Source organism: Actinomyces sp. zg-332 (assembly GCF_011751945.2).
Lineage (GTDB): Bacteria > Actinomycetota > Actinomycetes > Actinomycetales > Actinomycetaceae > ZJ293.
In genome coordinates, this window is sequence record NZ_CP064951.1 from 57,672 (window position 1) to 115,342 (window position 57,671).

The 57,671-nt window shown below is 35.0% G+C and carries 38 protein-coding genes, 5 tRNA genes, 1 other RNA gene and 1 riboswitch (1 of these 45 only partly in view); of the genes, 28 read left to right on the forward strand and 16 right to left on the reverse strand.

What is annotated here, in order from left to right; all coding sequences use genetic code 11:
- Positions 1–523 precede the first annotated feature (523 nt).
- A complete protein-coding gene (locus HCQ94_RS00220; RefSeq protein WP_166978121.1) occupies positions 524–1,870 on the forward strand; it encodes an MFS transporter in 1,347 nt (448 codons plus the stop codon).
- 231 nt (positions 1,871–2,101) lie between these two features.
- Positions 2,102–2,665: a 2-C-methyl-D-erythritol 2,4-cyclodiphosphate synthase gene (gene ispF / locus HCQ94_RS00225; RefSeq protein ID WP_166982719.1), complete on the forward strand. Its 564-nt coding sequence runs from the start codon at positions 2,102–2,104 to the stop codon at positions 2,663–2,665.
- Positions 2,666–4,293: 1,628 nt separating this feature from the next.
- Here the strand turns inward: ispF and HCQ94_RS00230 are convergent.
- Positions 4,294–4,545: a hypothetical protein gene (locus HCQ94_RS00230; RefSeq protein ID WP_166982721.1), complete on the reverse strand. Its 252-nt coding sequence runs from the start codon at positions 4,543–4,545 to the stop codon at positions 4,294–4,296.
- Positions 4,546–5,289: 744 nt separating this feature from the next.
- On the opposite strand from HCQ94_RS00230, the gene cysS reads away from it, so the two are divergent.
- A complete protein-coding gene (cysS, locus tag HCQ94_RS00235; protein WP_166982723.1) occupies positions 5,290–6,732 on the forward strand; it encodes a cysteine--tRNA ligase in 1,443 nt (480 codons plus the stop codon).
- 914 nt (positions 6,733–7,646) lie between these two features.
- Positions 7,647–8,639 carry a 23S rRNA (guanosine(2251)-2'-O)-methyltransferase RlmB gene (gene rlmB, locus HCQ94_RS00240; protein ID WP_166982725.1) on the forward strand — a complete coding sequence of 331 codons (993 nt, stop codon included), beginning with the start codon at positions 7,647–7,649 and terminating at the stop codon, positions 8,637–8,639.
- Between the two features lie 381 nt (positions 8,640–9,020).
- On the opposite strand, the gene gdhA is transcribed toward rlmB, so the two are convergent.
- Positions 9,021–10,358: an NADP-specific glutamate dehydrogenase gene (gene gdhA / locus HCQ94_RS00245; protein WP_166978111.1), complete on the reverse strand. Its 1,338-nt coding sequence runs from the start codon at positions 10,356–10,358 to the stop codon at positions 9,021–9,023.
- A 439-nt stretch (positions 10,359–10,797) separates the two neighbouring features.
- Between gdhA and HCQ94_RS00250 the strand changes: the two genes are divergently transcribed.
- The 3 genes from HCQ94_RS00250 (at position 10,798) to HCQ94_RS00260 (ending at position 11,102) form a co-directional block, all read left to right on the forward strand.
- Positions 10,798–10,870: transfer RNA gene (locus tag HCQ94_RS00250), tRNA-Glu, on the forward strand.
- Between the two features lie 47 nt (positions 10,871–10,917).
- Positions 10,918–10,991 (forward strand) — tRNA-Asp (locus HCQ94_RS00255).
- A 38-nt stretch (positions 10,992–11,029) separates the two neighbouring features.
- Positions 11,030–11,102, forward strand: a tRNA-Phe gene (locus tag HCQ94_RS00260).
- A gap of 565 nt (positions 11,103–11,667) precedes the next feature.
- Here HCQ94_RS00260 and nth read toward each other — a convergent pair.
- The 3 genes from nth to HCQ94_RS00275 form a co-directional block, all read right to left on the reverse strand.
- Entirely contained in the window at positions 11,668–12,354 is a 687-nt protein-coding gene (nth, locus tag HCQ94_RS00265; protein ID WP_166982727.1) for an endonuclease III, read from the reverse strand.
- A 401-nt stretch (positions 12,355–12,755) separates the two neighbouring features.
- Positions 12,756–13,130, reverse strand: a complete 375-nt coding sequence (locus HCQ94_RS00270; RefSeq protein ID WP_166978107.1) for a sterol carrier family protein — start codon at positions 13,128–13,130, stop codon at positions 12,756–12,758.
- 23 nt (positions 13,131–13,153) lie between these two features.
- A complete protein-coding gene (locus HCQ94_RS00275) occupies positions 13,154–13,468 on the reverse strand; it encodes a rhodanese-like domain-containing protein (protein WP_166978105.1) in 315 nt (104 codons plus the stop codon).
- Between the two features lie 555 nt (positions 13,469–14,023).
- Here HCQ94_RS00275 and HCQ94_RS00280 point away from each other — a divergent pair.
- From HCQ94_RS00280 to HCQ94_RS00290, 3 genes are all read left to right on the forward strand, one after another.
- Entirely contained in the window at positions 14,024–14,215 is a 192-nt protein-coding gene (locus HCQ94_RS00280) for a DUF3073 domain-containing protein (RefSeq protein WP_166978103.1), read from the forward strand.
- Between the two features lie 257 nt (positions 14,216–14,472).
- Positions 14,473–16,296 carry a mechanosensitive ion channel family protein gene (locus HCQ94_RS00285; protein WP_166982729.1) on the forward strand — a complete coding sequence of 608 codons (1,824 nt, stop codon included), beginning with the start codon at positions 14,473–14,475 and terminating at the stop codon, positions 16,294–16,296.
- 328 nt (positions 16,297–16,624) lie between these two features.
- Positions 16,625–16,698 (forward strand) — tRNA-Lys (locus tag HCQ94_RS00290).
- 129 nt (positions 16,699–16,827) lie between these two features.
- Here HCQ94_RS00290 and HCQ94_RS00295 read toward each other — a convergent pair.
- From HCQ94_RS00295 to HCQ94_RS00310, 4 genes are all read right to left on the reverse strand, one after another.
- A complete protein-coding gene (locus HCQ94_RS00295; protein WP_166982732.1) occupies positions 16,828–17,709 on the reverse strand; it encodes an NAD(P)H-binding protein in 882 nt (293 codons plus the stop codon).
- A 163-nt stretch (positions 17,710–17,872) separates the two neighbouring features.
- Positions 17,873–18,820 (reverse strand): peptide-methionine (R)-S-oxide reductase MsrB, encoded by a 948-nt coding sequence (gene msrB / locus HCQ94_RS00300; protein ID WP_166982734.1) that lies wholly within the window; start codon positions 18,818–18,820, stop codon positions 17,873–17,875.
- 144 nt (positions 18,821–18,964) lie between these two features.
- Complete coding sequence (locus HCQ94_RS00305; protein ID WP_166978095.1) at positions 18,965–19,984, reverse strand: inorganic phosphate transporter; 1,020 nt, start codon at positions 19,982–19,984, stop codon at positions 18,965–18,967.
- 2 nt (positions 19,985–19,986) lie between these two features.
- Positions 19,987–20,619: a DUF47 domain-containing protein gene (locus tag HCQ94_RS00310; protein ID WP_166978093.1), complete on the reverse strand. Its 633-nt coding sequence runs from the start codon at positions 20,617–20,619 to the stop codon at positions 19,987–19,989.
- Positions 20,620–21,185: 566 nt separating this feature from the next.
- On the opposite strand from HCQ94_RS00310, the gene HCQ94_RS00315 reads away from it, so the two are divergent.
- The 6 genes from HCQ94_RS00315 to ppdK all read left to right on the forward strand — a co-directional run bounded on the left by HCQ94_RS00315 (position 21,186) and on the right by ppdK (position 30,857).
- Positions 21,186–22,055: a hypothetical protein gene (locus tag HCQ94_RS00315; RefSeq protein WP_166982736.1), complete on the forward strand. Its 870-nt coding sequence runs from the start codon at positions 21,186–21,188 to the stop codon at positions 22,053–22,055.
- A 43-nt stretch (positions 22,056–22,098) separates the two neighbouring features.
- Positions 22,099–22,710 (forward strand): heme-binding beta-barrel domain-containing protein, encoded by a 612-nt coding sequence (locus tag HCQ94_RS00320; protein ID WP_166982738.1) that lies wholly within the window; start codon positions 22,099–22,101, stop codon positions 22,708–22,710.
- Positions 22,703–24,094, forward strand: a complete 1,392-nt coding sequence (gene ygfZ, locus HCQ94_RS00325) for a CAF17-like 4Fe-4S cluster assembly/insertion protein YgfZ (RefSeq protein WP_166982740.1) — start codon at positions 22,703–22,705, stop codon at positions 24,092–24,094. The genes HCQ94_RS00320 and ygfZ overlap by 8 nt, the downstream gene beginning before the upstream one ends.
- A gap of 17 nt (positions 24,095–24,111) precedes the next feature.
- Positions 24,112–24,543 carry a D-aminoacyl-tRNA deacylase gene (dtd, locus tag HCQ94_RS00330; protein WP_166982743.1) on the forward strand — a complete coding sequence of 144 codons (432 nt, stop codon included), beginning with the start codon at positions 24,112–24,114 and terminating at the stop codon, positions 24,541–24,543.
- A 317-nt stretch (positions 24,544–24,860) separates the two neighbouring features.
- Positions 24,861–27,470: an ATP-dependent Clp protease ATP-binding subunit gene (locus HCQ94_RS00335; protein WP_166982745.1), complete on the forward strand. Its 2,610-nt coding sequence runs from the start codon at positions 24,861–24,863 to the stop codon at positions 27,468–27,470.
- Between the two features lie 687 nt (positions 27,471–28,157).
- A complete protein-coding gene (gene ppdK, locus HCQ94_RS00340; protein ID WP_166982747.1) occupies positions 28,158–30,857 on the forward strand; it encodes a pyruvate, phosphate dikinase in 2,700 nt (899 codons plus the stop codon).
- Positions 30,858–31,413: 556 nt separating this feature from the next.
- Here ppdK and HCQ94_RS00345 read toward each other — a convergent pair.
- Positions 31,414–32,661, reverse strand: a complete 1,248-nt coding sequence (locus HCQ94_RS00345; protein ID WP_166982749.1) for a dicarboxylate/amino acid:cation symporter — start codon at positions 32,659–32,661, stop codon at positions 31,414–31,416.
- 226 nt (positions 32,662–32,887) lie between these two features.
- On the reverse strand, positions 32,888–33,409 hold the full coding sequence (locus HCQ94_RS00350; protein WP_166978076.1) for a hypothetical protein: 522 nt from the start codon (positions 33,407–33,409) through the stop codon (positions 32,888–32,890).
- Between the two features lie 245 nt (positions 33,410–33,654).
- Between HCQ94_RS00350 and HCQ94_RS00355 the strand changes: the two genes are divergently transcribed.
- Positions 33,655–35,058: a uracil-xanthine permease family protein gene (locus HCQ94_RS00355; RefSeq protein WP_166982751.1), complete on the forward strand. Its 1,404-nt coding sequence runs from the start codon at positions 33,655–33,657 to the stop codon at positions 35,056–35,058.
- 608 nt (positions 35,059–35,666) lie between these two features.
- On the opposite strand, the gene HCQ94_RS00360 is transcribed toward HCQ94_RS00355, so the two are convergent.
- Complete coding sequence (locus tag HCQ94_RS00360) at positions 35,667–37,085, reverse strand: AI-2E family transporter (RefSeq protein WP_166978072.1); 1,419 nt, start codon at positions 37,083–37,085, stop codon at positions 35,667–35,669.
- Between the two features lie 157 nt (positions 37,086–37,242).
- Between HCQ94_RS00360 and HCQ94_RS00365 the strand changes: the two genes are divergently transcribed.
- Complete coding sequence (locus HCQ94_RS00365) at positions 37,243–37,836, forward strand: LytR C-terminal domain-containing protein (RefSeq protein ID WP_166982753.1); 594 nt, start codon at positions 37,243–37,245, stop codon at positions 37,834–37,836.
- 189 nt (positions 37,837–38,025) lie between these two features.
- Here the strand turns inward: HCQ94_RS00365 and HCQ94_RS00370 are convergent, their stop codons facing one another.
- Positions 38,026–40,122 (reverse strand): cation:proton antiporter domain-containing protein, encoded by a 2,097-nt coding sequence (locus tag HCQ94_RS00370; RefSeq protein WP_166982755.1) that lies wholly within the window; start codon positions 40,120–40,122, stop codon positions 38,026–38,028.
- Positions 40,123–40,526: 404 nt separating this feature from the next.
- Positions 40,527–40,614, reverse strand: a tRNA-Ser gene (locus HCQ94_RS00375).
- A gap of 93 nt (positions 40,615–40,707) precedes the next feature.
- Here HCQ94_RS00375 and ffs point away from each other — a divergent pair.
- The 6 genes from ffs (at position 40,708) to HCQ94_RS00405 (ending at position 49,253) form a co-directional block, all read left to right on the forward strand.
- An RNA gene (gene ffs / locus HCQ94_RS00380) (signal recognition particle sRNA small type) lies at positions 40,708–40,803 on the forward strand.
- 105 nt (positions 40,804–40,908) lie between these two features.
- Positions 40,909–43,923, forward strand: a complete 3,015-nt coding sequence (locus HCQ94_RS00385) for a DNA polymerase III subunit gamma and tau (protein WP_166982757.1) — start codon at positions 40,909–40,911, stop codon at positions 43,921–43,923.
- Positions 43,924–43,972: 49 nt separating this feature from the next.
- On the forward strand, positions 43,973–44,566 hold the full coding sequence (recR, locus tag HCQ94_RS00390; RefSeq protein WP_166978065.1) for a recombination mediator RecR: 594 nt from the start codon (positions 43,973–43,975) through the stop codon (positions 44,564–44,566).
- A 2-nt stretch (positions 44,567–44,568) separates the two neighbouring features.
- Positions 44,569–46,815: an FUSC family protein gene (locus HCQ94_RS00395; RefSeq protein WP_166978063.1), complete on the forward strand. Its 2,247-nt coding sequence runs from the start codon at positions 44,569–44,571 to the stop codon at positions 46,813–46,815.
- A gap of 94 nt (positions 46,816–46,909) precedes the next feature.
- Positions 46,910–47,497 (forward strand): dCTP deaminase, encoded by a 588-nt coding sequence (gene dcd / locus HCQ94_RS00400; protein ID WP_166978618.1) that lies wholly within the window; start codon positions 46,910–46,912, stop codon positions 47,495–47,497.
- Between the two features lie 121 nt (positions 47,498–47,618).
- Positions 47,619–49,253 (forward strand): hypothetical protein, encoded by a 1,635-nt coding sequence (locus tag HCQ94_RS00405; RefSeq protein ID WP_166982759.1) that lies wholly within the window; start codon positions 47,619–47,621, stop codon positions 49,251–49,253.
- A 197-nt stretch (positions 49,254–49,450) separates the two neighbouring features.
- Here HCQ94_RS00405 and HCQ94_RS00410 read toward each other — a convergent pair whose 3' ends face one another.
- Positions 49,451–50,503 carry a thiamine ABC transporter substrate-binding protein gene (locus HCQ94_RS00410; RefSeq protein ID WP_166982761.1) on the reverse strand — a complete coding sequence of 351 codons (1,053 nt, stop codon included), beginning with the start codon at positions 50,501–50,503 and terminating at the stop codon, positions 49,451–49,453.
- A gap of 29 nt (positions 50,504–50,532) precedes the next feature.
- Positions 50,533–50,634: riboswitch (TPP riboswitch) on the reverse strand.
- Between the two features lie 132 nt (positions 50,635–50,766).
- Between HCQ94_RS00410 and HCQ94_RS00415 the strand changes: the two genes are divergently transcribed.
- Together HCQ94_RS00415 and HCQ94_RS00420 are read left to right on the forward strand one after the other, a co-directional pair.
- Entirely contained in the window at positions 50,767–51,045 is a 279-nt protein-coding gene (locus HCQ94_RS00415) for a hypothetical protein (protein ID WP_166978057.1), read from the forward strand.
- Positions 51,046–51,261: 216 nt separating this feature from the next.
- Positions 51,262–52,812 (forward strand): ABC transporter permease, encoded by a 1,551-nt coding sequence (locus HCQ94_RS00420; protein WP_166982763.1) that lies wholly within the window; start codon positions 51,262–51,264, stop codon positions 52,810–52,812.
- Between the two features lie 363 nt (positions 52,813–53,175).
- On the opposite strand, the gene HCQ94_RS00425 is transcribed toward HCQ94_RS00420, so the two are convergent.
- The gene (locus tag HCQ94_RS00425; RefSeq protein WP_166982765.1) at positions 53,176–54,195 is read right to left on the reverse strand and encodes an ABC transporter ATP-binding protein; all 1,020 of its coding nucleotides are present in this window, start codon (positions 54,193–54,195) and stop codon (positions 53,176–53,178) included.
- A 365-nt stretch (positions 54,196–54,560) separates the two neighbouring features.
- On the opposite strand from HCQ94_RS00425, the gene HCQ94_RS00430 reads away from it, so the two are divergent.
- Positions 54,561–56,675, forward strand: a complete 2,115-nt coding sequence (locus tag HCQ94_RS00430) for a (Fe-S)-binding protein (RefSeq protein ID WP_232525727.1) — start codon at positions 54,561–54,563, stop codon at positions 56,673–56,675.
- A gap of 994 nt (positions 56,676–57,669) precedes the next feature.
- Positions 57,670–57,671, forward strand: a 2-nt sliver of a protein-coding gene (gene arc, locus HCQ94_RS00435; protein WP_166982769.1) for a proteasome ATPase. 1,684 nt of this gene lie beyond the right edge of the window; a 2-nt sliver of its 1,686-nt coding sequence is all that appears in the window; its start codon straddles the right edge of the window (only 2 of its three bases are visible, at positions 57,670–57,671); its stop codon lies off the right edge, out of view.

Genomic DNA, 57,671 nt, shown 5'->3' on the forward strand with positions numbered 1-57,671 from the left:
AAGTTTATATACAAGGTGGCTAATTAACTACAGTAATTATCTGTGTAAACTCTTGTAATAATGGAATATTAGTCATCGTATTTACTTTGTTTCTAATTTGTGGGGCTTGGAATTTGTAAATGTCCGAAAGTTGTATTGTAGTTTGTTTTTATGCTTATTGTTTTCTTAGCAATTGTTAGTTTAAATAGATTGGAGGGTACTTAAAGGTTTTTGTGAAGCTTAGTAAAAGTTGTGCCATTTTTACTTTTAGTGCTGATAGTATTTGTTTTTGCCTTGTTGTTCATATATTTTTAGATAATGGAAAGTTTATTTATGGGTACTCTTTAGGTTTGAAAAGGCTATGTAATTACAATTATTTAGATAAGTGTTGAACAATAAGTTTATGTATTATGTTGTTAGTTGTTATAAAAAATGACAATTTATAGTACATAAACATACAATAGATACAATTATGTAGAAAAAATGCTATGATAACATACATTGTTGTATGTTAAAGCGTTTAGTCTGGAAGTAAGGGGAAGCTGTGAAGAATAGTGACACAAAAATTACAGACACAAATAACAAGAAGTCAATTTTCAATAAACAAGTTTTATCTTGGTGTTTATGGGACCTAGGAAGTGCTGCTTTCAACTCAGTGGTCACAACTTTTATTTTCACAGTCTATTTAACATCTAAGCCTTTTGGTGACTCTTCTGACACGTCAACGGCTGTTGGGTATGGTTTTACAATTGCAGGTTTTCTAATTGCACTACTTGCCCCACTTACTGGGCAAAGAGCTGACAAAGCTGGAAAAGGAACATTCTGGCTGGGAGTAAACTCGATGATAGTTGTTGCCTGTATATTTGGGCTTTTCTTTGTGAAACCGCACCCAAGTTATTTACTGTTAGGCATTATTTTACTATCAGTTGGAAACGTCTTTGCTGAATTTGCTGGAGTTAACTACAACGCAATGATTACTCGTGTTTCCAATTCTAATAATATAGGCTTAATATCTGGAATTGGTTGGGGTAGCGGATATGTAGGTGGAATCGTTTTGCTACTCATACTGTTCATAGGTTTTATTAGCCCGGAAGTTGGATGGTTCGGAGTAACTAGTGCAGAAGGACTAAACGTTCGAGCAAGTATGCTAGTAGCTGGCCTTTGGATGCTTCTTGCTTCAATACCAGTACTGTTATTTGTTCCAGGCAAAAAACATGATTCGCAACTGCCACCTAAAGTAAGTTTGTTCCAGTCATACAAAGAACTATGGTCGACTTTAAAGCTAATCAGAAAAGAAGCTCCTCAAACTTTCCTATTTTTAGCAGCTTCAGCTGTGTTCCGTGATGGATTAGCTGCAGTATTTACGTTTGGTGCGGTTATAGCTGCTGGAACATTTGGTTTTGAAAAATCTGAAGTAATTCTATTTGGAATTATAGCTAATTTAGTTGCAGGTATTGCTACTATGCTGTTCGGCTTCTTTGATGATTTGCTAGGTCCAAAGATAGTTATAATTGTATCTCTAATATGTATGTGCATATCAGGAACTTGCGTGTTTATATTTGCTGGATATGGACCAATCTATTTCTGGGTTTTCGGTCTGATACTATCGGTATTCGTAGGTCCTACACAGTCAGCTTCTCGTACTTACTTGGCTCGTATGATACCAGAAGGTAAAGAGGGTGAAGTATTTGGATTATACGCTACTACTGGACGTGCAATTAGCTTCATAGCTCCAGCTGCATTTACTCTATTTGTAAGTACAGCAAAAAGTTTCCATTCTGAATACGCACAAAGCTGGGGAATACTAGGAATTGCTTTAATATTGCTAATAGGTTTAGTTATGATGATTTTTGTAAAAGGTGATCCTAAGCATAAAACATTCGACAACTAAGATTGCGTTGTGTTACAAAGTTTATCAAAACACCTAGTAGCAATGTAGAATTATTTATAATCCAAGCTTTATGGAGTCTTATTATTTCTCTTCATCTTAGGCGTGTACTCCACTACAACTTATTGTGAGATACATTGCTTGGAAATAAAGAAGGTTGAAATATGGATATATGTAAAGATTGATAGATTTAAAATGTATATTTGTCTGCTACTTTGGTAGGGTGTGGATGCAATGCGTAAACTTTACGAAGAACTATGTCATAAATACGATTTGATAAGTACTGAACGTGTAAAAAAAGCAAGTGCTGAAAATAAAGTTACGATATACCGTTCTGGTATAGGAATTGACGTCCATCCCTACTCTAAAACTACTAAACCTTGTATGCTCGGGTGTCTAGAATGGGATAACACTACTGGTATTGAAGGGCATTCCGATGGAGACGTTATTGCCCATGCTATATGTGATAGTCTATTGTCGGCTTCTCGTCTTGGTGACTTGGGTGTTGTTTTTGGTGTTGATAACGTTGAGATGAAGAATGCTAGTGGCGAATCGATGCTTAAAAAAACTTTGGAAATGCTTAATGGTGCTGGCTGGTTTATTGAAAATGTATCTGTTCAGTTATGTGCAAAAACCCCTAGAATAACACCTAGACAGTTTGAGGTTGCTTATAAAATGACTGAGATTTTACTAGCTCCGGTGTCTTTTGGAGCTACAACTACTGACGGGTTGGGATTTATTGGTAAAGGTGAAGGTTTATGCGCAATTGCTACTGCCCAAATATCTAAGATTATGTAATTTTAAGCGTATTTGTACCTGACAAAATTTAGTTATCAAAAAAAGGTTTTTAATTAAGTCTTTATTTTGTGAATAAGTGTTTGCTATTTATTGTGTAGTTATTTTATATATTTGCTGATTGATCTGCCTATGACTAGCTTTGATAAATTCTTTAGACTGTTTTAGAATGTGATATATTCCAGTGTTACTTAGCTTTATTATTAATTTCTAAGCTAATTTTTGTAGTAATATTTGACTTTGGTTTTATGTCTGGTTTTATTTACGCATATTTTAATTGCATTAAGTGATTGCGTAGTTTTTAAATACTCTAGTTTGATATTTTTATAGCTATTTTTAGAGTTTTAGTAGGATAGTTATATTTTAGTTTTGCTAGTTTGGTCATATTTATTTTTGCATATTTGCGAGTGATATTTGTTGTGTTTTCAAGTATAGCTACGTAACATTTGTATTTGCTACGTAGCTATAAATAGCCAGTGAGACTATAAGGTTTCATTTGTATGACATTATTGCTAACTTGTCAAATGTTATGTTATTCGAGTTTGCTAATATGTTTACAAATGGGGGTATTAAAGAAATTGTAAATTAATATTTTATTAAAGTAAAAACTTTAATAAAAAAATAGTAAAAGTTAATGTTTTTGGTATTTATTTGTCATTTTTATAATTCATAAAGGTTTTCTATGTATGAAAGTATTTTTATTTAGTGCGAGCTTATTATTTATAGGACTTTACTACGTGTCAATAAACACTATATACATTTCAAGTATGTTTGGGTAAAGTCTGAAAATATTTTAATTAAGTTACCAAAGCTGCAAAATAGTTATTAATACTCAGAAATGCTTTATATAATATTTTGCCCTTAAGTGTATTTTCATTTTTTATAAACGAGAGTGATTAGTAACTTTAGTTAGGGTCTCTTGATAAAAAAACTAAGATGAACGCACTAAGAATAAAAGGATTTTTCGGAATTGATGGTATGCAACAAGACAAAGTAGCTGAAACGTGTTAAGTAATAAGTTGTTACCTCAAGCAGTGAAAGTTAAATGACGGAAAATGAATAGAGTTAAGTTTATGAGTGCCTAACTCATTGTTCACTTACTCACTCCCCACTTACTTACCTTACTTGCCATTCACTCATTTGCTCACTCAGGTATTACTTCTTAGCAAACTTTCATACCAAAGGAACTCACAAAAACGACACTACTTGAAATATGAAAAGTGTAAGTTATTAAAATTTCTGAATATGTAGGCTACAAAATAGAGGAATATATCTTGAACCTAACTATAACTCATTAACTAATAAACTAAACAAACTATAAAATTTCGCTTACCTAAAACTATGAAAAGGCTATTATTTATCTCAAATGGTCGAAATGAGTTGGTAAAGTGAGATTTTACTTCTTATTAGTTTCTAATCTTGTAGTTTTGCCTAACCTAAAATTCCGATGAAATTGTCGCTATGCTGGTTATTTTTCTAAGTTTTAGACTACTGTTTTGTTTCTAGTAGATAGGATTTTGGATAGCCACCTCCATAAAGAAAACATTACATTGCTCGAAACAAGCGGTAACGCCAATTCGCTAACCTTGATTTATAAGCATTAGTTTCACGTTACCACTTGCTCCGTAACTTTATGTATGCAGAAAAAGTGGCCATGCTACAAATACTACTTGCATTACAATGAGTGGGGCTAATATGTGTATGTAGCTTAGTATTAGTGGTATGGTGCGTTTTTGTGCGATGTTGATTCCTGTGAATATACCGCCTAGTATGAATGCGTAGCTTAGTGCGTAGTATTCGTTGGGTGCTGTGAAGCAGATAATTATAGATACAATAATTGATAGTGTTATGAGTAAGCTGAAAGTTTTGTTAGAAAGTTTCATTGCCCCTCCTTAAATTTTAATGTATTGCATTTATAATCTGAAAAGCTACTATGGCATTTTTTCATATTTGTATTTGAGTAGGTTTTTGCCTATTTATTTGCATTAGTTACACTTAACTCTTTGAATGGGAATAGGGTAAGTATAGAGAAAATTATTGTCAGTTTTTTTAAACATATTTCCTCCTTTGGAATGAGTGAGAAAAGTATCTCACGCTCTCATTTTAAAGTTTTATAAAAGAAAGTGCAAATAGTTCGTAATGTAAAAATCGAATAGATTCCTAAAAAGAATTCTATCTATATTGAATGGTTGAAATGAATTAGTAAACTAACGCTTTGGACTGTACAATGCACTAGCTAAGTTCAGCTTTTAATTAGAAAAGCAAAATTTCAAAATATCCATAGGTGTATAGGTTTCGATAAACTAACAAATGCAGAGCAAAATCTTAAACCTACATCTAAGAAAATCAAAGTTATATCAAAGTGATGCTAAAAATTAACGAAATAGTTTAAATAATATTACTAATATATATACTTAAAAATAACTCAGAAAATACTACATGCTACCTGAACGACTCTAATTTAACGCCCAGCTTAGACATAAAGTAACAATAAGAATCCTGCCTAGCTATAGTCAAAATTTATGCGCCAAGAATATCACAGTAAATCGCCTAAAATCTCGTAAATTCACCTCTCATAAAACTAAAAACCGTAAACAAACTATAGGTATATGTTGTAATATATATACATGGCTTTACATTTATACGATTCGGCAACAAAACAAGTCCGAAAATTTGAACCTTTAAAAGAAAACGAAGTGTCGATTTACCTATGTGGTGCAACAGTACAAGGTAGTCCGCACATAGGACATATGCGTTCTTCCCTAGTTTTTGACGTACTAGTGAGATGGCTACGTAGACGCAAATACAATGTTACTTTAGTTAGAAACGTCACTGATATTGACGATAAAATCCTTGTTAAGTCTGCTGAAGCTGGCGAAAACTGGTGGGTATGGGCTTTGAAGTTTGAACGTGAGTTCACTGAAGCTTACAATGCTTTGGGTGTACTTCCTCCAACTTATGAACCACGTGCAACTGGTCATGTGACAGACATGATTGAGCTAATCCAAATCCTTATCGATAGAGGCCATGCATACAGCAACGACGATGGAAATGTTTACTTTAGCGTAAGGTCGCTGAAAGACTACGGAACGCTGACAAACCAAAATATTGACGATCTTGCAACAACTGAAGATGACTCACAGATTGACGGTTTAGTTGAATCCGGAAAGAGGGATGCTTGTGACTTTGCTTTGTGGAAAGCTGTAAAGCCAACTGAACCTCAAACTGCTTCATGGGATACCCCATGGGGAAGAGGAAGACCGGGCTGGCACTTAGAATGCTCAGCAATGTCAAAGCGTTACCTAGGTGAAAGTTTTGACATTCACGGTGGCGGAATTGATTTGCGTTTCCCTCACCACGAGAATGAGCAAGCACAGTCTCACGGAGCTGGTTGGGGCTTTGCTAACCATTGGATTCATAATGCTTGGGTGACAATAAAGGGTGAAAAAATGTCTAAATCTCTAGGCAATTCACTTATTGTTTCACACCTTTTAGAAGAAACCCCAGCGCCAGTTTTGCGTCTAGCACTTGGCACTGTGCATTATCGTTCAACTGTTGAATTTTCTGAGCAATCCTTACATGACGCACAGCTAACTTGGGATAAATTCACTAATTTCGTTGAAAGAGCAGCTAAGTTTGCTGGGCAAGTTGAAGATATCGAGTTAGATGCTGATGAGTTACCACAAGAGTTTGTGAACGCTTTGGACGATGACTTGAACTTGGCTAGTGCTATGGCAACTATTCATGAGTGGATAAAGCTGGGTAATAAAGCTATAGCTGATGAGGACGCTGAAAACACTCGCAAAGCTTTGCTTTACGTGCGCTCAATGCTTGATATATTAGGCTTAGATCCACTTTCGCCAGTATGGTCAAATGCTGGCTCTGGAAATGAGCAAGACGAAAACGCAATGAAAGCTTTGGATACCTTAGTGCATAGAGTTCTTGAGGATAGACAACAAGCTCGCGCTGAAAAAGACTGGGCTAAAGCTGATAGTTTGCGTGATTTACTTGTAGAAGCTGGAATAGTTGTTGAAGATGGTGCTAATGGAGCATCTTGGCACTTGGGATAATTGCGTAAATGTTTTGTGAAGTTGCTAAATAAATAGGTGACTTTAGCATTTGCTTACACTTTCCTAGTGATTATTTTGTTAGCAATAGCTTCAGTAAGTTCATATACTTCAATGTAATTTAGCTGTTTCACGTGAAACGAATCTTAAATAATGTACAAAGAGCTGGGCGTTAAACCTAGCTCTTTTTGTGATTTTCAAAGAAAAACTTTGGTAGTGTAGTAGAAAGTTATTGGGAAACACTTTTATCTTAAGCATAAAGCAAAAATAAAATTACTGAGCTTGGCATAATAAAAGTAGAGCTAAACAACTGCATAATACTGTAGTGAATTTTTGGGACTGAAAGCTAAAAAGATGTGTAGTAATAGTTATCTTGTACACCTTAGCGTTCGATAATATTAGCGTAAAAGTTATTTCTTACGAAGAAGTTTAGAGGTTTGTGGGGTAACCTTTCATCTCTACCTTTTAAGCGTAAAATTCAACATATCTGCGTAATATTTTCTTATCGCTAAGAATGAAATAAGGATATAAAAGTTACTAAAATTTACCTAAGCTTGCATATTGAAACTTAGCCTATAAAGATAAACTATTCTTGTAGCATTTAGCCTGTAGGTCACTTGAAATGAAGACAAGATATTATTAAAAACTTCAAGACTTAGCGATAAAATGTGTAAAACTACACTAAAATAAAACACAACAGCAAGCAAAAAGTGAAAATAGAGTATAAAATCAAGTAGAATAAAATGAACGAAATATAAGATGAAATGCAGATTTTATCTATAAAAGGTTAAAAGATATCGACAAAACGAATCAGACAACATAAAATAACAGTTTCGTTCATAAGTGTATTTTATGCAAAACAAATATACATACAAAATAGTAGATTTAACTGAGAATTTACGTACACAGGAGAAAAAATGGCTGGCAATTCACAACGCCGAGGTGCAGTACGAAAAGCTGGATCAAAAAAAGGAGCAGTTGTTGGTTCTGGTGGACAGCGTCGTCGTGGTCTAGAGGGCAAAGGACCAACCCCAAAGGCTGAAGATCGCTCATGGCACCCAGCTGCTAAACGTAAAGCTGTGGCTGAAAAGGCAAAACAGCGACAAGAGCAAATTGAAGCCAGCAGAAATAGAGCTCCAAGCCGTGTACGTGCCTTGAATATTCCAGAGGAACACGAAATAATTTGCGGTAGAAACCCTGTAAAAGAAGCAATTGCTAGTGGTTTAGATCCAATACGCGTGTTCATGACAGGTGGGATTCTGGGCGATAAAAGAGTCGAAGAGGTAGTTCGCACAGCAACAGCTTTAGGAGCTCCAATCGTTGAGCTGACTCGTGGTGACCTCGATTATTTGACAGATGAAGCTGTACACCAAGGGATAGCTATAGAAATCGGTGGCTACGAATATTGTGGCGCTATGGATTTGGTTGAAAAAGCTCTTGATAAGGGCAGGAAACCGCTGATAGTTGCACTTGATGGCGTAACTGATCCTCACAACTTGGGTGCAGTTTTGCGTAGTGGCGCTGCTTTTGGTGTAGACGGTGTGCTTTTACCCACTCGCCGTTCTGTGAACGTGAATATGACTGTATGGAAAGTTTCGGCTGGTGCTGTTGCTAAAGTGCCTGTTGCACGTGAAACAAACCTTGTGAATGCTTTGGAACTGCTGAAAAAAGCTGGTTGTTTCGTGGTTGGCTTAGATGGTAATGCTGACTGTGCTGTTGCTGAAATGGATTTGGCGACTGAAGGGCTTGTAGTTGTTACAGGTGCTGAAGGCAAGGGCATTTCTCGTTTAGTTCGCGAACACTGTGATTTGATTGTTTCTATTCCGATTAGTTCGAATATGGAATCTTTGAATGCCGCTGTTGCAACCGGTATAGCTTTATATGAGATAGATAAAATACGTTCAAACTAATCTAAATATACTTTACTTATAAGTTTTGCGTATTAGGAGTTTTATAAATCTGTCTACTTTTATTGAGTGTTTTTCTAAAATACTAATAAGGATAAGGGTAGGCAGATTTTGCATTTACTTTTTCTTTTCATCGTAACTTCGGAAAAGTTATACTATTCAATAAAATATAGAATTTGTGATTTTAAGAGTAGATATTGTTTATATACACAATGTGTAGCAGTCATTTGTCGCAAACTTACAATAATAACTTCGTAATTTTTCTTTTAAGTAAGCAAAATAAAAGGTCTTAAGTTGGGCTAAAAGCCTGTCTTAAGACCATTTATATGTAGTTTACGTAATTGTGATACAAGTAAAACGATTACAAGTATCTTTTAATTTACATTAGATAATACCTTGAGCAATCATCGAGTCAGCAACGCGTTTAAATCCTTGAATATTTGCACCCAATACGTAATCTCCAGGAGCGTTGAAATCATCAGCAGTTGCTAAGCAATCATTGTGGATATTTTTCATAATCTCAGCAAGTTTAGTTTCTGTTTTTTCGAATGACCATTTTTCACGTGAAGCATTTTGTTGCATTTCCAGAGCTGATGTTGCTACGCCTCCAGCGTTTGCCGCTTTCCCAGGAGCAAACGCGACTGCAGAATTCTTGAAGATCTTTATAGCTTCTGGAGTGGAAGGCATATTTGCTCCCTCAGCTACTACTTTCACGCCGTTTTTCACTAGAGCAAGTGCGTCATCAGCGTCCAGTTCATTTTGTGTAGCACACGGTAAGGCAATATCTACAGGTACTTTCCACACTTTTCCTTGCGGGTAGAATGTGGCATTTGGTTTTTCTTCAACGTAGGCACTTACTCGTTTTCGCTCGACTTCTTTGAGTTGTTTTAGAAGGTCTAAATCTACACCATCTGGGTCATGAACGAATCCCGAAGAATCAGAGAATGTGACGACTTTTGCTCCTAGACGTGTTGCTTTTTCTATAGCATATATAGCTACATTTCCACTTCCTGAAACAGATATAGTTTTACCTTCTAAAGCATCACCTTTTGTTTCTAGAATTGAGTTAGCAAATAGTACAGTTCCGTATCCGGTTGCTTCTGTGCGTGCAAGGGATCCTCCCCAGTTTACGTTTTTACCTGTAAGCACACCTGCTTCGTAACGGTTAGTTATACGACGATATTGTCCGAATAAATATCCTATTTCTCGTCCACCTACACCAATATCTCCAGCTGGAACATCTGTTTTATCGCCTATGTGACGATAAAGTTCTGTCATAAAGGATTGGCAAAATCGCATAATTTCAGCATCAGATCGCCCGTGTGGGTCGAAATCAGAACCGCCTTTGCCTCCTCCAATTGCTTGGTTAGTCAATGCGTTTTTGAAGATTTGTTCAAACCCTAAAAATTTTATGATACTTAAGTTTACTGTTGGGTGAAAGCGTAATCCACCTTTGTATGGGCCTAGAGCAGAGTTGAATTCTATACGATAGCCTCGGTTTACCTGTACATTTGCATTATCATCTACCCATGGTACTCTGAATAGAATTTGTCGTTCAGGTTCTGTTATGCGTTCTAATAAAGCGTTGTCTGCGTATTCTGGGTATTTTTGGATTAATGGATTTAATGTTTCTAAAACTTCATTTATAGCTTGTAAAAATTCTTTTTCGTATGGATTGCGACTTTTAATTTTTTCAACTATTAATTCTATGTCTTTATGCATCTTACGTCTTTCAAATCATGACTGTATCTTTAATAAGTATTTAACTATTTTATACTATTTTTTAGAGGTAATTTAATGTATTTAGTCATTTTATATAAAAGTTTGACTTAAAGTTTACTTTTCTTTAATTTAAGATTTTTTCTTATATTTGGTTCTACCATTTTCAAGATAGAACGTTTGATTCTGTAGTCTAATTTTCTTTTCAGATGTATTTAAAAGTGTTCCATTGGAGGTATTTTGTACTTAATGTATGTAAATTTTAAGTTTTTTCAAGAAAATTTCCAAAATATAAATTGTTGATTTTTCAACGGTTTTCAAAGTTTTTTAATTGTATATATACTATTTTTGGGGCTACTTTTAAAAAAATTAATTTGCATTCTTTTTCAATATAGTTTATACTTTTCAAGTGCTGATAATCAAGGAAACTTGATTGGCAAAGGCCCCCATCGTCTAGCGGCCTAGGACGTCGCCCTTTCACGGCGGTAACACGGGTTCAAATCCCGTTGGGGGTACGCATTAAATGCAAAGTCACAATGCTAGTATTTTACTAGTTATTGTTGGCCCCGTAGCGCAGTTGGTTAGCGCGCCGCCCTGTCACGGCGGAGGTCGCGGGTTCGAGCCCCGTCGGGGTCGCCGACCGAATCGGCAATTCTGATTATGCTGTGGTCAACGGCTCTGTAGCTCAGTTGGTAGAGCGTTCGACTGAAAATCGAAAGGTCACCGGATCGATGCCGGTCGGAGCCACAAATATTTTTCCCCTTTATTTGGGGAATTTTTGGTTTAACGACTGGTGTTTTCTTAAATCTTATAATGACCATGTTTTCATAAGTTTCATAAAGGTGTGAATATTTCTTATTTTCTCCTATGTTTTGCTCGAAATCTAAATACGATAAATTTATTGATTCATTTTTCTAGCTTTTATATACTCAAAGTTTAGTATCTGCATGATTTGATACATTTTTACGTTTTTATTTATAAAAATTACTTATTTTATTTCGTTACTTCGTACTGCTTATTTTCATTACGGTTCTCTGTTAAAAAATATTTTACGTTTGTTTGTTCTGTGATATTTGTTCTATTTTATTAGTTTGTAATTTTATCTGTAAAGCTATTCCAGATTTGCACTATTGTTTTATGCATACTTATTTTGCGTCTTTTGAATACTTATACCCAAACTCGTTTCTAACACTACTGTTTGATTTTAAGGGCTATTATGAATTTGTAGTTTTATATTAGGAACTATAGTAAAATTTGCCAAGTTTCTTATAGTCAATTTATATATTTTTCAAAACTCATAGGCATATCAAATTTATAGTTTAGCTTTTTCAATCTTTTTCAAATCAAATGCTGAAGCACACAACTCGGATAAAGGACAGATTTCGCAGTGGGCTTTGCGTGCAGTACAAATATTTCTACCATGATCTATTAATCGGTGACAAGTAACAGTCCAAATTAGTGGATCTAGCAAACCAGCCAAATCTGATTCAGCTTTCACGGGATCCTTATGTTTTGTCCAACCTAGCCTACGAGAAATTCGTCCGATGTGGGTATCTATTGTTAACCCAGGAATATTATAAGCATTTCCTAGTACTACATTAGCTGTTTTACGCCCAACCCCCGATAAAGTAACTAGTTCTTCCAACCTATCAGGAACCTCGCCGTTATACTTTTCAACTAACTGTGATCCGAGCTTTATAATTCGTTCAGCTTTTGTACGATAAAACCCTATAGGTTTAAGTATTCTTTCCACATCGCTGATTTGTGCTTGGCTTAAAACTTTAGGACTAGGATAGTTTTTAAATAGTTCAGGAGTTACTTGGTTTACTCTCTCATCAGTTGTTTGTGCTGATAAGACAGTTGCTACTAGTAGCTCATAAGCATTTGTATAGTCCAAACTACATTTTGAGTCAGGATAAGTTTTTGACAGGATTTCTACAATCAATTTAGCTTTTTCTTTAGCTTGCTTTGATTTTCTGGTTGGCTTGTAATTTGTCATTTTGTTGTATTCGTTTACCTTGGTTGCTTATTTTGTAGCTTGGATAACTGTTTATCTAATGTGTTTGAATCGTTGGTGGTTTGCTAAAAATCACTTGGGAATAACTTGTGTGTCAATATACATAATATACAATTACCAAATATTTATAAACAGACCCGTTTGTGGATTTATTACTTTAATGTTATGTTCATTTGTTACTCATATAATTGTGTTCGCGTTGAGTCAGTTTTGCTGATTTAGTATTTTGGTTAGTAAAAACTTCGCTATGGAAACTTTGTAATACAAAACTTGCTGTGAAAATTTCTCTGACGAAAATTTTGCAGAATAAAGCACAAGAGTTTTGTTTCTAGAATTTTCTTGAACCAAAAATACTGCAATAGTTCTGATAAACATTAGCCTACTTATGGCTGGCTAGAAGATAGAGTAAAAATAGGTAATAGTCTAGACAGATTTGATCTTTCTCCGTTAGCCTCTATAAGGTTTTTAGCAACTGCTTCTTCCCAAGTCATTGTTCCTACACATAGCTCTATCCATACTTTCGGACTAGATTCCACTACTGCTGGTGGCGTTCCTCTGCGGTGTGTGTTTCCATCTAAAATTTGTGTTGCTCCGGCTGGGGGAATACGTACTTCTACACTTCTGCCAGGATATAGTCTAGATAATTCTTGTAGACTATACCTCACTGCTAGCGTAGTTGTTTTTCTGGTTTCGTCACCATTTAAGTAGTCGACTATTGCTTGAACGCCTTCTTTTTCAAGGATACACTTTTTGCTCATATTTTATTTTTGACTTTATTTTCCTAATTGGCGGTTTCTTCTTCGCTCCATGCTTGTATACTACCTATATCGTAAACATTTTTATATCCCAAATTTTTAAGTTTTTGTGTTGCACATTCACTTCTTATTCCTCGCTGACAGTAAACGAATATAGGTTGTTCTTTGTCAGATAGTTCTTCGGGAGCCTTTTCTGAATCTATAGTTTCAAGAGGTATATTAATAGCATTTTTGATGTGTGATTGATTGTAAGCTTCTTGTAGTCGTACATCTATGATTATATGATTTTCGTTTTCCTGCATTAATTTCTTAGCTGAGTTCGGATCTATAAAGTTACTCATTACCCTATACCTTGCTTCCAGAGTTATTATTGTATTTTCAATCAATTATAAGTAGTTAATGTGGAATTTTTCCATATTTCATTTTGATTTTATAGAGCATCTCGCTTAGTGGTTGTTTATACTTTTATGAATAATAAAGATTGGTACTGTTGCCATTTTACTAGACTTATAGAAAGAAAGTATATGTACTTATTAGATTTAACTTTTTATGGATAAAGATTTTAAACGTTAATTTTGTTCTCATCTTTTGCATAAAATTCTTGTTATTATAGGCGCAAATATTTTTTCGTTTTATGGCAACTTGGCAACTTTTGAGAGTTAAATTTCTTAGAATGCTTAGCATTTTCATTGTGATATTACAAATAGTCTAATTTTATTTTTATGTGATTTTTATTCCAGTTTCACGTGAAACAAATTAAATCTTTTAATTTTTCTAGGTTAGTTTTTATTTGTGTGTATGAAAAATTATTAAAACAAGGTAGTATTGATTAGGTATATAGTAAGTTTTGGGTGCTTTATGTTCCCCTTTTGGATTTTATGGAGGGGGGTCACGCCATGGGGCGCGGCCGTCAAAAGGCGAAACAGACTAAGGTTGCGAGGAAACTGAAGTATTATAGTCCTGAAACAGACTATGCTCAACTTGAACGAGAGTTGAGTGGTAAAAGTAATCTTAGTACAGAAGAAGAGTATGAAAACACTTCCTCAATGTATGGTTGGGAAGATTATGATCCTGACCAAGAGGGTTAGTATTCTTTTTAGGTGGCGTATGTTTATCGTATGCCACCTGTTTTAAACTTAAAAATACTTTTCTCCTTTAGGGATGAAAATTAAAAATCTAATAATTAAATAGAATATTACCTTTATAAGATGTAAATTAATTCATAGAATATATCTAGACGTATTTATCGTTTTACACTATGAAAACTTTTTCTTAGCGGCAAATGACTTAAAATGTATACACTCATAGCGTCTAAAATATAGGAATATTTGGGAAAGTTTTAATAATGGGAAACCTTGTTCAAGTAAAAGCCACTACTGCAGTTGATTTGATTGCTCTTTCGATGTGGATGTTAGCAGGTATTGTTGCTGGGGTTTTACTTACATTCATCGTCACTGTTATTTTGCGAATGTTTTCACACAAACATGAAATACTAGGTTTAGCAATTGCTCGTGTACGTGTTTCTGCTTACATATTCATGGTATTCATGGGCGCTGGAGTCGGATTTGAATATGCTCTCGATGATTTACGAAGTTTGCCTCGACCTCCAAAATGGGTGCTAACGTCTGAACATGTTTTGATTATTTTAGTAATATTATCAGCCACTCTAGTTGGTATACGACTAGTTAGTGTGGTTGAAGATATTGCTCGTCATTTCTCCCACAATAGTAAGGGTGGTAGAGGAATGAGAGTTGTTACCCAAACTCAAATATTAAGTCGAATAATTCAGGCTGTTGTAGTTGTTTGTGGTGCAACTGGAATTATAGTTACTTTCCCTCAAGCTAGACTTATCGCTGGATCGCTTTTAGCTTCTGCTGGTGTGTTATCTATCGTTGCCGGTATGGCTTCACAGTCATCGCTATCTAATATGTTTGCTGGTATGCAAATAGCAATATCAGATTCTTTACGTGTTGGTGACATTGTTGTTGTAGATAATAATGGACAGCAAACTCAAGCAACTATTGAAGAAATTACTTTAACCTATATTGTTTTGAGAATATGGGATGACAGGCGAATTATTATGCCTTCTATAAAGTTCACCCAAAATTCTTTTGAAAACTGGACACGAAGAGCTGCTACCTTGATGGGAACTGTTGAAATAGCGCTAGACTGGTCAGTTTCAGTAGGGGCATTTAGACGTCAAGTTGATAAATTGCTAACTAGCACAGACCTTTGGGATGGAAGATCATTTAGTGTTCAGGTAACTGATGTAACTGAAAATAAATTAACAATAAGGGTTTCTATATCTGCTCGTAATGCTGGTGACCTTTGGGACTTGAGATGTTATTTACGTGAGCATTTGGTTGAATGGGTATTAGCTGAACAGCCAAACGCTGTACCTAAGACTAATATTGTCATGGCAAACACTCACAAATTAGCAGAACACGAGGAAGCGTTGCCATTGCTTGAAGCTGAGATAACAGAACTCGAGGAAGCAGAAATTTTAGATATAGTTGAAGAAGTGGAAGATAAATTCTTAGTCGATACTCAGGACAAGATTACACGTAAAGCTGAAAGTGAATCCAAAACGAAAGCTCAGCAAAATGACAGCTTGGACGATGATGAGAAACATGGCAAAACTAAACCGTCAACTAGAACTTCTGTGAAAGATAAATCTAAGCAAGAAAAAGCTGAACAAGCACGTATATCTGACCTAGAAGAAACACAGATTATGACAACTTCTCAGATAAAAGAACAGCTAATCAGCTTAGCAGAAATACAAACTTCTCTAGAAGAAGATGAAGAGGAACTAGAGACATCGATCGCTATGGAGCGTCTATATTCTGGTAGCCCAGAAAATGAAGAGCGTGCCAAAATCTTTGAAGGTCCAGGTGAAGAAGTTATCGAAGAGCGTGAAAAAACAGCTCAAATGCACACTCGTGATCTTGATGATGAAGATTCCCTAGAAGAAGATAAAGAGGAAACAGAAAATATAGATGCTACTCTTGAAGAAAGTCTAGAAAACGAACATTTACAAACTGAAGATGTAAATAAAGCTGAAAGCAGTGAAAATACTCAGAGTGCTACAAAAATAGATGAGGAAAAATTAGGAGTGACTGAGGAAGAAAATGAAAAGATTACAGAAGAGGAAATAAAAGAAACTAAGTAATAGAAAATATTCTCAAACTCTTCAGAAAGTCTATTTGATGAAAGAAGATATGCATTGGAAGAGTAGTAAATAATAGTTTGTAAATTGGATGTGAAAATGGCTATGGAAATTTCTATAGCCATTATTTATAAAACTACACTGTGAATTTTATTAAAGAACTTACGATGCACACTAACTTGCTCCACCAATCTTATATTTTGCCAATTTATTAGTCATTTTTCCCATAAGAAAATATCCAAAATTTTAAAAATAATAATTATTTCAGCAAAGACTAGATTTTAAAGAAAACATTATATATAATATCAAAGTCACCAAGAGTGAAAACTTTGGGCCTCTAGCTCAGTTGGTTAGAGCAACAGACTTTTAATCTGTGGGTCGTGGGTTCGAGCCCCACGGGGCTCACGGTGATACTGGGATACAAGTAATTTGTATCCCAGTTTTAGTTTAAATACCTCATGACTATTTCAGCAAACTCTATCTTTTTCGAAATATAAAAAACTGGATTACTATATATAAATACAACTATTATCGCTATTTTTTAGATATAACTAAATCTATATAGTAGTCTAGTAAATCAAAAATCCAACTGTTTATATGTGAAAACTCAAACCCCAATTCCTTTGCTAAATCAGTGTTTAAACTGTACTCAGGAGTATTGTTATAAGGAGCTGTAACTCCTTTGTTTTCTGCTACTAATAGAGCTTTTGAATTAGTTTTAGATTCAACATAGCGGATAATTTCACCAACCGATATATTCCCATAAGAACTAGCATTTACTGTTCCTGTAAAATTACTATCAGCAATAAAAGATAAGAACTTACCAGCTTCTTCACAGTGAATAAATCCTAGCTTCTCTTCAAGATTATTTACGTACATTGGTTTACTATTTATTGTATTCTCAACGTAAAAAAGTACTCTTTCGGAATAATCATTAGCTGACGTGACATAAGGAAAACGCACAGCTGTCCAGTCTAAATTAGCGTATTTTTGAGATAATAGACTCTCGGCATGACGTTTAGTTACGTCATATGTATAGTCATTTCGGTTTGAATAAACTAACGGATAATTGTTGCCATTAAACTCGTTTTCTAAAGTATTTATGTGTAAATTTTCATAAACAAACATAGTTGAAGTGTAAATATATCTATTGCATTGAACAGCTTTTAAAACTTTGTCTATATCGTTTGAAGAATAAGCTATATTATCAATTACAGTGTCGAAGTATTTACCTTTTAAAGCTGTGTTTATGCTATTTTCATTTGTGCGATCTAAAATAATCCTTCTGACTTTGTTTGCAAAACTATCTTTTGTAACTCCACGATTTGCTATAGTTACTTTGTGACCTTTGGCAATTAAATCATTGACTGCTTCTATACCAAAAAATCTTGTTCCTCCAATAAATAAAATATTCATTAGTGCCCCAAAATATTTACATTGTAATTAAAATTTATGTAGTTCTATATCAAAACTACTATGATAAGACTTATAAATATTAAAATACTTACACAAAATCTAATATAGAACTACACCATAAAAGCCACCTAAAAGGTGACATAAATTTTACAGAATTTATAAACTAGTCTGAAAATAGAACTTTGTAATCTCCATAACCTAATTCATCCATATCTTCAAACTTTACGAATCTTAAAGCGGCACCATTAATGCAATAACGCATACCACCACGATCAAAAGGTCCATCGTTAAAGATATGTCCTAAATGGGCATCATCATTCTTCCCACGAACTTCTGTACGTTTCATTCCTAAAGTATTATCAGGTAGATACTGCATACTTTCTGTCAATATTGGTTTAGTGAAAGATGGCCAACCACAACCAGAATCAAATTTATCTTCAGATAAAAACAAAGGTTCGCCACTAACTACACTTATATAAATACCTTTTTCATAAACATCTTCTAGTTCAGAAGTAAATGAGCGTTCGGTTGCTGATTCTTGAGTAACACGAAATTCAAGAGGAGACAATTTAGTTTGAAGTTCTTCAATGCTAGGCTTAGGAAATACGCGGTTAAATAAAGGCTGATCAAATATTCCCATATTTATATGACAATAGCCACCAGGATTATTATCTAGATAGTCTTGATGGTAATCTTCAGCCTTAACAAAGTTCTTACATTCTTCGATCTCAACAGCTAAAGGTTTCTCGTATTGTTTAGCTATAAAATCGGTAACTTTGTTTATTGCAAATAAATCACTTTCGTCATTATAGTAAATACCTGTACGATATTGGCGTCCTTTGTCACCACCTTGCTTATTTATTGAACAAGGGTCTATTAGACGATAAAAATGAAGTAGTAACTCATTCAACGTTACGACATTAGGATTATAGAAGACCTGTACAGCTTCAGCATGATCCGTTTTCTTTACCAACTGATAATCTGTATAAGAGTAATTTCCATTTGTATAACCAGTGTTCGTACGTAATACACCAGGTACTTTTTTGAAATATGCTTGTACACCCCAAAAGCATCCACCTGCTAAAAAAATTACTTTAATGTTAGAAGGCATAATCAGTCTTCCTTTCCATAGTGTTCTACACATTTCGGGTACTTAAACACGTTGTTGAGATATTCAGTGTATTTTAGTACCCAAATATCTCAACAACTAAAGTTATAGAAATAATTCCTTTTTACCAATTTTTAATAATCTATTTTATAGAGGATATAGTGCATGCATAATGTAATAACATATTGCTGCTACAACTCCTGAGGCTGGTAAGGTTAAAACCCAAGCAACTGCTATGTTTCCAGCTACGCCCCAACGTACAGCCGAGAAACGACGTGTTGCGCCCACTCCCATAATAGAAGCTGTAATAGTGTGTGTTGTGGAAATAGGAGCATGGAAAACGTAAGCAGATAAGTATAGAACACTAGCTCCAACAGATTCAGCAACAAAACCTTTGAGAGGGTCTAACTGAATAACCTTACGACCTAGGGTTTTAATAATTTTAAATCCACCAGCATAAGTACCTAGAGAGATTGCTAAAGCAGCAGCAAACTTAACTAGGAAAGGAATAGTTATTTCACCATCAGGTTCAGGAGCATGATACCCAGCAGCCATCAAAGCTAAAACGATAACACCCATCGTTTTTTGAGCATCTTGTAAACCATGACCTAAAGCAATAGCTGCAGATGAAAACCACTGGCAATAACGAGCTTTACGCATAGTTGAATGGTAAGGTTTATTACGCAAAAATAACATTGCGATAATCATGACAAGATAACCTAAACCAAAACCTATAAGAGGAGAAATAATCATAGGTATTATTACGACGAACACTATGTTGAACCAAGCAACATGTAATCCTGCAACTAGACCAGCACCAATCAACCCACCAATTAGAGCGTGTGATGAGGAAGAAGGTAAACCAAACCACCATGTGATCATGTTCCAAACTATAGCACCTAAAAGTGCTGATAATATAACTATTAATCCATGAGTGTTAGTTTCTGGTGTAATAATTCCTGAACCTATGGTTTTCGCAACTTCGGTTCCTAACATGGCTCCAATTATATTTAGTATTGCTGCCATTATTAAGGCTCTACGTGGAGTCCACGCACGAGTTGAGACTGATGTTGCTATAGCATTGGCTGCATCGTGAAAGCCGTTAGTGAAGTCGAACACTAGAGCAATTATGATTACGATGCTCACTAATATAAACGTGGCGTCCAAAATCATGACTCCTTGATAGCAACATCTTCAATAGCGTTAGCAAAACGTTCAAATGCATCTACTGCACGCTCTGTAGCTAAAATCATGTCTTTGAACTTAATTATCTGTACTGGATCTGAGACACAATCAAATAAGTCTGAAAGCATACGACGATATGCAATATCTCCAACATTTTCAAGACGGTTAATTTCTATCCAATAATCACGTAAGTCATGTAGAGATTGGATACGAGGAGTTGCCTCTACTGTTAGTTTTGCACATTGTCTTAGAACTTCAATTTGCTCAGTAAAACCACGTCGGATTGGTTCTGGTAATTCTTGAATTTTGTATAGGACAAATAAGTCTCCAACTTCGTCAATGTAGTCCATACAATCGTCCAATGATGACATTAGGTTGATTAAGTCATCACGTTCAAGAGGGGTGATAAAGCTTTGGTTTATTGTATTTATTAGTTCATGTGTATTTTCGTCAGCCTTGTGTTCTTGTAGATGTAATTCGTCGCGAATAACTGAACGACTTTCTAGATTTGCATTTATAATTTGTTCTAAAAGTTCGACACCTTCAAGGATACATTTAGCAGAAGCACATAGAAGGTCGAAAAAAATTGAATCTTTGTTTGTTGGTTTAAACCGCACTTGGCACTCCCAATTCTACTAGTTTTTACAAGCCATGAAGTTCTTCACGTCTTGTTTGAGTAACTGTTCTACATATCTATAAAGCGTGTTCGTTTTCTGAACTTAACGTAATTGTTAAGATTTGAGAACAATTACCCAGTACCACTCAGTATTTTAAAGCAAAACTATATGAATTACTAACAAAAAATCATAAATATATTTTTAAAAATCTGATTATAAAATTTTTAATTTTTATTACTGAGGTAATGATATTTATATATAAAGTATTTTTTACTGGAAAATCAATGTTTTTAGATAAAGCTTTTCAAATTTTTACAGCTAATATTTAAATATCACTATGGATTCTGTTTACGATTTTTTCTTTAAAATGTGAGAATTGTAACGTAGTTTTTACAAGTACTTAGATGAACATATCTATGTATTAATAAATAAAGTATATAAAAAATTATTAAATACTATTAAAAAAATTTATAAAAGTTTTATATTATTTTTTCTGCTACTGTATTTCTTAGAATAATTCTTACTCGTAGATATATACTAGTTAAGGTATAAAGAAGGGATTGAATGTGGCTGAAGTTAGGCGACGTAATCGTAATAAAGCTAGTGTAAATTTTGAGTTGTGGAGTATAGCAGTTTCGTGTGCTGCTCTATTTATATTAACGATATCAGCCCTATTGCCAGCTATTTTTACAGTAGTTCTTTCAGGTATCTTTGCTGCTATACTTGCTATCGGCTTGCCTGAACTACTAGATAACCCAGATAAACACCACGCTAATATTTCGCTTGGAATTATAGGGATTCTCACCATAGTTTTGCTTATCTCTGACACTGGATTTTTAACTATTTCTTTATGCTTAGCCTTTGGATTATTGATTTGTTTCATGAATGAAATAGCTAGACTTAATTCAAGGAAAGATCTCATATATTCCCTAGCTACCAATGTTATATCAATGATTTGTGTTGTTGGAGCAATTTCTTGGATTATATTTACAGAGCTTTACAGCTGGCATTTCTTTGTTTTGCCTTTAACTATTTCAGTTGCTCTTTCCAATGGATTCATTAGCCTACTGAAACTAAATAAAGGGTTTTTATCACTAAAACATCACTCTTTGATTGTGTCGATTATTGCTTTAACTATTTCTTTTGCTGTTTCTTGGATAACTGTAAAAATTGCTTATAAAGTAGGTTACCAGTTGTATGTGACCTCTGCTGTTTTACTAGACTCTTCAAATATATTTACACTCAATTGTTCGATACCGTTGGTGTATTCAGCTATAATTGCAATAGTTAGTTTGGGATATGCTTTTGTTAAGAAAGCAATAGTTGAATTTGAACTCAAACCGCAAGGTATATTTTCACTTATAGCTGTGAATCTAGTACCAATTACAATAATGTCACTTCCTACTTATATATTATTGCGAGTCATAGGTGGGTAAAATTGTCAAAGCTTAGCGTTTGTAAGTAAAATCTGGGAGAAAAATGATTAGTTTAGATATCGATTTACCTAAAGACTTACTTCCATTTGCTTGGGTAAATGGTACTTGGAAAGGATTCGGAGTTCGCTACGATAAAGACAATAATAGTTCAGATGTGATTATAGAGATGTCATTTGAATGTGAAAGCGATACTTATGAGAAAACACCATATTTGAAACAAAACATTATGGTATATAGCGTCGACGTGGAAAAATCTAAAACAGTTGCTAAAGAAATGGCTGGTATAACTGGCTATGAAAACTTAGTTGTAGATAAACTAGTGCAAAGCCAGACTGCTTATTGGACACTAGGTAAAGAAATAAAACCTACTCAGCCTAAAACAAAAGCACACGAGATAACTGCGGTTTCAACTTCTTCCACAGGTCATGCGGGTAGCTGGTACGGGATTCTTGACGGACCGAGAATTCAAATTGTTACCGACGCATTTTTAGCTTGTGAAAATGCTCAGCAATATGGTGGAGAAAGACAGCTTTATGGTCTAGTGGAGAGTGACTTGATGTTTTTAGTTGAAGTTCCTGACACTGAAAAACAAGTGCGTCCAATTTTATCAGCACGTATGTCTAAAATAGAAAATGAAGTTACAGAAAATGAGTAACTCCAATATGTCTATCTTTGAAAAATGTGTTTTTTATGAGCATGACGAGTATAAAATACCTTTACACTTCGGTTTTATTACAAAAGAGGCTGAAGATTTTGCGAAGGGACGAGGTATAGTAGACTTGTCTTTTCATAAAGTGTACAAAATTGCAGGAAAAGATAGATATACTTGGCTTAGTAAATTGACTTCACAAACTTTTACAGAAAATGAGGATACTTATTCTAAAGAAGCTCTTATATTAAATCCTCAAGGGTATGTTATTTTTGCTTTGAATGTGTTTGTGGATAAAAACTTTATCTACGTTATTGAGCAGAAAGATTTGCCACTAGACGAGATTTCTTTTAGCGATACAGACAAGAATTTTGAAAGCACTACCCAACTTTGCGAATCTGATGTAGAAGAAGAAAATGAAAACCCGTTACAAGATTTCTTTTCAGACAGTGATTTAAAAAACTTTTTACAAAAAATGGTCTTCATGGCTGATGTGAATATCGAAGATATTAGCACTAGATGTGAAATTGTAGCTGTCGCTAATGAAGTAAATATGGCTGGAATACTTGGTAAAGTGTGTGATTTGGCTGATTATGCTGCTGTTTGGCAAGATCCTTGGCCATGTATGGGAGCCAAAAATGCTACTTATTATAACGTCGAATATACTAAAGCTCTCTTTGAAAATATTTCGCTAGATATGTATACGAGTGTTGAAAATACAATCGTAGATACTTCTCACCCTGCAAATGGGAATAAATTAGCACTGTGCATTTTTGAAAAAGCTAAAAAACTTGATGAAAAGACTAAAGTTGAAAAGGCTGAGGCTAAGGAAGAAGATAAGGAAAAGAATCTTACTTTTTCCTTGAAAAGCACTATTTTTGAGCATTTAGCTGAGAACTACTCACCGTGTGGAATTTTAGCTTTCGAAAGCTGGAAAATCGTAAATTACAGACCATGGGGATACGTAAATCAAAATAAAGTACTTCCTCACGAAGTTGATTGGCTACGCACAGCTGTACAACTAAACAAAGGTTGCTATTGTGGGCAAGAAACTGTAGCTAGAATTGTAAACGTGGGTAAGCCACCTCGCAGGCTAGTGAAGTTATACATAGATGGGTATATGGAAGAAATACCTGTTAAAAATGATCCAATTTACATTGAAAATCTTGAGGAAAAGCAACAAATTGGTAAAGTTTTGAACGTTGCTAATCACTATGATGAAGGATATATTGCTTTAGGATTAATAAAACGTAATGCTGACACTAATAATGCGGTACTTGTAGGGAATTTGGCTGCAAATTGTGAAGAAATTGTAAGCCCTGAAGGTAGATGTACTGCTAGTCCTAATACGGATAATATTATGAATATAAGAAAACGTAGATTGAAGTAATTCGTAAAGGGAAAACTATGAGAGCGGTTTTACAAAGAGTCAATGGAGCTAGTGTAAGTGTTGCTGGAGAGCAAATTTCAGGTTTCACATCAAAAGGAATCATGGTTTTGCTTGGTATAACTGATAGTGATACTGATGTTGAAGTAGAATTTATCGCCAGAAAAATTGCTGACTTGCGAATAATGGATGACGAAAAATCTGTGCTGGATTTAGGGTTACCAGTGATGGTAATTTCGCAATTTACTTTATATGGCGATGCTCGTAAAGGACGCAGACCGACTTGGATAAAAGCTGCTAAAGGGGATATTGCTGAACCTCTAGTTGCCAAAGTAGTTTTAGCTTTGCAAAATATGGGGATTGAAGTACATGAAGGACGTTTTGGTGCCGATATGCAGGTGTCTATTGTAAATGATGGTCCGTTTACTATTTTACTAGATACAGATAAGTAGAATTTGCTTGAAGTTACGATATTGTAACTTCTTACTTCATATATTTATCAATTATTTATAGTGTTTATTTGTATAGTAGATGGATAGTATTTATAGATTTTCTGCTTTAACGTGTTGTGTAAACTGATAGACAAATTTATGTTATTTTCACCTTAAGATTTAGTTTATTAAAGTTTTACTACTGTAGACATAAATATAAAAATTCACCCAATAGCGAAATACTGAAAAAAGTGTAGAAAATCTTTATGCATGGGGATAATCTGTAACAAGTAGATTTATAAGTTTTTTTAAATAAAATCCATCAGGAGATTAAAACCATGTTTGAACGGTTTACAGATAGAGCAAGACGTGTAGTTGTGCTGGCTCAAGATGAAGCAAGAGGACTTAACCACAGTTATATTGGCACTGAGCACGTTCTACTTGGTTTGATTAATGAGGGTGAGGGTGTGGCATCAAAAGCCTTGGAATCTATGAAGATTTCCCTAGATGCTGTGCGTGAAAAAGTTATTGACATGATTGGTAAAGGTGACACAGAAATTACTGGTCACATTCCTTTCACACCTCGTGCTAAGAAAGTTTTAGAATTGTCTTTGCGTGAAGCAGTTCAACTAGGACATAACTACATTGGTACTGAACATATTCTTCTAGGTTTGCTACGCGAGGGTGAAGGTGTAGCTGCACAAGTTTTGAAGAAACTAGGCGCTGATCTTGAAACTGTTCGCCAAAAAGTCGTACATATGATTTCTGGATATCAAGGTGATCCTTTCAAAGAAGCTGTTGGCGTTGGTGGTCCAAGTGGTATGCAACAAAACGGAAGTGTACTAGAAAATTATGGTGTTAACCTTTCAGAACAAGCACTTGAAGGAAAACTTGATCCTGTTGTTGGACGTTCGACAGAAATGGAACGTGTAATACAAATTTTGTCACGTAGATCAAAGAATAACCCTGTGCTTATTGGAGAACCTGGTGTTGGTAAAACTGCGGTTGTGGAAGGATTAGCACAAGCAATTATTCACGGAGACGTTCCAGAAATAATTAAGGATAAAATTATTTTCTCATTGGATCTTGGTTCTCTAGTTGCTGGTTCTCGTTACCGCGGTGATTTTGAAGAACGTTTGAAAAAAGTATTGAAAGAAATCAAGTCAAGAGGAAATATTATTGTTTTCATTGATGAGATTCATACTCTTGTAGGTGCTGGTGCTGCTGAAGGTGCAGTTGATGCTGTATCAATTTTGAAACCTATGATGGCACGTGGTGAATTGCAGACAATAGGTGCAACTACACTAGATGAGTACCGTAAACATATTGAAAAAGATGCTGCACTTGAGCGTCGTTTCCAGCCTGTAAAAGTTGATCCGCCAAATGTTGAAGAAACAATCAAAATTCTTAAAGGCTTACGTGACCGCTACGAGGCTCATCACCGTGTAATTATCACTGATGAAGCTTTGGAAGCAGCGGCTACTTTATCTGATAGGTATATTTCTGATAGATTCTTGCCAGATAAAGCTATTGACTTGGTTGATGAAGCCGGTGCACGTTTACGTATAAAGAACTTAACCGCTCCTGAACACATACGTGAGTTCGCTGATAAGCTTACTGATGTTCGTCGTAGAAAAGAATCAGCTGTTGATGATCAGAACTTTGAAATGGCTGCTACTTTGCGCGATGAAGAAGATGTGCTTATCAAACAACGTGACGAACAAATTCAGCAGTGGCGTAACTCTGACTTAGATAGGATTAGCGAAGTTACTGAGGATACTATTGCCGAAGTTTTGGCTATGATGACTGGTATTCCAGTTGTGAAGATTACTGAGGCAGAGGCTTCACGTTTGAAGCACATGGAAGAAGCATTACACAAACGCGTTATTGGTCAGGACAAAGCTGTTACAGTTCTATCTCAGTCTATTCGTAGAACAAGAGCTGGTTTGAAAGATCCAAAGCGTCCAGGTGGCTCATTTATTTTTGCCGGCCCAACAGGTGTTGGTAAAACTGAGTTAGCCAAAGCGGTCGCTGAGTTTCTATTTGATGATGAAGATGCATTGATTCAGCTAGATATGAGCGAATTTGGTGAAAAGCACACTGCTAGCCGTTTGTTCGGTGCCCCTCCGGGATATGTTGGATATGACGAAGGTGGACAGTTAACTGAAAAAGTTCGTCGTCGCCCATTCTCTGTTGTTCTCTTTGATGAGATTGAAAAAGCACATCCAGATATCTTCAACTCATTGCTACAGATTCTAGAAGAAGGTCGTTTGACTGACTCTCAGGGTCGTATGGTCGACTTTAAGAATACAGTAATAATAATGACAACTAACTTGGGAACTAAGGACGCTACTAAGGCTGTGATGACTGGTTTCCAAGCACAAGGTGAACTAGCTGACACATATTCTCGTATGAAATCTAAGGTTTCAGAAGAATTGAAGCAGCATTTCCGTCCAGAATTCCTAAACCGTGTGGACGAGATTGTTGTATTCCCACCACTTGTGAAGGAAGAAATCATCCAGATTGTTGATTTGATGATTGCTCGCCTAGATGATCGTATGCGTCAGCAAAACATGGAAATTGTTTTGACTGATAAGGCAAAAGAACTTTTGGCTCAGCAGGGATACGATCCAACACTTGGTGCTAGACCTTTGCGTCGAGCTATTCAGCGTGGTATCGAAGATGCTTTGAGTGAGAAGATTTTATTTGGAGAAATCACTTCAGGTTCAAAAGTTATAGTTGATACTGTAGGTGATGACTTTGATGCAATCTTCACTTTTTCTTCAATGCCGTTGGAAAGTATAGATAAAGCTGAAAAAGAAGTTAAAGAACAGGTAGAGGAACTAGGCTCTGGTGAGTCTACTCCTATGTCTTTAGGTTCAAACCTTGAAAATAGTGTTGAAGATGATAGTACAGGAACTACTGAAGTTGAAAGTGATAAATTGTAAAATTTGCTTACCTGTAAAATACATAGCAAGTAGGTAAATGCTAAAATTATTCACATTTTACTTATTGTAAGATTCCTAAATGCTCCAAATCTGAACGAATAACAGATTTGCTAGAACATCTAAACTTATAGATGGGAATCTGTATAATTTACGTATGTGAAGCCACTAGAAATATCTAGTGGCTTCACACATTTTAAACATGCCACATTAACTAAATAAAGACGAGATGTAAATTTAAGAATGAAGTAAATAATTCAATGCTTACAGGGAACTATTTTTGATTTTAAACTTATTTTGTAGATATTGATGAGTATCTATTTTATATAGCTTGTATGTTATTTGATACGAATTTACTTTTAGTTATACTTATTTGGCTTATTTGAAACAGATAAGTTACTTACGTTTTATATTTCAGTAATTTGATAATTGCTGGTTACGATATGATGTGAAGTAAATTATCAGATAGATAAACTATTTTTTAGTCAAAGCACCATCCATTTTATTATTTAATTCACTCAGTAATGTAATGATATATAACATTGTTATAACAAAGTTTTTCCGTTTAGTGTTTTCTGGAATAAATCAAAGGTATTTTATTATTTAAAATTTACTTGTTTCATCATTTTTGATTCGGTAGAGTAGTAACGGTAAACATTGTGACAATAAACACATTACAATGGAGTAATAATGACAAAATACGTTTACGACTTCTCGGAAGGGAATAAAGATCTCAAAGATTTACTAGGTGGCAAAGGCGCTAACTTAGCAGAAATGACAAATCTAGGGATACCAGTACCTCCAGGATTCACAATAACTACTCATGCTTGCAGACAATTTTTAAAGAATAATAAATCTCCTCAAGAATTGGACATACAAGTAACTACTCATTTACGTAAGTTAGAGGAAAGACTTGGTAAATACCTAGGGGCTGAAAACAATCCATTACTAGTATCGGTTCGTTCAGGTGCTAAGTTCTCAATGCCTGGAATGATGGAAACTGTATTAAATATTGGATTGTCTGATAAGTCTGTTGTAGGTTTAGCAAAGGCATCTAATGATGAACGTTTTGCATGGGACTCCTACAGGCGACTTATACAAATGTTTGGTAAAACAGTTTTGGATATAGATGGTGACTTATATTCAGATATTCTAGATGACCTTAAAGAAGAAAAAGGTTACAAGAGTGATACAGAATTAACTGTTGAAGATTTGAAGAAGCTAGTCCAAGAATTCAAGAGAATTACTAAAGAAAATGCTGGTATAGATTTTCCTCAGAACCCAAGAGTTCAGCTTGATATGGCGATAGAGGCTGTATTTAAGTCATGGAATACTGAAAGAGCAATACTATATCGTCGTCGTGAGAAAATTCCAAATGATTTGGGAACAGCAGTAAATATTTGCACAATGGTATTTGGTAACATGGGTGAAGACTCTGGCACAGGTGTGTGTTTTACTCGTGACCCAGCCACAGGTAAAACTGGTGTTTACGGCGACTACTTGATGAACGCACAAGGTGAGGATGTAGTTGCTGGAATTAGAAACACTTTACCTCTATCAGCGTTAAAAGAGACAAATACACAGTGCTATGAAGAGCTTTTGCAGATTATCCACAAACTGGAAACTCACTATCGTGATTTGTGTGATATAGAGTTTACAATTGAAAAAGGTAAGCTATGGATGTTGCAAACTCGTGTTGGAAAGCGTACTGCTGCTGCAGCTTTCAAAGTTGCAACACAGCTAGTGGACGAGAAGTTAATTACTCAAGATGAAGCTTTGATGCGTGTAAATGGAGCATTTTTGACACAGCTAATGTTCCCTCAGTTTGACTCAAACTCCAAACCACGTCTGCTGACTCGTGCGATGCCTGCATCTCCTGGTGCTGCTGTAGGTGAAATAGTCTTTGATAATGAAGAGGCAATAGAGCGTACAAAAGCTGGAGCTAAGGTAATCTTGGTGCGCCGTGAGACTAATCCTGACGATTTGCCTGGTATGGTAGCAGCTCAAGGTGTTTTGACAGCTAGAGGTGGTAAAACTTCTCATGCTGCTGTAGTGGCTCGTGGTATGGGTAAGACTTGTGTATGCGGTGCTGAAAGCTTAAAAATTGATGTAAATAAAAAGACTCTTTCAGTAGGTGATGTTGTTCTAACATCGGGTGACACCATTGCTATAGACGGAACTACTGGTGAAGTTTTCCTAGGAGAAGTACCTGTTGTAGATTCAGCTGTTACAACTTACTTGCGTAAGGGGTTAGAGGCTGGACTCGAGAGTGCAAAATCTGAGGATACAAGAGAACTAGTCAAGTGCGTTGACCGGTTGTTACGTCACGCTGATAAAGTTCGTTCTTTAGGTGTAAGAGCAAATGCTGATACTCCTTTAGATTCAAGCAGAGCTCTAGAATTTGGAGCTGAAGGTATTGGGTTATGCCGTACAGAACATATGTTTTTGGGTGAACGTAGAGCGTTGATTGAGCGTGTAATTCTGTCTGATGAGAATTCTCGTGAACGCGAAGAAGCGTTATCAGCTTTGTTACCTTTGCAGAAAGCTGATTTCATAAATATGTTCAAAATTATGGATAGCAAGCCAGTTACTGTGCGTTTGATTGATCCACCTTTACACGAATTTTTACCTGATTTGGTTACTTTAGAAGTGAAAGTAGCTTTAAATAATGAACGTGGAATAGTGGACGAAAATGACAATCGCATGCTTGAAGCTGTCAGAAAGATGCATGAAGCTAATCCTATGCTTGGTTTACGTGGTGTGCGTTTAGGCTTAGTTGTACGAGGATTATTTGAGTTACAAATTCAAGCTATTGTTGAGGCTTGCGTGCATTTACGCAAAGAAGGATACAATCCTATGCCTGAAATTATGGTGCCTCTAGTTGGATCTGTGCGTGAATTACAAATTGTTCGTCAACGTGCTGAAAAAATTATAAATACTGTTAGCGTTGAAAATAAGATAAAACTAAGTATTCCTATTGGTTGTATGGTTGAACTGCCACGAGCTGCAGTCACAAGTGAATATTTAGCTGAAGAAGCTGATTTCTTTAGCTTCGGTACTAATGACTTGACTCAAACAACTTGGGGATTCAGCCGCGACGATGTGGAGAGCATATTCTTCCAAGACTATGTTGACTATGGTGTATTTGGGGTTTCTCCTTTTGAAACTATTGATTTCAATGGAGTTGGAAGAATGGTTAAACTCGGTGTTGAAGGTGGACGTAAAACTAATCCTAAGATAAAGATGGGTGTTTGTGGTGAACATGGTGGTGACCCAGAATCTATCGATTTCTTTAACTCTGTAGGGTTGAATTATGTTTCTTGCTCACCATTTAGAGTGCCTATTGCTCGACTAGAAGCAGGTAGAGCAGCTGTTTTGCATAAGAAGTAATTCCGATAATAGTTACTAAATGTACAATCTTATTTTGTCCCTTGGTAAAACAGGGGACAAAATGCTTTAACACGTTTTAAAAGAAGTCATGTAGAGCTATTGCTACATTTTTTAAACACAGCTTAGCAATATGATAGAATTTGTTTTATTTTTGAAGTAGGTTCTATTTATTATCTTATATTTTTAGAATTATAACTGTTCGTATAGTTTTTACTCTTTAAGGTATTGTTTGAGCTATTTATTACAAATAATAATATTTTGCGGAGTTATAATCTTTCTTAGAAATTTTCACTTTTCGTTTTATTGTTTAGATAGATGTTTTAAGAAAGAACAAGCTAGCATGAGAGAAAACTTAAGTAGAAGCTAATAACATGTAAGTTTAGTATAAGTGGCGAAATAAGTATTTATTCTTTATTACTAAATTACTAAGAATACTGTATGAAACAATTCTTTTATATGAAGTAAAAAACTTTTAGAAGTAAGGTACAAAACACGAAGTTTTTTAAAAAAGTATTGGTGGAGAGGGTTTTTCTCCACCAATACTTTGAATGTGATTTTATATGGTACTAGCGTTTTCTTCTTCGAACTTTTCAAGTTCATCTAGTTTTTCAGTAGCTAGTTCTAGTTCTTGTTTTGCACGGTCACCCATGGATAGTTTGTCGACGATCAATGCTATAGCACCGTCACCTGTTACGTTACATGCTGTACCGAATGAGTCGATTGCAATATATGTTGCAATCATGAAAGCTGTCATAGCTTCGTTGAAACCTAGCATACTCTGTAGCAAACCTATTGCTGTAACGATAGCTCCACCTGGAACACCTGGTGCTGCTACCATTGTGATAGCTAGCATGAACATAAAGCCTATGAAATGAGGTACAGTTACGTGCATGCCGGATATGTACATTACGGTTAGTGAGAATGCTGTGATTTTCATCATTGATCCAGCTAAGTGGATTGTTGCACACAATGGGATTACAAAGTTTGTAACTTCTGGGCTAACACCGTTCTTCTTTGTTTGTTCTACAGTAACTGGAATTGTTGCTGCTGATGAAGATGTACCTAGAGCTGTGAAATATGCTGGTAACATGTTCTTTAGTGCTACTAGAGGATTCTTTCTTGATATTAGTCCAGCAACTCCGTATTGCAATAGCAGTAGTACGATGTGCAGTACGAATACTAGTATGATTACTTTTAATGTTGTTGCGATAACACTTGCAGCTTGTCCTGTTGCTGTTATGTTTAGGAAGATTCCGAAAATGTGGAGTGGTAGTAGAGGGATAATAACCTTGCGGATAACACTCATTATGATATCGCGGAAACCATCGAATCCTTCTGAAAGTGAATTATTCTTTACATAAGCTAGTCCAATACCAATAATGAAAGATACTAGTAATGCACTCATTACGCCAAATAGTGGTGGCATTTCGATTTTAAAGTATGCTTCTAGCATATGTTCTTCGGGATTGGATAAAGCAGCTAGGCCACTGTTTGCTTCTAATAATCTTGGGAAGGAAACCAAGCAGACTAAGTAAGTCATGAAACCTGAGAAAATTGTAGATGTGTATGCAATCGCTGTAGTGAAAAATAGCCATTTACCACTTGATTTTCCTAGACCAGACAAACCTGGGATAACTAATCCAATAATGATTAGGGGTACGATGAATGATAAAAAGTTGCCAAATAGGCCATTAAATGTTACGAATACTTGGGAAAGTTGGTCAGGGAAGAATTGTCCACAGACTATTCCAAGCGTAATTGCTACTAACACCCTAAACAGGAGGTTATGAAATATCTTTTTCATTGTTTTCCTTAAGTTTCTAAATTTTCTCATGCGGTGAGATTTTGTAATCTCTTTGCAAAATTAGTACTCTATATAATCACACTTTTTACTGAAAATATAAATATATTCTCACTATTTGGAATATTATAAAAAACAAAAGATTTAAAGTTTCGAAAACTGTTGAATTTTCAACAAATAAAAAAATAACATATTTCATTATTTGGACAAAAAGTGTACTTAATTGCTTTTATAAATAGTTTATTGCTATGCCCCAAACGTAAATAAGAAAGGAAAAGGTATTGAAAATAAGTCCGATTCGAGCTTTTCTATATCCTTGCCTAAAATGTGAGTAAGGTGCTTTTAAAGCGGAAATAGATAAAATAATTCCTAAAACACTTAAAGATAAGAAAACGAGAGGAATAAAAGTATAAAGAAAGTGGGTATCCCCATCTAAAATAATCAATAAAATAAATAAAAATGCAAATAGGCTAACAAAGTTTACAATACCTGTAACGAAAGAAAATTTAGAATATTTAACAAAAGGTATTGGAGGAGCGTTATATCCAGATTTAGCAAAAACAATATTAGGATTAACTAACTCAGAGTTAGGAAAGTCACTAGTTTGGTAATCTTGTGCGTTAATTTTATAACTATCAAAGAAGAGCGAATCGTCTAGAAATAAAAAATCTGCATAATCTATCGAAGAATTAGAATTTAGGTTTGAAAACCTTTCATGTGTATTGAAATTCTCAGAATTAAAATTTGTCATGCTAGCTCCTTTGTATAAGTAAACTATACGGTTAATAATTCTTATAAACAAATGTATTAGCTTTTTCTGTGAATATATGTTATTATGGTATCCCGAGTGGTGAGCAAAAGCACACTCGGATTTTTTGTGTCAACTAGCCCGATGAGGCTAAACTGTCGGGTCAGTCCCGACTTTTTTTATGTCCGAGAGTCCAACTGTTTCCCCGCAATAAACAGAAGTCTTACAAGCGGAGAGAAGTGAATTAAATGTTCCAAGCTTTCAAATGGAAACTACACGGCGACGGAAAAACAATTAGTCCCGGTGCAGTAGTACACCCACACGAACGACTAACATGGCCACGTACCATTGGTATTGGTGCCCAACACGTTATCGCAATGTTCGGTGCAACATTCCTAGTACCATTGTTGACAGGTTTCCCACCATCAACAACACTATTCTTTACATCTATTGGTACAATTTTGTTCTTGCTTATTACAGCAGGAAAACTTCCATCTTACCTAGGCTCATCATTCGCATTAATTGCTCCTATCGTAGCAGTCAGCGAGTCGCTTGGTCAGTCATACGCACTAGGTGGCGTAGTAATGGTCGGCGCCACTTTGATGCTTATCGGTATTATTGTTCATTTTGCTGGAGCAGCATGGATTGATGTGGTAATGCCACCAGTAGTTACAGGTGCAATTGTTTCCTTAATTGGATTCAACCTAGCACCAGCTGCTTGGAATAACTTCAAAGCTTCACCAATAACAGCAACAATAACCTTAGTATCAATAATCCTAATCACCGTTATTTTCAAAGGTATAATTGGTCGTCTATCAATTCTAATTGGTGTACTAATTGGTTATATATCAGCAATAGCTTTCGATGAAGTGAAGTTCGATGCAATCAATAAAGCTGCATGGTTCGGTCTACCAGACTTTACAACACCACAGTTTGATATTTCTGTTATCGGCTTATTCGTACCAGTTGTGCTAGTTCTAATTGCTGAAAACGTAGGACACGTAAAGTCAGTGTCAGCAATGACAGGAGCTAACCTTGATGGTATAACAGGTCGAGCATTGTTCGCTGACGGTATTTCAACAGTGTTTGCAGGCTGTGGTGGTGGTAGTGGTACTACTACTTATGCTGAAAACATCGGTGTTATGGCAGCAACTCGCGTTTACTCAACAGCTGCTTATGTGGTAGCCTCAGCAGTTGCTCTATTACTATCTCTAATGCCAAAGTTTGGTGCTTTGATTGCTACAATTCCTGCAGGTGTTCTAGGTGGCGCAGCAACAATTCTATACGGCATGATCGGTATGCTAGGTGTACGTATTTGGGTACAGAATAAGGTTGATTTCTCTAATCCAGTCAACTTGAATACTGCAGCAGTTTCAATGATTATTGCTATCGCTAACTTCGTTTGGGTAGCTGGAGAAATTCGTTTCGAAGGTATCGCACTAGGTTCAGCAGCAGCAATCATCGTCTACCATGTAATGAACACTCTATCTAAGATTTGTGGAACAAGCATTGAAGCTGCTTCCCCAGCATCCGCACCAGCTGGTACAGAGCTTGAAGGTGAAGCATATTCTAAGTATCATGCTGTCACTGGAGAGAACTCTTCAGAAAGCGCTGGAAAATGTGGTACAGACTGTGGATGTGACAAGTCTTAAGAACTAGATATTTAGCTCTAATATTTATCCTAGCTGGAGGGACAACTCTGGCTAGGATATTTTTATGTAATCCTTGTGTCTATTTTTACATTTAAATTACATTTAGATTTAACTTATACTTTTATTCATTTTCTGGTATATAAGTGTGCACATATTTTATTTATTTATGGAAAACAAATAAAAATACAATGTCATAAAAGATAGTATTATAAAAGCAGTATTATAAAACTAGTGTGATAAAAATTTTCAATAATGGCTTCATAAAACGTTACTAAATTCGTCAATCATTCGTCAGTATACGGTTACTCTTTGCATAGTAAAATTTCTATATTCAGTTCGATAAGTTATTCAGTCATGATGATTAAAAGTAACTAACATATTCCAAAAATATTTATAAACATAAAGCTTTATATATGAAATAGTAACAAGTTAATATAAATTTAAAAACTTCAAATAACAGTTTTACATATTTGCTGAAGTATATTTGTACACCAAAATTTAGTATGTGAAGTTTTCTATCATTTATAGAAAACCATGCAAGTATTTAGGTTATAAAAAGAAAAGTGACTACGAATCTATACGATTTATAGCCACTTTCTAAAAATAAATTATCTTATAGGAGGAATGGAAGTTTCATTCTCATCTTCTGTATTTTCCTGAGATAAATTGCCTTCATGGAAAGCAGGTGCTGCATTTTCACGCTCATTTATTTGATCAATTATTGTTTGTTTTAAAGTATTTGGTTCTTCGCGTAGTGATGCATGCATAGACATTTCAATAAATCCTGGAGGACCGCCAGGTCTGTCAATTTTAGTCTCAAGTTCTGGGAATTTATCATATCCATGTAGATAAAGTACAGTCGTGTTTACGAATGCAATAACTGGAATAACAAATAAAGCACCGATTATTCCCATTAGGTATGTAGCAGCTGTAACAGATATTAGTACCGCTAGAGGATGTAAACTCACTGAAGATGACATGATTAGTGGTTGAAGTAAATTACCTTCAACTTGCTGAACAATCAATATTATTACAAACATAATAATTGCACTAGTTATGCCGTTGTTTACAAATGCTACTAGAACAGCAATAGATCCAGAGAATAAGGCACCTACAATTGGTATGAAAGATCCTAAGAATACGAGTACCGTTAGAGGAATTGCTAAAGGAACTCCAATTAAGTAAGCTCCAAATCCAATTGATAGGGCATCAACAGCAGCAATGATGATTTGTGCACGAACATAAGAACTTAATGTAATCCATCCGCGAATAGCTGCCTCATGGACTGGTACGCGAGCTGAACTTGGGAAAAGTCTTACAGTCCAATACCAAATTTGACGGCCATCTTTTAGGAAGAAGAATACGGCAAATAAACTCAATAAAGTACCAGCTAAGAAAGTGGCAACTGACGATGTTATAGAAATAGCACTCGAATAAGCTGTGCCGATTAGCCCTGTGATATATGAGTTTATCTCATTATTGAAGTTGTGTAAGTAACTTTGTACTTGCGTATCATTTACGTGGAGATATTGTTTTAGTGATTCAGTTATCCACAAAATTGCTTGATTTAAACCTTTATTAGCTTGGGTAACCAAATCTCCCATGCCGTATACAATTTGTGAACTAGCAATGTAAATCATTCCAAAGATTAGTATTATGCCGAAAATTAACGAAACAGTACAAGCTAAAACCCTAGGAAAATGTAACTTTTTTTCAAGAAAATTGAACATTGGAAATAAAGTCACAGTCAACAGGAGAGAAACAAATATAGGAACGATAACTATTTTTATTTGCAAGAGACCGTATAAGACAACTACGACTACTAATCCAACTATTAGCAATCGCCATGACCAAGCAGCAGCAACTCTCAAGTTCCAAGCTACATAGTCTTGTGCATCATCTTTTGTGAAAGGTGAGTCATTAAAATAAAAATTTTCTTCTGCAGGCTTTTGTGAAGAAACTTTATGTTTTTTTATAGGATTAACTATCCTAGAAAACCATGATTCACGGGTATTTTGATTTTCCAACTCAACCCCTATCTCGCGTAATTGAATTGCTAGTAATTATAACAAATTTAGAGCCTTTAGTTTTAAATACTGATAAACTAGTGGTGAATAGCTTCTATAAATAATATTATTACTATAACCTATTCATCGTAGAATAAACTTCACATTTAGGAATAACGTGGAAAATCCGAATACTCAGTCACCTGTATTTGCAGATAGCTATGAAGCAAATAGAAATAAGGCTTATAAAGTAACTCTTATTTCGAAAATTGCTGCCGTACTAAGTATCATTTTTGGCGTATCATTAATATTTGCTAGTGGCATTATTCCTATTCCTTTTGGTATTGGTTTTTCAAAAGCTCCAATAGTTTTGGAAAATGGTGATATTCCTTGTTTACCTGAAGAAAATATGAAGTTTGTTGACTTGAAGAAAATAAAAGTTAGTGTTTTAAATTCAACTAATAAAGTCGGTCTTGCTGGTGCTACTGCTAAAGCTCTGAAAAATGCTGGAGTTAATGTTTTATTAGTTGGTAATACTGAGAGAAAAATTGATTCAGAAGTAAATATAAAAACTAATGCTAAAGATGTAGTAAAGGCTTATACTTTGGCAAGATTGTTTCAGAGTGCAAAAATTACTTATTCTAGTAACTTGAAAAATATAGAAGTTATTTTAGGCGAAAGTTTTTCTAATATATTAGATGAGTCACAAATAAAACGAACTCTACAAACACCTTTAGTTAGTTCTAAAAGGTGTATTACTGGTCAAGTATAAAGTTTAGTGTAACTTATCATATTTATCTGTAGGTACAAAAATATTTGAAATTTTGGATTTGAGTACAGTTTTAAGCACTTTGGATTGCTTACAAATCATATTAGTTTAAAAACAACAGTAAGGTATCAATGATTAATTGATACCTTGTTAGTGTATAAGAAATGCTATGTTAATTCGCTTTAATTGGAACTACTCTTCAGCAAATATTAAGCTTTCGTTATAATTTAGTTCTTTTAGTATTGTATTACCATCTTCAATGCTTATCTGGTTTGATTTTTTTAGATAGGTAACTTTATCTTTTTGTATCTGTATAGCTTCAGCTTTTATCTCTTTGAGTTCTTCTTCATATGATTCATCTAAGACAAAGATACTAAAATACGTTACTGCAAAGTTTTTATAAACATCTGAAACAATATCGGCAGCTAATGAATTCTTAGAATTACGCATGCTTTCTATATGTTCTAATGCTATTAGATTTATGTGTGACTGTATTTCGGGTAGTAGGCATCTTACGTGTTCTACTTCTTCATAGAGTTTTTGTCTTAAAACCATAGGGTCAGCTTTTGAGAATCTTCCTTTAAGATAGCTTTTTGCTCCCAGCCTCTTGAAATAGTTTGCTTTAAAATTGATTTTAACCATTAAAATTATCTGCTGTAGTACTGAATAGTTTAATAATTTAGTTCTACGTAGTTGCATAAGCTGTATGACAGCAATGGTTGCTTTACTTAAATTGTGTTCTTCTTTCCATTTTTTAATTTGCGCATTTTCAGCGTGCAAAACATCTTTATGTATTCTATGAATTTCGCGATGTAGATAGTTAGGATTCTTAGAAACCATTACTTGTTGTGCCTGCAAGTTTTTTATAACGATTGCAGTAGCTATCTGTCTTTTGACATTAGAACCGTCATGGTAATGTTTTTTGAGTTTAGATACTGCTTGATTAATTATGCGTTCGCGTATTGATCTAATTTCTAGATACTCTTCTTGGTCTTCCTTTTTTAAAGCTAGAGGTATGAAAATAATACCTATTAAAATACTTAGAAGTACAACTCCGCTCGCAATATATAAAATTGTGCTACGCAATGGGAATAGTTCACCACTACTTAAATATACGGGTATTAGTAAACCTGCAGCCATTGTCACAGTGCCATGTATGCCACCCAAAGCTGCTATTAGTGAGTATCTGAAACGAGAATACCCCTCTGTATCTTTTTTTCTTTGGATGAATGTTTTTATAATCTTTTTAGTTGATGTAAAAGTGTGGGCTTGGAAACTATTATAGAAAACGTAAACGTATACAAAACGAGTAAGCATTAATGCTAGTGTTGTGAATAAAATGTAGAGGGTTAATAATCCAATATTTAACTCTGTTTTCCTCATAATGTCGATAAATGCTTCGGGTAAAATGTAGCCTAACATGACAAAAACACAACCGTTTAATACATAACAAAGTGTGTCTTGGCTAGCATCGATTAACAGTGAAGTTTTGCTATCTAAAGAATCGTGTTGATATAAATCCTTTTCTAAGTTGTAAACAAAACCTGTTACTACAACAGCAACAATTCCTGAAACAGTTAAGTATTCTGCTACATAGTAAATAAATATAGGCGTTATCATTTGAAATATGACAAGCACATTCGATTCGTCGCCAACTAGTAGTCCTATAAACTTCTTTATAAACACTAGAATTACACCGAACATTAATCCCAATGCAGCTCCACCTAAAGAGACAAGTGTAAAATCTTGAGCGGCTTTGGTGAGAGAAAAAGTATTAGTTAATATAGCACCTAAAGCTATGTTGAATGACACCAAGCCGGCAGCGTCATTCAATAGTGATTCACCTTCAAGAATAGGCATTAGACCTTTAGGTAACTTAGCCCCTCTAACGATAGATTTAACGGCAATGGCATCAGTTGGAGATAATATAGCTGCTAAGGCGAAACAGGTTGCCCAAGGCATTGCTGGGATTAGGAAATAGATAACGCTACCTACGATTACTACACTAAATAGTACAAGTCCTACAGCCATTAAAAGAATAGGTTTTCTATACACCCATAAGTTTGTACGTGAAGATTTATAGGCATCATTGTATAAAAGAGGTGCTACTACGAATAACAGAAAAGTTTCAGAGTTGAAATTAAAATCAACAGGAATTGGGGAATAAACTAGGAGTGCTCCAAAAATTATTTGAAATAAAGCTGCTGGAATTCTTTGAAATTTATTGCTAAAAATAGTTCCTAGAATTACTACAGATACAAATATTAGTACTGTTGTTAGAAAGTGCATCGTTTCCCTTACCTTGAGTTCTTTCGTCAGTGTCATTAGCTCTAGAGTGAAGCGTGCAACCATTTGGATGCTAATATTTGATAATCGAGTGACGATTATTCATAAACTAAAAATGATTTACCAATATATATCGAATTTGTAAATATTTGGTAACAAACTTCAAATGTATACTCGAATAGATAAACGTATCGAAATACACAAGATAATTATAATATAAATTACTGAATAATTTGAATAGTATTTCTGTTTTGTGGATAAAGTAATTGCTTTAGTTTTATTTTATAGACTTAGTGTATCAATCAAAATTATTTGCTTTAGTAAAAGTGACATTGATAATAAGTAGATATTTAAAACAGGAAACCACCAAAACTTACTTAGCAAGTAAATAAAATAAGAGCCAATAGTGGCGGAGAATGGGGGATTCGAACCCCCGAGGGCTTGCACCCAACACGCTTTCCAAGCGTGCGCCATAGGCCACTAGGCGAATTCTCCAACAACAAGTAATAATTGTATGAAAAAAAGATAGATAACGCAAACAAGGTTATGAAAATTTTGAAAATTTTAATTAATGTATGTATCATTATTGGTAGCTCCATGCGTGGCGTTATCTTATGAACCTCCCCAGGGTAGGAATACAGCAAGGATAAATAGGCTCTGACGGGTACGTGTGGAGTCTTTTATATTTTAAATAGATTATTTTAATTAAATAAAAATCTTAAAATTTTAGATGCACAATTAGATACTATAAACAGTATAATTAACCTATTAGATACGGATAGGTGAAAAATGACTCAAGCAATTTATCGCAGATACAGACCGCAAACATTCGATCAAGTTATAGGTCAAGAACAAGTTACAGAACCTCTTAAGAACGCTTTGAAATCTGGTCGTGTAAACCATGCTTATCTTTTTTCTGGTCCTCGTGGCTGTGGTAAAACAACTAGTGCCAGAATTATGGCTAGATGCTTGAACTGTGAACAAGGTCCTACCGATACTCCTTGTGAGGTTTGCCCTTCATGCGTTGAACTATCTGTAAATGGTAGTGGGTCATTAGATGTTGTAGAAATTGACGCTGCTAGTCATAATGGGGTTGATGATGCTAGGGCTCTGAGGGAAAATGCTTTTTTTGCACCAGTGCGTGATCGGTATAAAATTTTTATCCTAGACGAAGCCCATATGGTTACAACTCAGGGATTTAACGCATTGCTAAAATTGGTTGAAGAACCACCTGAACACGTAAAATTCATTTTTGCTACGACCGAACCTGAAAAAGTTATAACTACAATTAGATCTAGAACACATCATTATCCTTTTAGATTAGTAGCTCCACAAACCTTACGTAATTTCCTATCTCATGTTTGCGATTTGGAAAATGTTCAATACGATAATTCAGTTATAAGCCTAATAGTTAGAGCTGGAGCTGGTAGTGTTCGCGATAGCTTGTCTATTTTGGATCAGATTATTGCTGGTTCTGAAGATAATGTATTAGACTACGAAAAAACGCGTCATTTATTGGGATATACTGATACGGCAATGCTTGACGCAATAGTGGAGTCTTTTGCTGCCAAAGATGGAGCTGTTGTATACGAAATAGTTGAAAAAATAGTGGATTCTGGTCAAGATCCTCGAAGATTTGTTGAAGATTTATTGCAGAAAATAAGAGACTTAATTCTCATTTACATAGCTGGTGTTAACTCTAAAAATATTCTTTCAACTTATAGTGATGAACAATTAAATAGAATGTATAAGCAGGCTAAAGGCTGGGGAATAGATAACTTAAACGATGCTGCCCAGCGTTGTGTTGAAGCTTTGAGTGAAATGGTTGGTGCTACATCAGCTAGAATTCACCTCGAACTTTTGTGTGCGAGAATAATTGTTCCAGCTTTGAGTGGTTCTAATACAGTTAACTTAGAACTAAATCAGACTACAAATGCTGCTTTGCGTACTGGTAATGATACGGTATCAAATCCTAGAAATGATACCTATGTGAGTATAGTTGAAAATGCTGATAAATCAACTATTAGCAGGGGTGTAAATTCTGATGCGCGTAATCAAAGTGTGGAAGCTTTAAATTCTGTAGCTAATCCTAATGACAACTCTAATATTGTAGTTAGTGATAAGGGCTTAGCTGAGACGATAGATATACCTAAGTCTGTACTCGAAGACTCAAATTTATCAGTACAAGCTCATGTTAATGACGATGAGTTTAACACTCTTGCAAAAACTAAAAAACCGGGGGATTTGCTCGCACCTGCTAATTTTGGTAAGCCTATAGTTATGCCGGAGAAAATTCCAGATGTGGAAGCTGTGCAAGAGCAAAGAGAAGAGCAGTTGTCAAACCAATACTTATCAAATCCAAATTTGGCTGAGCCTACAGGTGAAAAGCTTCAAAAACCTCTTTCTTCTTCACAATTATCAGAAACAGACTCAACTCATAGCTTTGACAATACGAATACAGTTGAGTCTCAAATTCAAGCAAGTGATAAAGCAACAGACTTTACCCAAGACTTTGACACTAACCAGCCTTATGAAGAATTTGTAGCAACGAATAATGTAGATTCGTATAATCAGCAAAGTGTTACAGCAAAATCTGAGCTGGAAGAAAATCTTCCAAAGACTACTCAAGGAAATTTGCCTAGCAACATAGGTAATGTACAAAGCGATTTAATTCGTTTGCGTTGGGAAGAAATACTTGAAAAAATCAAGAACACTAAGAAATCAACTTGGACTTTAATATCTAGAAATGCTCAGCCGGGAGCTTATGACGGAAAAACTTTACATTTGCATTTCGACACGAAAGCTTTGGCTGGAATGTTTTCCTCAGGTCCACATATCCAAGTAACTATACAGTCTATACATGACATATTAGGGATAAATGTTCAGATTAATCCCACTGATGAAGCAGTAGATTTGCAAAATGCACAGGGCTTATCTGATGTAAAAGTTACACAAACTGGTGTAACAGCAACAACTGGAGCTGGTGGAACTGTAAATTTTACTGAGCAAAACTCTGCGAATAATAGGCAGAGTTTAGTGGAAGAAGCTGAAAGAAGTTTTCAGACACAGCCCTATAGCCAGAGCAATTCTTCAGCTAATTTCAGGGTTCAGCATTCTAGCTCACCAAACTTGCCAAATAACGCTATACAAAGCGTAGAAGAATTTGAGCCTACTGTTGAAGTGTTTGCTGAAAATGGTAGTTTTGATAGAGTTTCAGCAAAATCTCAGCCACACTACCCTAACGATGCTGGTAGCTCAGCTGGAGTGGTCACTAGTGAGACAGCTACTAACAGCAACCTTGAGACTAAATCTGTAGCGACTTTTTCCGCTCAACAAGAACAGAGTGTAGGATTTTCTGAGCAAACATTTGCTGATACAAATAGCAGTTTTACGCAAACTTCTGAAGAAAATGTTTCACGAAAAGATAGCGTTCAATCACAAAATCAAAATGTAGCTATTCCTGAGCAAACTGGCAATGAAACGACCTATGAAGATAGCTTCTTTAATGATGATGAAAATTATGAAGATGACTTCTACACGGACGAAATGCTAGTAGATAATTACGCTGGAGAAGAAAATAATAATGTGAATCACGGCGAAAATGCCACTACAAATCTAAAAGCTAATGCTGACAACGATATTGATAATCCTACGAATACTCTAAATACGAGTGAAAATGCTCAAGTAGATACATCTACTCAACTAAAGTCAGGTGAACAAAATCTTGATAACATTCAGTCTAAACCACTAGATATAGCAAGTATTCAGAGCATGTTAAACGCTAAAATAGAAGATGCTGAGTAGAATTTAAAATAAGAACTCCTTAAAACCGAAAGCAGGGATAAGTAAAATAATGTATGAGAATGCTTTACAAACTCTAATTGACGAGCTTGGACAGTTACCAGGAGTTGGACCTAAAAGTGCACAACGCATGGCATTGCATATTTTACAAGCTGAAGAAGAATATATTGAGGCACTACTACTTGCGATTAAAGAAGTCAAAGAGAAAATTGTGTTTTGTGAAATATGTGGAAACTTGGCTTCAGATAAACTATGTGGAATTTGTGCAAATCCTAAACGTGATAAAACTGTAATATGTGTTGTTGAAGAAGCAAAAGATATTATGGCAATCGAAAAGACTCGTAGTTATAGAGGTGTATACCATGTATTGGGTGGCGTTCTTGACTTGATGAATGGTATAGGTCCAAACGAACTTAGAATTGCTCAGTTACTCAGCAGACTATCTGATACAAGCATTGAAGAAGTAATTATTGCTACAAACCCTAATACTTTAGGAGAAGCAACGGCAACTTATATTGCCAGAACACTGCATGCACTAGAGATAAAAACTTCACGTCTAGCATCAGGACTACCAATGGGATCTGATCTAGAGTATGCTGATGAAATAACTATTGGTAAAGCTTTTGAGGGGCGTCGATCGATTTAAAAATGAGTTATCTACCACCTGACCCTTTGGAAAAAGACAGTCAGAGCCAAGTTAGACACGATATTTTTTACAGGGTATTACGAAGGCTACGTATGGTTGACCCTGGGCTAATAACTACAAAATTATTTTTCACTTCATTGCTTCTTACCAGTATTCTTTACGCTGTACCAATTACTATTTTCTTACTGAATGGTATCCCTCTAAAATTTACTTTCCTTTCAGCTGGTGCATACGTTTTTTTGCAGATACCAATTTTTTATAGGTACAAAAAGAAAGATGTAGCTACAGGATGGCTTACTGCGATACCAGTAGTCATAATTGTAAGTCTCATTGCTTACAGTTTTTATCAATATAAATATTTGACGATAGTTTTATACATACTATGTATGTGTATGCCGGTAATATTGCCTAAATATTTTGTGTCTAAAGGTAGAGTAATTGGTGTTAGCATGATGAACGCTTATCTAAACTCTATGCTTAACGGGCCAATTTTAGATAAAAACCCTCAGTACTTATACGTAATATATGCTTGTTCAATTACTTCTGTACTAATAGTTGCTCTAGTTTCTTACATTATTGTTTCAGATCCTATGACAAAAGTAGTTGCAGTCAGGAAATCGCTAGGGGCAATTGCTCAAGGGTTTAGCCAATTATATGCAAATAGTGAATTACCTATAGATATAAAAATAAAAAAAGCTAAAAAACTTTCGTCACATTTTCATAACTGTGCAATATCAATTGATGCCGTGTTACAAGCAGCCCCAGAAATACCTAGAGATTTAGCGCAAAGTTACCATCGTTCAGTCTTTGATGAGGACCAAGTTATCTCTGCTTTAGCTGATAGTATTGACGAAGATTTGACATACTTTGAAGAACGTTACTATTGGAATGAATTTTGTAAATGCAGGGTAATGCAAAATGAAATAGCTAAGAAAATAGACGAATGTATACTTGAAAAGCAAAATGAGAAAAAAATACGTAATGTAGGGAATATAAGAGAATATTTTTCAAAGCTCTCAAGAAAATCTAAACAGCAAAACATTGTTACTCAAAATACAGAGGAAGCGTTTAACATCAACGTTAATTACTCTGATTTAAAAGCTACACCAACAATGACTATTGCTGATATTGCAGCAAAAACTAATAATTTTTCTAAGTTATCTATGGATTTACGTACCCGCAATTTTATGCAAGGACTTATAGCTATAACACTTTCTTCTGTTGTAGGGTACATGATAAATGATAGATATTTTTACTTTGCCTCTTTAGGTGCTTATGCTCTATTGCTGGGTTCTTCAACTACAGCTGATAAATGGCGTAAAATGAAGAAACGTATTTTTGGTACGCTTTTGGGGGCGATAATAGGATTTGGCTCATATTGGCTTATCAGCATAATTTTCAGTTTCTTGACTGACCACATACTTCAGCTGTTACCAGTAATGGTACTGCTAATTATCTATATATCTTTGGCTGTGTCTTTGATTAGAGTTGACTATATTTATTGTGTGATATTCGTAACTGCTATGATTGTTCAAATCTACAGCATTTTACATGCTTCTGTATACACTCTAGTAATAGATAGAGTTATTGAAAATACCCTAGGAGCACTTATAGGTGTAGTTGTTGCATTTGTTGTTTTCCCAGTGAATTCGAATAAAGCGGTCAATAAAGGGTTGAATATCCTATCAGTAAATTTGCGTAAAGAAATATTGTCTTTGAAAGAAATTTGGATAAATAAAACTTATGATGAAAAGCTGACTCAGTTGGCTCGTGAAAGTGAAAACATAAAAGAAGGACTAAATGAGCTTAGCGATATAATGGTGAAAACTCCTTGGGGTAAAGATTCTCGTAGCTCAATGTCCAAAGTAATATCTAGTATTAATTCATTAATTTACTATATGAGTAATGCTGTTTCTCACACCGTATTTGTTTATGAACTACGTAAAAAAATGCCAAAATTGACAGAAGAACAGGTCTTGGCTCTAGAGGAAACGTTTAAGGTGCTAGACGCAGGTGCTCAACTTTTAGGATTAGAAGTTACTCAAAGAAATAAACATATTTGGCCAGACTATGACAAAACTTTAAAAATACTATCCAAGGCTTTTGATAACTATTCAGTTTTAGATTCCTCTATTTCTGTTACACGTAGTCAACCTGATAATTGGCATGTAGAGTATTTCTTTGCTAAAGATTTATCTAGTGTTTTGAAATCTATGCACAATTTACATTCAAAGTTATTGGAAAACTAAGTTTTATTATTAAGATTTCTTAATCTCTTCCTATACTGCTTATTTTTTAATATAGAATAGTGGTAGCAAATAAATAATTAGGGAAATGATAAAGATGATTCTTTCAGATATTGATATTAAGAAGAATGTTACTAGTGGTGAAATTGTTCTGGAACCTTATGATGAAAAAATGGTCCAACCTGCAAGTATTGATGTGCGTTTAGATAGGTTTTTTCGTCTTTTCAATAATCATCAATGTAGTGTTATTGATCCTGCTGCTCCGCAACCTGAATTAACTAGATTGGTTGATGCTGGCTCAGAACCTTTTGTTTTACACCCAGGCGAGTTTGTGTTGGGGTCTACTTATGAAAAAGTTAGTTTAGGTGCTGGAATAGCTGCAAGGCTTGAGGGTAAATCATCTTTAGGACGTCTTGGTCTTATTACACACTCTACTGCTGGATTTGTCGATCCAGGCTTTTCTGGACATGTTACTTTGGAGCTAACTAATATAGCTAATTTACCTATTTTACTTTATCCAGGTATGAAAATTGGACAGCTTTGTTTCTTCCAAATGTCATCCCCTTGCCAAGCCCCTTATGGACAGGGAGCTATCGGTTCTCGTTATCAAGGTCAACGTGGACCAACTCCTTCACGTTCATATCTTGGTTTCAGTAGAGTTGAGGTAGAAGATTACATTTCGTAACAGCTTTGAATATTCATTTGAATGGATACGAAATGCTGAATTACTAAAGCATGAGCTAATTGTGTGAGTTAGTAGTAGTGCCTTAGTATGAATACCTGTAGGTAGTTTGTGAGAGGTATGTATGAAATATAGTAAACAAACTAACTATGGCAAGCGTAATCGTGGGAGGTTGCGAGCCGTTGATAACACAGTGCGTGCTGATTTATCGAAACAGTATTTAAACGGAGACTATACTCTCGCTCAGCCTAAAAATGATAGGTTATCTACTTCGTATACCAAAGCTATTAAAAGCGTATTTATGGCTGATTTTCTAGAAAAATCTTCACATGATAGTGCTGATGTAAATGCTGAAAATGGTCTTATATCTGGAAAGATATTTGAAAAGAAAAACGCGTTTAAAGGTGCTGAGTATTCTGCTAAAGACAATGTTGCTTCTCGGAAAGCCCAGCACACTTTGGATCGACTTGATGATAGAACTGAAGCTATTATTTTTGATAGTGATACAACTATGCATTTTGCTAAGGTGCAGGCACCACAAGTTCAGGTAAAAAGTATCAGGAATATTTCCGCTCCTGAAGAAGTAAATGAAGAGTACATATTAGGTAAGCATTTACTCCTTGTAGACGCTAAGTACAGTTCTAAGTTAGCAGGTTTGTTTAAAACTCTTTTACCAAGTTCATATATAACTAATTTTGCTGATATTCATCTTTTCAAGTCTAATGATATTGATGTAATTTTGCGTGGGCCTTTTGTGTTGTCCAAGTCTTTGTCTGAAAAGCTACACATAGATTTTGACTCACCTGATTCTAAAAAAATACATATATGGGTTTTTGATTGTCCTAAAGTTAGAGACACTTTTTCTAATTTACAATTCGATGATTTTCTGAAGAAAGATCCCTATGTTTTAGCTTTTGGTTTTCCTCCTCCGGAAGGGGCTGAGCTGGAGGGCTTGGAATTTTTATCTAAGGTTGCACGACAAGTAAATGGGAAAATATTGTCCTCTGATACGGGGAGCTTGTTCAATACTTATAAACCAGAACTTAGTTTTGTATGGCGTGTGAATAAAATATTAGCTCCTAATTTTATTTCTAGTGTTTTATCAGAAGTTTTTGGGCACACTAATACTAGTTTTAATGCAAATCCACCTAAGGTTTTTGAAACTAATTTTTCAGACATATTATTGAAAGATATAGAGTCCGTGCTTGAGGAAAACGATTCTACTATTTTGAGAAATCTACGCACGAGTCGTATTGATTTATCTAGCTATACTTACTTGTTCAGGCGTTTAATGTGGAACTATTTTGAAGGTAGTTTTGCTGACTCTTACTATAAAAATTTATCTGACAAACTTCAAAATGCTGGTGAAGGTAATGCTGATAAAGAAGTAAGTACTGAAAATGCTCTATTTAAAGGGCGATCAAAAAAAATAACTAAAGATTGGGTTAGTGGCTACAGTTTTGTAACAGATTTTGGTTTTTCTTCTATTGTTGAAGTTGCAACGTCAGGCAACGTAGATATTGATTATAGAAAATCTGATAGTATTAGTTCCACTGATTCAGACTCAGCTCTAGTGTTTGAGTACGTTTTTAAATGGTTACCTAAAGACTTATCTATGCTAGAACAAGAACTATTGCCTAGTGTTGTACGTGAACAGAAGTTAGCGTTAGTTTTACTTCAATGTTTAGCTATGAAATTACAAACTAAGTATGGGGGAGTTCTCCTAAACTCAGATTCTCTTCCTTTGTTATCCTTCTAAAATTTGCACTTATCTACCCAATATTTCCTAAAGTTTATTTTCAAGAGTTTTATAGTGAAATTATAATCGGATACATAGATACTTACGTATTTCTAAGCAATGCGAATTAGCTAAACATTTTATTTACACACCTTTAAATAATAAGGGGTTAACCTTATAGTCAAGTTAACCCCCTAAGAATGTTTCATGTGAAACAATTATTTATTTAGTATTTCATTCCACTCTTTTAGCCAAGCTTCACGTTTTTCATCGACCACTTTTGGATCGATTCGTAGAGCGTTTTTAGCAGGTGGAGTAAATTTCAAAACTTTATCAGAAATCTTTGCTTCATCACTCACTGGGAATACGTACATAGAGTCAAGAAGAGTATCTTGGACTTTTTTACTTAGCATAAATTCAATGAATGCTTCTGCTTCTTTTTTGTTCTTAGCTTTCTTGATTACACCCGCATATTCGATTTGGTCGTAGCAAGTGGATTCTAGAGTGTAGGTTTGCATTTTGTCGTCTTTGAGTGTTTCTAGAGGACTGGTTGCGTATGATACAACTATTGGTTTGGAGCCTTTTCCTTCGCCAGCTGTGAAGTCTACGTTATATGCAGTTGACCAGTCTTTAGCTACAGAAACTTCGTTGTTTTTTAAATCTGTCCAGTATTTTTTCCATTCTTGACCGTATTTAGCAACTGTTGCTAAGAAAAATCCTAAGCCAGCTGAAGAAGTTGTAGGGTTAATACCCGCAAATAAACCTTTGTATTCAGGTTTGATTATGTCAGCAAAATCTTTAGGTTCAGCTATGTTCTTTTCTTTAAACCAGTCTTTATCAGCATTTAAACATACTTGACCGTGATCTATAGGAATTAGTTGTGGTGTATTTTTGGCTGAGTATTTTTCTGCACCTTTAGGAAGCTTTACGCTTGGTTTTTCAAGTACATCTTCTTTTATTACACGACCAGCAAAAGCTATATCAATTCCGATAGCAGCATCAGCCACAGGAGTGTCTTTGGTTAAAACTAGTTTATTTACCAGCTCACCTCCACCTCCAGAGGAGACGATTTTTACTTTATAGCCAGTTTTCTCTTCAAACTCTTTTAATAGTTTTTTATCTAGTGAGAATGAATCGTAAGCTAGAACTTTTATAACTTTTTCTTCATTAGATTGTTTTTGTGAGTTATTATTGCTGGAACATCCGGTAAGTCCAGCCATTAGCAACATTGAACTTGCAACTAAGCCTGCAAGAATGCGCGTTTTTTTCATTTTTCCTCCATATCGTTGTACGGAGGGGACGCTAAAGTGTCTCGACTTCCTGCGCTGGTATTATCCATTTCAGGTTCGAGGGTCTGCCTACAATAGGCACTCTCAGCATTTATGCTCCCCTGTCGTGTTTTAAGAATACTTCATTTTCTGTATTTTGTGTATTTCATTTTTATAACTATTAATTTTATTGTTAGTTTATTTAATTCTCTAAAACTTCTGTACATGAAGTATTATTTAATTTAGATTGTTCTTAGGAGGAAAATATGAAAACTCAGTTTATTTTATTCACTATTTTTAACACTGCAATACGCTACGTTTTAGGTATAGTTTTGGACAAAGCGTGGGTAAAGGGTGCAAAGCGTGACGTTCCTAAGGACAATGGTATAAATAATTCTTTAGGTGAATACCTATTTTATGTAATTATTACAACAATTATTTCAGCTGTTATAAGTCGTCAAGTTGGTATTTGGGCAAATGACTATATGCAGAAAAATGGATACCTTGAAAAAGACGAAAATATAGATAATATTTTAGAATTTTAAATTTTTTTGATACTCGGGTCTAAAGTGAAATCGTATAAAAGTTTAATAATTTTAGGGGTTATTGTCCCTCTAGTTTTTTTTGCTTTCTTTTTTGCTTGGCCCGTTTGTGCTTTAATTTTCAAAGGGTTTATAGATTCAAATACTTCAGGCTCATCTGGAATATTTGGTTTTTTGCATAGCGTAGTACTGTTTAAATCTCTGTGGAATACATTGTATATGGCTCTTATAGCTTCGTTTTTTAGCGTAATTCTAGGGTTACCGTTAGCGTATGTTTTCTATAGACTAGATTTTAAAACCCGTAAATTTTGGCGTTCGGTAATTATGATTCCTTTTGTGCTGCCTACAACAGTTGTGGGTGTGGCTTTTAGGAGTTTATTTGCTGAAAACGGAGTTTTGGGATTTTTGAAATTAGACGGCACTGTGACAGCTATAATTATTGCGATGGTTTTCTTTAATCTTTGTGTAGTGGTTCGAATAGTTGGAGTGTTTTGGCAGGGGATAGATCCACGATTTGCTGACGTTGCGAGGCTACTTGGTGCTAGTAAAATAAGGATTTTTAACACTATTACTTTTCCAGCTCTTTTACCGAGTATTATTTCTAGTTTTTGTGTTGTTTTTCTGTTTTGTGCTACTTCTTTTGGTGTCGTATTAGTTATGGGTGGTGCTAGCGTTTCTACCTTGGAGACACAAATATACATACTTACCACACAGTTCTTAGATTTGAAAACAGCCAGTGTTTTGTCTATTTTGCAAATTATTTTAGTAGCGTTTTTACTAGTGTTTTCAAGTAAATTTGATACAAAAATATTCTATAAGCAAAAGTTATATTCAGGTAAAACAAATAGTAGAAACCTGATGAAACCGAGTTCTTTTGACTGGGGATTAATTGTTTCTGCTTTAATAATTGTTCTGTTTTTGATTATTACTCCGATTGCTGTTTTAGTAGTTCGTTCATTCACACGTAACGGTGAATTTACTTTCGAAAATTACATTAATTTATTCTCGCAAGATTTATCTAGAAGTGGTTCTATAAGCGTTTTTGAAGCTATGCAAAATTCTTTGATAATCGCTTTAGTTGCTGGTTTTATATCCACTATTATTGGTTTTTTAGTGAGTTTTGTTTTATCTCGTCAAACTTTTATTTCAGAAAATACACAGAACAAAGAGCTATATATTAGACAGACCAATACCGCTAGGAATGCTTTTTTACTTGTAAAAATAAGAAAATTTCTTGCTCGTATTATTGAATATGCTTTACCTAAAATTACAAAAATATTCGATATGCTTTTCATCTTGCCTTTAGGTATTTCAGCTGCGACTGTGGGTTTTGGATTTTTAATAACAGTTAATGTTTTAATCTATGACACTGCTTTTCAATGGTGGCTAGTTCCATTTGCTCAGGCGACTGTTGCTGTACCACTAGTTATAAAGAGTATGTTGCCAGTTGTTCGTGGGATAGATAGACGTCAACTAGAGGTGGCTTGTCTGTTGGGAGCCAGCCCTATGCGACGTTTTATAACTATAGAATCTCACTATTTTATTCCAGCTATTTTAAACGCTTTTGGACTAGCTCTCGTTGTCTCTTTTGGTGAATTTGGGGCTACTTCTTTTCTATTCAGATCCGAGGGAGCAACACTTCCAGTAATGATTTATTCGCTTATAGGTCAGCCTACTGCTGTTCATCAAGGAATGGCTAATGCTAGTTGCGTAGTTTTGAGTGCTTTTGTGTGCTTTATCGTGTTTTTGGGTCAGAAGATATCACGTTAGATAACTTTAGACGTTACTTGAAGTTTTATAAAGGTACGTTTATGTGTTTTTGTTAGTGATTTTTAGCTGAGTGGAATGTTAGATAATTTACAGTTTTTCAGTTGTTCATTGCAAGGATAGTTACAGTTGCTAAAAACTTGGGATAGTTGTTTAGCTAAAAGTAGGAACACTGTTATAGCAACCTTGTTTTAGAAAATGAGAAACAAAGAGCTAAACTATAAAGCAAAATTATTTCTTGTCTAAACGGTGATATTAACTCGCATAAATAAAGTCACAGAAAAGCAAAACCATTACGCAATTTAAACGTAAAGCATATATTGTCACGCATTTACTTTACTTATAGTAGTACTCTGAGAAATAGAACTAGCTCACTATCGTGCATTGTCCTTTATTTACTTGTAGAGCTATTAGATCACCCTCTGAAACCTTGTAATTATCAGGTATTTTTATCCAAGCATCTCCACCAGCATCTAGTTTAACTAAAGCTTCTATTTCGTCTTTGTTTTTACGTAGTTCTTTCACGTTTCCCATTAAAGCCTGACATCTAGCACAGTCGCTTCTAGCTATTGAGAAAGCGTAAGGTCGGGCAGCTAAATATTGATTCGAGTGCAAGAAAATTCCCATATAAGATGCACCAATATAGTCAAGAAAAGGGCTGTATCCTAGGAATTTTGCTAATTCAAGCGTACGTGGGTGTCTCCAAATTTCTTCTGGAGTATCTATGCGTTGTAGATTACCATCAGAGATGTAGCCCACGAGATCAGCTATCGCAAAAGCTTCATCTTGGTCATGAGTTACGTATATTGCTGTAGTATTTGTCTTTTTTAGAATTTGACGTAATTCGCTAGATAGTTGCTCGCGTAGAGATTTATCGAGGGCTGACAAAGGTTCATCCAGTAGAAGTATTCTAGGTTTTGGAGCTAAAGCTCTTGCCAGTGCTACTCTTTGGGCTTGTCCTCCTGATAAAGTTTCTATATTTCTATCTTCAAACCCTTGCAAATCAACTAATTCTAGTAAATTCTTTACAATATCTTCTTTTTCAGATTTTGATAATTCTTGATTAGCTAGACCGTACTCTATGTTGCCTTTTACTGTGTAATTGGGGAATAATTGACCATCTTGGAACACCATTCCTATTTTTCTTTCATTAGGTGGTAGACAGCGCAAATCTATTCCTTTATAAGTTATTTCTGATGATTGGCTTTCTTCTAAACCAGTAAGTGCCCTCAAAAGTGAAGATTTTCCACTACCACTAGGGCCTAGCAATGCTAATATTTGTCCTTCTTCAAGAGTAAAACTTGCGTTACGTAAAGCTCGTTTTTCTTCCTTCGAACCTGAAATTGTGTATGTTACAGATAGGTTTCTTACAGTTAAAGTAGCCATATTATTTCCTAGATGGTAGGGAAGTTAGTTCTAGTATTTTAAACTAGTATTTTTAGAAAATATTCCGTATTTTAATTATCGTTGATTTACTGAAAGAGTTTTCCACAATTTTAAGATAAGTTATTTACCTTTCATTTGAGTGCACTATTATGTTTAAAGACTAAGAGTTATACCGATAATACTCAATAATATGCTTATTTTACATAAAATGAAGAAAGCTTAGAATTATAAGTTTTATGATAATTGTGGTTGTAATGATAGTATATGCAAGTTTCAATATTTGTTGCTATTTCTAATAATGGTAAAATACATATTTATTGGAAAGGAGAAAGATGAGTCTGTTACAGATAGTCTGCATTCTAATTATGCAAGTTTTTACTATCATTGGTGTAACTTCATTTGTGGTAGCTATCGGTAACATATATAAAAATCTTTCTTTAGGTAAGGGCACAAGTAAGCGTTTGCGACCAGTATTACAACGAGTTAAATACGTTTTTGTTAAAGTACTATTCCACTCAGCTTTCAAAAATAAGCCAGTTGTTAGAATTGCTCACTGGCTAGTTATGGTTTCTTTCCCTATTTTAGTATTCACTTTGTTTTCTGGATATGGACAACTGTTTAACCCTAACTGGTCTTTACCGATATTGGGTCACTTCATTCCTTGGGAAATACTTACTGAACTTATAGCTTGGCTATCTCTGCTTGGAATAATTTTCCTTATTGCTTTACGAATATATCTCACACGCAAGCGCCCAAATTCTAGATTTGCAGGCTCAAATAAATGGCATGCTTACTATGTTGAATTTACTGTTTTACTAGTTGTTTTATGTGTAATTGTTTTACGTGGATGTGAATACATATTAGCTATTAGGCAAGGAGGAGGAAGTAATCTTATCTTCCACTTCCCATTGAGTTTCTTCGTGGGCGAGATGTTTTCTGCTCTAAATACCCAAACAATTATTTCTATAGTCTGGGTAAGTTCAACTATAAAAATAGTAATATCTATGCTCTGGTTTACTACAGTTAGTTTTTATACTTCTATGGGTATTGCTTGGCATAGATTCTTAGGTTTCATAAATCTATATGCCACTAGAAAAATTGGAAAAGCTCTCGGGGCGCTGGAAAATATCGTTGTTAATGACGAAGTGCTGACTGAAGAAACAGTTGAAAACTTAGATGAAGATGCCGTTTTGGGTGTTGGAAAAATAACTGATTTCACGTGGAAAGGTTTGCTTGATTTTGCCACTTGTACAGAATGCGGTAGATGTCAGGAAATATGTCCTGCTTGGAATGCTGGAAAACCTTTATCGCCTAAGCTTTTCACGATGGCTTTGCGTGACCATCACAATGATGTATCGCCAATTCTTTTAGCAAATCAGGCTTTGAGGAACCAAAAAATTGTGGGTGCTGATGACCTAAATATGCAAGCTGATGAAGTCAATGTGCCTATTGTTCCCAACGTAATTAGCGAAGAAATATTGTGGGCGTGTACAACCTGTGGTGCTTGTACTGATCAATGTCCACTAGATATTGAACACGTTGACCATTTTATAGATTTGCGTAGACATCAAGTGTTAATGGAATCTACTTTCCCTACTCAGCTAGGAAAAATGTTCAAAAAGCTTGAATCTAAAGGAAATCCTTGGGGAATAGCACCTAAAAAACGCTCAGATTGGATGAAAAATTTAGAATTTGAGGTACCAGTAATAGGTGTTGATATTCAAGATGCTGAGGAGATTGAATATTTATTCTGGGTAGGCTGTGCTGGCGCTTACGATGACAAAGCCAAAAAGACTACAGCTGCTGTTGCTAACCTTTTGAACATAGCAGGTGTTTCTTTTGCTGTTTTAGGTGAAGGTGAATCTTGTACAGGAGATCCGGCACGTAGAAGTGGTAATGAGCTATTATTCCAGACTTTGGCTGCAATGAATATTGAAACTTTGAATGAAGCTAAAGTGAAGAAAATCGTTGTTACTTGCGCGCACTGTTTCAATACAATAGCTAATGAATATCCTTCATTAGGTGGAAAATATCAAGTTATTCATCATACACAACTTTTGAACAGACTTATCCGTGAAGGTGCATTAAAACTTTCTAAGAGTTATGGAAATAAACGCAAAGTTACTTATCATGATCCTTGCTACATAGGTAGGCATAATGGAATTTATGATGAACCACGCGAGTTATTGGGTGAAGCTGGTTTTATAAATGTAGAAATGGGGCATTCAAAGGAACGTGCTTTATGCTGTGGTGCTGGTGGAGCTAATGCGTTTATAGAGGATAAAACTTCCACTCGTATATCAAGTCTTAGAGCTAAGGAAGTAGTTGCTACAGGTGCTTGTGTTTTAGCAACGGGTTGTCCATTCTGTACAGTAATGTTGGATGAAGTTTCTAACCAAAATGTGGAAGTAAAAGATATAGCTGTGTATATGCTCGAATCTGTTTTAGCTGCTAAAGAAGAAAGTGCTGAGGACAAATAGATAGAGTGTGCTGAGGACAAAGATACCGAAAGCCTTGAAGAAAAAAGGATAGAAACTGTTGAGGATAAAGGTAGAGAAAGCACTGTAAAAAGGATAGGGTATGCTGAAGAAAAAGGGGTAGAAAATACTTCTTTGAGTGCCTCATATAATATAGATGATATAAATGAGAGCTATAGTTTCGAAAGCTTTGATCAAAACTCTATTGGAAATTCTGATGAAAACCCAAGTATTACTAATAAATAAATTGCTTTAGTTGAAAATCCTAGATTGGTTTATATAGATAAATATAAGTTATTGCTTGTGTGCATTGACAGCATAATTTTGAGGAGATATTATCCGTATTTTGATTTTTAGCTATTCTTTTCTCGATGTGTTTATATATCTTTATTGTATTTTATTCTGTTTTGCTAGTTATTTCTAAGAGAAAAATAAAATCTGCTTACTTTTTAAGAATAAGGATTTGAGTATTTGGAAATTTAAGTGACTGTTACTTAAACCTATACTTCATACTGTTTTTATACAGGTAGAGTAGGTTTTTCAGTAGCCTTTATCTTACTTTATGTATAAGTAAAACCATATAAGGTATTTGTATAAAACATAAGATGACCTTGTTGAGGAATGAAAACAAATAAAACGAGATGGCTATTAAAGTGAATACCTAGAAAGTAATACGTAGAAAATAAATGGGAGTAAACCTTTTAGGGAAAATAAGTTTATAAAGTAGTATGTGTGTACTATGTGAGAGGTAAAAATTATTTACCAAGAAGAAATAAAAACTTACCTTTAGATAATTTTACGTAGATAAAGACTAAAGGATTTTAAATGAAAATGAAGCTAGTTTTATTCCATTAAATAGGTTTGTTTTAAGTGTTTTATCTAACATTTTTCTGGAGTCTTTATTTTTTATTAAACATACACAATAAGGTAAGATTGAATTAGTGATTTGTGTCATGAGTGAGAAAATATCGTAAGATAAGAATAATCGAGGGTAAATAT

Bases quoted from the DNA above. Each gene is read 5' to 3' on its own strand.
- ispF (WP_166982719.1), top strand. From the start codon at position 2,102: ATGCGTAAACTTTACGAAGAACTATGTCATAAATACGATTTGATAAGT.
- HCQ94_RS00230 (WP_166982721.1), bottom strand. From the start codon at position 4,545: ATGAAACTTTCTAACAAAACTTTCAGCTTACTCATAACACTATCAATT.
- cysS (WP_166982723.1), top strand. From the start codon at position 5,290: ATGGCTTTACATTTATACGATTCGGCAACAAAACAAGTCCGAAAATTT.
- rlmB (WP_166982725.1), top strand. From the start codon at position 7,647: ATGGCTGGCAATTCACAACGCCGAGGTGCAGTACGAAAAGCTGGATCA.
- gdhA (WP_166978111.1), bottom strand. From the start codon at position 10,358: ATGCATAAAGACATAGAATTAATAGTTGAAAAAATTAAAAGTCGCAAT.
- nth (WP_166982727.1), bottom strand. From the start codon at position 12,354: ATGACAAATTACAAGCCAACCAGAAAATCAAAGCAAGCTAAAGAAAAA.
- HCQ94_RS00270 (WP_166978107.1), bottom strand. From the start codon at position 13,130: ATGAGCAAAAAGTGTATCCTTGAAAAAGAAGGCGTTCAAGCAATAGTC.
- HCQ94_RS00275 (WP_166978105.1), bottom strand. From the start codon at position 13,468: ATGAGTAACTTTATAGATCCGAACTCAGCTAAGAAATTAATGCAGGAA.
- HCQ94_RS00280 (WP_166978103.1), top strand. From the start codon at position 14,024: ATGGGGCGCGGCCGTCAAAAGGCGAAACAGACTAAGGTTGCGAGGAAA.
- HCQ94_RS00285 (WP_166982729.1), top strand. From the start codon at position 14,473: ATGGGAAACCTTGTTCAAGTAAAAGCCACTACTGCAGTTGATTTGATT.
- HCQ94_RS00295 (WP_166982732.1), bottom strand. From the start codon at position 17,709: ATGAATATTTTATTTATTGGAGGAACAAGATTTTTTGGTATAGAAGCA.
- msrB (WP_166982734.1), bottom strand. From the start codon at position 18,820: ATGCCTTCTAACATTAAAGTAATTTTTTTAGCAGGTGGATGCTTTTGG.
- HCQ94_RS00320 (WP_166982738.1), top strand. From the start codon at position 22,099: ATGATTAGTTTAGATATCGATTTACCTAAAGACTTACTTCCATTTGCT.
- ygfZ (WP_166982740.1), top strand. From the start codon at position 22,703: ATGAGTAACTCCAATATGTCTATCTTTGAAAAATGTGTTTTTTATGAG.
- dtd (WP_166982743.1), top strand. From the start codon at position 24,112: ATGAGAGCGGTTTTACAAAGAGTCAATGGAGCTAGTGTAAGTGTTGCT.
- HCQ94_RS00335 (WP_166982745.1), top strand. From the start codon at position 24,861: ATGTTTGAACGGTTTACAGATAGAGCAAGACGTGTAGTTGTGCTGGCT.
- ppdK (WP_166982747.1), top strand. From the start codon at position 28,158: ATGACAAAATACGTTTACGACTTCTCGGAAGGGAATAAAGATCTCAAA.
- HCQ94_RS00345 (WP_166982749.1), bottom strand. From the start codon at position 32,661: ATGAAAAAGATATTTCATAACCTCCTGTTTAGGGTGTTAGTAGCAATT.
- HCQ94_RS00350 (WP_166978076.1), bottom strand. From the start codon at position 33,409: ATGACAAATTTTAATTCTGAGAATTTCAATACACATGAAAGGTTTTCA.
- HCQ94_RS00355 (WP_166982751.1), top strand. From the start codon at position 33,655: ATGTTCCAAGCTTTCAAATGGAAACTACACGGCGACGGAAAAACAATT.
- HCQ94_RS00370 (WP_166982755.1), bottom strand. From the start codon at position 40,122: ATGCACTTTCTAACAACAGTACTAATATTTGTATCTGTAGTAATTCTA.
- HCQ94_RS00385 (WP_166982757.1), top strand. From the start codon at position 40,909: ATGACTCAAGCAATTTATCGCAGATACAGACCGCAAACATTCGATCAA.
- recR (WP_166978065.1), top strand. From the start codon at position 43,973: ATGTATGAGAATGCTTTACAAACTCTAATTGACGAGCTTGGACAGTTA.
- HCQ94_RS00395 (WP_166978063.1), top strand. From the start codon at position 44,569: ATGAGTTATCTACCACCTGACCCTTTGGAAAAAGACAGTCAGAGCCAA.
- dcd (WP_166978618.1), top strand. From the start codon at position 46,910: ATGATTCTTTCAGATATTGATATTAAGAAGAATGTTACTAGTGGTGAA.
- HCQ94_RS00405 (WP_166982759.1), top strand. From the start codon at position 47,619: ATGAAATATAGTAAACAAACTAACTATGGCAAGCGTAATCGTGGGAGG.
- HCQ94_RS00410 (WP_166982761.1), bottom strand. From the start codon at position 50,503: ATGAAAAAAACGCGCATTCTTGCAGGCTTAGTTGCAAGTTCAATGTTG.
- HCQ94_RS00415 (WP_166978057.1), top strand. From the start codon at position 50,767: ATGAAAACTCAGTTTATTTTATTCACTATTTTTAACACTGCAATACGC.
- HCQ94_RS00420 (WP_166982763.1), top strand. From the start codon at position 51,262: ATGGCTCTTATAGCTTCGTTTTTTAGCGTAATTCTAGGGTTACCGTTA.
- HCQ94_RS00425 (WP_166982765.1), bottom strand. From the start codon at position 54,195: ATGGCTACTTTAACTGTAAGAAACCTATCTGTAACATACACAATTTCA.
- HCQ94_RS00430 (WP_232525727.1), top strand. From the start codon at position 54,561: ATGCAAGTTTTTACTATCATTGGTGTAACTTCATTTGTGGTAGCTATC.